This is a genomic window from Muriicola sp. SD30, assembly GCF_041205185.1.
GTDB lineage: Bacteria > Bacteroidota > Bacteroidia > Flavobacteriales > Flavobacteriaceae > Muriicola.
Map to the genome: position 1 here is coordinate 6538 of NZ_JBGEWB010000004.1, position 57671 is coordinate 64208.

Genomic DNA, 57671 nt, shown 5'->3' on the forward strand with positions numbered 1-57671 from the left:
ATCCAAGGGTTCTGTAATTGACCAACCTTATTCACAAGCACAAGCAGAGGTCTTAGAAACTTTTGGGGCCATTGCACAAAGTATAACGGCCGGAGCCGGACATGGATATGATGGCGCATATATGGACCAACTTATCTCTTTTCATGCCTATGGAGACAAGTTCACTGAATTCAATGGAGGACAATCTTTCGATAGTGCAGGTAATGAGCATAATGAACGTCAGTTATTTGGTGAAGATCTAGTAGAAGATGGAGTTATACAATTTGCCGCTAAAGAGGGAACTTTAAAAGTTGCTGTATATTATGGAAATGTAGCTAATTTAACCTTTGTCTCGGATTTTATTCTGATGCATAAAGAATATGGAGAAATTACAGTCGAAAATCTAATTACTTTATTATTTGTTAAAACAAACGGTAAATGGAAAATGGTTCACGAACATCATTCTCCTGTGGGCAATGAAGACAGTGTTGAAAAACCAGCATTGGCTTCTAAAGTATCTGTATCCAAGGGTTCTGTAATTGACCAACCTTATTCACAAGCACAAGCAGAGGTCTTAGAAACTTTTGGGGCCATTGCACAAAGTATAACGGCCGGAGCCGGACATGGATATGATGGCGCATATATGGACCAACTTATCTCTTTTCATGCCTATGGAGACAAGTTCACTGAATTCAATGGAGGACAATCTTTCGATAGTGCAGGTAATGAGCATAATGAACGTCAGTTATTTGGTGAAGATCTAGTAGAAGATGGAGTTATACAATTTGCCGCTAAAGAGGGAACTTTAAAAGTTGCTGTATATTATGGAAATGTAGCTAATTTAACCTTTGTCTCGGATTTTATTCTGATGCACAAAGAATATGGAGAAATTACTGTCGAAAACCTAATTACTTTATTATTTGTTAAAACAAACGGTAAATGGAAAATTGTTCACGAACATCATTCTCCTTTAAAAAAAGAAGAAAGTTAAAAACGTAGTACAACGTAAATAAAAATATCTAGTTAAGCGCAAATCAATATGACTTGCGCTTTTTTTATACTTTTATGCAATACGCAAAATAAGCATCCCTAAATCAGCTACATTTCATTTACCAAGCGTTGTACGAAAAAGTAGGATTTTCCAGTATCGGATTACCTATAAAAACTTCTTCAGAATTTTATTCCTCTAAATACCTTTTTCAACCCAGTTTGAAGGTATGCAACATTAATTGAACTCTTGAACGAATATTTAAACACTCCGCAACAGGCCTGTTATGTAGTGTTTTGAACTTCTTCCAATCTTTATAACATTCAATTTTGAGGGGCAAGATACTCTTGTACTTCGATCAAAAATAAACACTAAAATTTTTTATTATGAAATCAAAATTGACATTAGCAAGTATTATTCTATTCGGATTTTTAACTGCCAGTTGCAACGCACAGTTAGATATGCCTCCGGTAGATCTAATTAATGATGAATTTCCCGAAGCAAAGCAAGAAGTTATGGAAACCTTTGGCGCCATTGCCCAAAGCATTAAAGATGGTGATTTGGATAAATTGATTTCTTTCCACGCCTATGGCCCCAAGTTCACTGAATTCAAAAATGGGGAACCCCGGAATGGCGGTGAGGCAAACGAAACACACGAACGAAATGTGTTTGGTTCAGTAACTGAAGTTTTAAAGTTCGATGCCAACGATTTACAGATTGCTGTTTATGGTGAGGTAGCCAATTTAACATTTCACTCCGATTTTCATCTCAAATTCGGTGAAGACCTTGTTGTGGTGAACGATCAAATTACTTTGTTATTTGTTAAAACAACGGATGGGTGGAAAATGGTTCACGAGCATCATTCTCCTTTAAAAAAAGAGGAAAGTTAAAACCGTAATACAACAAAGCATATAAAAAATAGCCAGTTAAGCGCAAATCAATATGACTTGCGCTTTTTTTATGCTTTTTTACAATTCACAAAATAAGCACCCCTAAATCAGCTACATTGCATATACCAAGCGTTGTGTGGCAGTTAAAAATAGAAGCAGGAAAAATGAAGGATAAAAAAAAGTTGCGACCATTATTCGCTGGATTACAAGAATTTGGGGAGGTATATATCTTTTGTTTTTAATTTTCATGGTTGGTGCTCATGTAATTGGTGCAATATCTGGTACCAGTGATGGTGCCGGATTTAGTTCAACTCAGGAATTGATTTCATTTCTTTTCTTTCCTGTTAGTATCATGATTGGATTAGGTCTGGCTTGGAAATGGGATGGACCAGGAGGATTGATAACTATTTTAGGATTAGTAGGATTTCATATAATAAGACCTGACTTAGTTTTTGATCCCATGATTGATAATCTTGCTGCATCAGGAATATTCTTTATTATTTATTGGTTTATGACTAAAGACCAAAGAAAAACATAACGCTACACAACAACTTGTATAGCTCACGCTGTATCTCAAACCCAAAAATCATTATCTTCAAATCAAATAATATTTTGTGTCACCTATGACATGTGACAGGACAGTACTGGCCATTCACAAGACCGTTGGCAACCATAAAAAGAAATGAGATTACTTTTATTTTCAATATTATTCATATTTGAATTTATCCTAAATGCACAATCTCAGGTTCAATCAGAGGATATGCAAATTGAAGTGTATGAGGTCGATACTTCCATATTCACTACTGATAAATTTTGGAGAGGTGCAGATGGTGCAGCTTCAATTGATTTAGAGAATGGGAAAATCCTTTGGTTATTCAGTGATACATTTATTGATCCTGAAGGCACGGGCAAGCGAAGTAATTCAAAAATGATAAATAATAGTATTGCTATTCAAGAAGGAGATGCATTGGATAAAGTGAATATTGCTTTTTACTATAAAGGGAAACAAAAGCAACCAAAATCATTCTTTGAACTTCCGGGTAAGACATGGTTTTGGACCGGACATGGTATTCTTGCGAATGATACACTTATCATATTCTTATTTGAAGAAAAGAATACAAATAAAGGAATTGGATTTGAAGCAATTGGATGGTATATCGCTTTAATTGATAATCCATTTGAAAACCCTCTTAGTTGGAATATCAGGTACATCAAGGGGTCAGATACTTTTGGCGTTATAGTTGGTTCTTCTGCTGTTCTAAAAGATAAAGATTTCATTTATGCATATGGTGTCTCAGAACCTTCTTCACATTTAGTCTACCTTCTAAGATTCCCTATTGATAAAATAGTCGAAGGCGATATCGCCGGATTGGAATGGTGGAATGCAGGTCATTGGATAACAAGAAAGGAGAGGTTCCCAATTCCATCTCAACTTTTTATTGGACAAACTGAATTTTCTGTTCATTACCAAGAGAATCTTCATCAATATGTTCAAATTCAAACATACGGCTATGGTGCGGCTTCAATAGGATACAGACTCGCTGAGCAACCTGAAGGGCCATGGTCTCAACCTGTTATTTTTTATAATACACAACTGAAGAGTCAAGAAGATTTTGTCTATTCAGCAAATGCCCATCCAGAGATATCAAATGATGGAATTTTGGTCACTTACAATATTAATAGTGCTAATTTTAAAGAGTTGATTAAAAATGATAGTCTTTATTTTCCAAAATTTATAAGTATTAAAATATCAAAATGAAATATAAATTACGGTTGCAACATTGTTTATAAAAAATAGCGAAATAAGTTCTAAAAAAAGTATAAACATAAAATATAGATCAGTAATAAACTGAATAGTTAGTGTATAAAAACCGCTACTATTCTTATACTAGACCGTTGTAAGCAATTTAGAACCACATTATGAAGTTCTTTAGAAGAGTAAGACAGAAGCTGATTTTGGACGCTAAGAATATCCGATATATAAAGTATGCTATAGGAGAAATCATACTGGTAGTCATCGGAATTTTGATTGCACTTCAGATAAATAACTGGAATCAGTCGATTGAAGACAAAAAATCTCTGGATGAATATCTGATAAAGATCAAATACCTTACTCTGGAAGATATAGACCAGTTAGATAAATTATCGAAAGGAAGAAAACAAATCGCAGACCTTTGTAAAAAAGCACGAAACAGCATCTTAAATAAAACCGAAAATGAAAATCTGTTTTTGTTCAAGATAAGTGGTGCTGCTTTTGTCGATTTCTATTTCAAGCCAAATTCCGGCGGCTATGAATCCTTGAAAAATTCAGAGTATTATGGGAAAATAAACAATACCACACTTGATTCTCTTTTGACCAAATATCACGGTTTAGTAGATATTATTGCAGAAAATGAAAGAAGTTATAACCAATACACCGTTCACCAGGAGAATTATCTCGATACGCAAGTCGACAGGTCACTTATCTTGGCTTCTGCATTTATGCCATTAGACTCCCTGGCCGTAAAGGCAACACCTCAGGCTGAATACGACCAGGCGTTTATTGAATATACAGCCAAACCCGCCTATAGAAATGTTATTAGTTTAGCAGCATGGCAATTTGATACGATGATTGAACAATATTATCAATTAACAGATCTGGGCCATTTAATTATTAAAGAAATAGATGCGACCACCGCAGACTAAAAGAGAAAAATGATTAAAAACAAAAAAGCCAAATGGACCGTCAGGGCATTATTACTCGTCGGAACAGTAGTATCCTTGTATTTCGTACCATGGCTTCTGGTAAAAGCCTGGATTTTACCTCTTCCCGACACTATTCAGGAACAGGTTGATGAGGCCATAGGGCATGGATTTGAAGGCATGATTGTTTATGTGGACGAAGCAGGAAAACCACCGGCATTTTACGCAGGGGGTTGGAAAAACAGAGAAAACAAAATACCAGCCGATCCGAATTCATTATTCAAGATCGCCAGCATTAGCAAGCTTTACGATGCTGTGGCTGTCACCAAATTGGTGAGCGATGGACGACTTTCTCTTGATAAAACAATCGCCGATTATTTACCGGAATTAGTGGGCAGAATCGAAAATGCTGACAAAATCACCCTGAGGTTGATGATACAGCATAGAAGTGGGATTCCTAATTTTACTGACGCTCCAAACTTTTGGGAAGCTCCTACAGAGACCTACGAAGAAGGCCTTGCATTGATTCTGGACAAACCGGCCAATTTTGAACCAGGCGAAGACTATGAATATTGCAATACTAATTACCTGTTAATCAATAAGATAATGGATGATGAATTAGGTTATGGCAATTTCAGATTCATTCAGGAAGAAATTCTGACTCCCCTAAACCTTACCAATACCTATGCTTCGCTAAGTGAAGTAAATGTAGCGGATGTAATGAGCGGTTATCATGTGGGATACCCCTATGATTTAAAGACAAACGATTACGGAATGCATGCAACAGCAGAAGACGTAGGCACTTTCCTTAGGGCATTAAATGACGGATCATTATTTGAACCGGGAGAACAAGAGATATATTCCTCCATTTATGAGTATGAACATTCGGGTTGGGTACCGGGTTACCAGAGTTTTGCAAAGTATCACGAAGATATTGATGCTGTTACCGTTGAATTCTACAGCACTACCGACCCTAAACTATACAATTGGAACCTATCAGAGATTATTAATAACAGGATTGTTAAGATAATTAGAAAGAAAAATTAGCCACAAGATGGGCAATACCCAATACCAACGAAACTGCTAATTTAAATGTAATTACAATTAATAATCGTATCGGTAACCAGACCGTCTGTGAAATTGAAAAAAGAGTACATTGCCATTGAAGACAGTAACCTATGGGAATAATAATTAAGAGAAAAAAACATTACGTGACCAGAGTTCTATTATGGTTTCTGGTTATAATATTTTTCGGATTTTCACCTTTGATAGCTGGATTGATTGGAGGAAGTTTAACCGAATTATCTACCGGGCAACCCTGCCATGAAGGAAACTGTTTTTGGGGAGCCCTGCCATGGTATATGTTCTTTACCCTTCCTGTTAGTTTGTTGTTTTTACTTATTTTCGGAATAATCGTCCTTGTCGATTCAATTAAATTATATTCCAAATAACTTTTTCTATCCTATTAATACATAGTCCATGTTAAAGCCGTTCATTTCCCTCTTAATTATATTATTTATATCAAATATCAATGCTCAAACAGATATTAAAGGCAGCGCTGATTACCCCTTGTTGGAAAGATTACCCGACTTTTATATTAGTCGATATTCCGAAAGTGAATTTGATTCGGAAGGGTTTTATTTCGATAACAAAAAGCAACAAATTGAAGGCAGGAAATTTGTTATAGACTACAGACATAACAAGAGCAAAGATTTAAAATTTGAGTTCCCTACCAGGCTTCAAATACTAAGAAATTATTCTAACGCCATAAAAAAAGCCGGTGGAAGAATACTGTTTGAAAGACACAATGCGGAAAAAGGCTATTACAGCTTTAAGACTAGTGATGGCAAAGCGATTTGGGTGTATTTAAAAACAGCCTTAACAGGTAACTCTTATACCCTGACGGTAATTGAACAGGAAGCAATGCGTCAGGATATCGTCATAAACGCTGATCTTATTAAAAACAAGTTAGAGTTAGAAGGTAAAATAGCCATTTATGGAATTTATTTTGATACGGGAAAATCAGACATAAGAGAAGAGTCAACACCAGCCCTTGTGGAGATAGCTAAATACCTTAAAGATAATCCAACCATAAATTGCTGGGTGGTGGGCCATACAGATTCAGATGGTTCTTTTGAGATTAACAGCAAACTATCTTTAGAACGGGCAAAGGCTATAAAAGAAGAATTACAAACTAAATATGGTGTTTCTCAACAAAGGTTGTTTGCCGAAGGAGTAGGACCTTTGGCACCAGTAGCCTCTAATGCAACGGAAGAGGGTAAAAAATTAAATCGAAGAGTAGAACTGGTTGAAAAATAAAGAACTGTACAAAACAATGACTAAGCGCAGTTAAAACTGGTAGTTATATGAGACCGTTGTGCTTCATCTCCTGATCCCAATAGTTATCAGGATCGTGAAGATTACCCTGCCGGCCTCCCCGCCAATTACGGCTGGACAGACATTAAATTTCAAAACCGCACCAAGAGAACAGCATCCCGTATTCCGGAAAGGTATAGGAATTTGGATTTTGGAATTTTACTCCACGGGACCGTTGGGTACAATCTCAAAACACGTAAAAGATCTTCCTTTTGTGAATTGTAATAACAGCTGTATTTTTAACATATATGCATTGCAATTTAAATGCCTTGAAACTAAAGAAGTAAAGTGAAAACTATCATAGAATCAGAGCGGTTATTGCTACGAGAAATCACCCTTGATGACACGGAGGAAATGCTTAGGTTGTATTCAGATCCCGAGGTGCAAAAGTTTACGGGGGAACCCGTGGTAACCTCCATGGAAGAAATGAAAAAAGCCATAGAGTTGCGAATAAAGAACTATAAAAAATACGGATATGGCAGATGGGCTACTGTATTAAAAAGTGGAAAGCAATTCGTCGGTTGGGCAGGGTTGGCATATCTCCCCGAATTTGATGAAGTTGACCTCGGGTATAGATTCTTACCCGAATTTTGGGGATCAGGCCTGGCCACAGAGGCATCTCGTGCCATATTGAATTATGGATTTGATGTACTGAAATTAGATAAGATAGTAGCTATTGCAATGAAAGAAAACAAAGCTTCGATCAGAGTGATGGAGAAAGTGGGTATGGAATTCGAAAAACTTGCTCCCTATGAACCCGGGAGCATAGATGCTGTCTGGTATTGCTGTGATAAAAAGCTAATCGCCAAGAATAAATCGCAATAGAAAGAACGAAAGAATACTTTTATATTAGAGGAAATGGGATTAACATGTTTAATAGCACCATTGCAGTAAGTAAAGTAATGATCCTAAATGATCAATAAAGAATTGATACCCGATCCGAATTAAGATGATAAAAGAAGTATTAAATTATTTAGTAGGTCTAAAGGAATCTCGAATTAAAAAATAAATGCATGGATAAAATCTGGATAATAGGAATAACAATACTGATTTTCGCAGTTTTCGTCTTCCTTTTTTGGAGGCTCACTGCAGCCGGTGCAAAAAAAGAATACGGCACTAAGATGTGGAAACACTGGCCAACGAGATTGTCCTACTGGCAGGCTGCTATTTTTTATGGGATTGTTTTTACAACCATTACGATGCTGCTATTAAAATGGGGGAATGTCCTGAATTCCTGATTGGTGATACTCCTGAAATTAAATCATTTCTCACTAAAATATATTGTTAGTTACCTGATAAGATATAGATTAATCTCCCTAAATTAGAGTGTCATTTATTCTTTTAAAGGATAGAGTCGCGAGGGGCAATACCGTGGTCTCAAACATAGTGTCTACTTTGATTTATCCTTTTGGAAAGATGATAATGCTATTGCATTGCTGAATATATTTACCCGCATAAACCATGGAGGTCTTAAATTTTATCGGAGATTGGACAAATGAGCATCCTGTTGCAACAGGAATTATCAAGTTTATCGTTTGGGTAATTCTGATTGTTGCCATTATTGGGATCTTAAGAAGGTTCCTGCGCAAAAGCCTGCCCAATACATCTGTGAGATACAAATCACAAAAAGGGGTTGAAATAGTAGGATACGTCCTCATTATTTTTCTTTCCATATCCTATTTTACAGGCAATATCAAAGACTTTACACTGGCAATTGGCCTTCTTACAGCGGGAATCACCATCACACTTCAGGAGTTGATTCTAAGTATTGCCGGTTCCTTTTATATCTTTTTCGTCAAGGTTTATAAACCCGGTGACAGAATAGAGATCAACGGAATTAAGGGAGACGTCATCGATATCGATAGTATTTATACCACAATGATGGAAATAGGGCAGTGGGTCACGAGCGATAATTACAGTGGAAGGATCGTGAAATTAAGCAATGCCTTTGTTTTTAAAGGTCCGGTGTATAATTATTCAAAAGACTTTCCATTTATATGGGATGAGTTTAACCTGCCAATACGCTATGGTTCTGATGTTGAATTGGCAAAACAAATAATTATTCGTGTCGCCTCTGAACAGTTGTCTGAATATGTCAACGACTCTATTTCTAACTGGAAAACCATTGTTGACAAATACTACATTGAAGATGCCCTGGTTGAGCCCACTTTGGCGCTTACGATGACCGACAATTGGATTCAGTTTAATTTGAGATATATCGTCGACTACAAGAAAAGAAGGTATACAAAACACTTATTAAACAGCCTTATCGGAAAGGAAATTGAACAAACTGATGGGAAAGTGTTGTTGGCTTCATCTACCGTTGAAATCATCCGAATCCCAACGCTGGATATCGATCAAAATAAGTAGACTATTTCCAGTTCTTCAAAATGGTCATAATTAAGGTTAAGCAAAGTTGAAACTCAACTAATTTTGCTCTGGACAAAACATTTTTTTTCCAAGTCGCCGTGAAATCAATGCTGTCCTTCTCATCTAATTTTTTCCTACCTTGAAGTTAACAATCTAAGAAGGCATTAAAATCAACATTATGAAAAAACCAATCTACTCCCTTTCAATGTTTATCCTGCTTTTTGCAATCATGGCCAGCATCCAGAGCTGTGAACAAAAACAAACCAAAGAAACAGAAGAAGTAACGGTTAAAGTAGAACAACCTGAATATTTCCTGCTCCGCCCGGAAGTTGAAAAGGCATACGGGTATTCCCATGCCGTAAAAATTGGTAATGAGATCAGGATTTCAGGGGCCGTGAGTATGGATGATGCCGGCAATCCTACGGCTATCGGCGACATAGAACAGCAGATGAAAAACTGTTATGCCGACCTGAAGAAGATTTTAGATCATTACGGCTGCTCATATGATGACGTGGTTGCGGAAAATATCTTTACCACGGATATGGCCTCGCTGATAGAAAAATCGGCATACAGGGGTGAAATCTACACAAAGCATTTCCCAACCGGTACATGGGTTGAAGTAACAGGATTGGCTTTGCCCGAGTTTATGATTGAAATTGAATGGGAGGTATATAAGGCTGAATAGGTAGCGGAGGTTTAGTAGACCGACTTTTTTGTTCTGCCCCCAGGTCAGTAAAAAGAAATTACAATGAAGTGTATTCCTTTCTCAGAGTTAAAAACAGAACGCCTACTCTTAAGAAAGCCTGTTGAATCAGACTGGGAGGTGATTTCCTATTTGCGCACTGACAAGGAGGTGAATAAACTTGTTAAACGTCCGAACGCAGATACAAAGGATAAGGCTATTGACTTTATAGAAAAGACTATTGAAGGAATCGATACTGGAAAAATATACTATTGGTGCATTTCTTTGAAAACCCGCCCTGATATGATAGGCAGTATTTGTCTGTGGAACATCAGTGAGGACAGGAAAACAGCAGAAACAGGCTATGATCTGAGTCCGGAGTATCAGAGAAAGGGAATTATGCAGGAGGCTATGCAATGCGTGCTGGATTTCGGCTTTAAGATTTTACACCTCGAAATGATAGAAGCCTATACCCATCACAAAAATGAACCTTCAAAAAACTTACTGGTTCGAAATAATTTCATCCTGAATAAAAGGAGAAAAGACAGGGATAATAAAGACAATGCGATCTATGAAAAAGTTTTTAATTCTTCAATTGCGACCGGAAGACGAGACCACCAAAAGTGAGCTCGAATCCTTCCTGCGGTTTGGTGGATTAGCAGCTCATGAAGTGAAGCAGATCCGTCTGGATAAAGAACCAAATCCGCAAATTGACCTGCACGACTATTCGGCGATACTAGTGGGAGGAAGTCCCTTTGATGTGAGCATCCCTGAAGAAGAAAAGAGCGAATTACAAAAGAAAATCGAACAATTCTTTATGAACTTTTTACACCGGGTAGTGTCTGAGGATTTTCCCTTCCTTGGAGTGTGTGCGGGGAACGGACTTCTAGGGAAATATTCGGGGGTAAGTATTTCAAACACCTATGCAGAACCTCTTGGTAATGTGGAAATCACTATTACGGATACCGGGGCAAAAGATCCCTTGCTCAAAGGCTTGCCCAGAAAATTTTCTGCTTTCGTCGGCCATAAGGAGGCGTGCAACAACACTCCTCCCGGGGCTGAATTGCTGATTACATCAGAAGCCTGCCCGGTTCAGATGTTCAGGTTTAAAGAAAATATATACAGCGCACAGTTCCATCTGGAAGCCGATGCTGATGAGTTTATTTTACGAATAAAGGTCTATAGGCACAATGGTTATTTTCCGCCTTCTCAGGCACAGGAGTTAATAGAGGCCATTAAGGATAAGGAAGCTCCTGTTCCCCATGAAATTCTCAGGCGTTTTGTAAATCGCTATAAGGCGAGGAACTAAAACAGAATTCTACGGAATCCGAAGCTCTTTAGATAATATCCATTCATGAGCTAATTTGTATATTCTTGACCAGATCAGCGAGGTGGCACAATCTAATTTTTATTACCTTAAGGTGTTTAATCGCATCTGTTTCAGTCGAACTACATGTCAAATTAATAAATCCAGCGTTATGAAATATTTAAAGTACATCCTTGGAATTATTGGTGTCCTGGTTATTGTTTTTTTTATGATCGGGATTATTAAACCAGAATTGACTTATGAAGCCGAAATCATGGTTGATAAACCCCTTGCTGAATCCTGGGCTGTGAGTCAGGATGAGGAAAAAATGGGCGACTGGCTCGATGGGTTTCAGAGAATAGAACACATCAGTGGTACACCCGGAACTGTGGGAGCGGTATCCGATGTTTACTTTGTAACGGAAGGGCAGGAAATGATCATCCGGGAAACCATAACCGATATCGATCCGGAGAAATCCTGTTCCATGAAATTTTCCAACGATTTTATGGATATGGATTATACCATTTATATGGAGCCTGTAGATGGGAGAACAAAGATCAGTTCTACTACCACAGTCATGGGAAATGGGATGGTATCAAAATCAATGTCGGCTTTATTTTCAGGCACGTTTAAAGAGCAGGAGGAGACCAACCTTGCGAATCTGAAGAAGACCATCGAATCAAATTCAAAGGATTATATGAAAGGTATGGATTAGTAATGAGCTTAGTAAAATCAATCATCGTAATGGCACAGAAACAATTTGGGCCACTCAAAATAAAATCTTTTAAATGGAAAACAACATCATCAGTTATATCGAATTCAAAACCAATGATATTGCTGTCACAAAAAATTTCTACGGTAAAGTTTTTGGTTGGAAATTTACGGATTACGGACCCACTTATACCTCTTTCTCGGAGAGCGGTGTTTTAGGAGGATTCGAAAAAACAGATGAACAGGTAACACATGGAGTACTTGTTGTATTATATCACGAAGACCTCAAAGCCGTCATAGAGGCAATCACAAAGAATGGGGGAGAAATTGTACAGGATATTTTTTCTTTTCCGGGAGGGAAGCGATTTCACTTTAAAGATCCCGGTGGAAATGAACTTGCAGTTTGGTCTGATAAATAGTATTTCAAAATACAAAGGGGTGACAGAAAAAGAGAAAATGCTCAGGGGAGACCACTACGATTCGAGAGACCCCGAATTGATTAAGATCTATCACAGAGCGCGCAGGCTTTTAAAACAATTCAACAATCTCGATTCTGATTTAATTCAGGAGAGGGATGGTCTGTTAGAAGAGTTGTTTGAATTTAAAGGGGATGGGGTTTGGATCGAATCCCCCTTCTTTTGCGACTACGGCGAACATATTTCTATAGGGGAGAACACCTTTGTAAATACCAATTGTATGTTTCTTGACAATAACAAAATCAACATCGGCAAGAATGGGTTGATCGCCCCATATGTACAAATTTATACGGCATCTCATCCCCTAAAGGCCTCAGAGAGGATTGTTGGGGAGGGTAAAGACAGTCGTTACCTGACATTTACCAAACCTGTGACCATTGGGGACAATGTTTGGATAGGGGGTAATTCAGTGATTTTCCCGGGGGTGACTATCGGGAATAATGTAACCATCGGTGCCGGGAGTGTTGTCACTAAAAATTTACCTGATAATGTCCTGGCATTTGGAAATCCCTGTGAAGTAATCAAAGAAATTTAGGATATCAAATGGCAAAGATGGATTTAGATAAGAATTTATTATCCTTTTTAAAGCCGGATCTGGTTGATTTAATTCTCAAAGAATCCAGTATCCGTGAGATTCCTAAGGGTACAGAGATTTTAAGGGAACAACAATACGTAAAGGTATTGCCTATTGTAATCAGAGGACTTGTGAAAGTATACTCCCGATTTGATGAGAAAGAATTGTTACTCTATTATATCGAACCTGAACAAAGCTGTGTAATGACATTTTATGCGGCATTGAAAAATACCCCAAGCAAAGTCTTTGCAGTTACTGAAGAGGACTCTCAGATCCTTCTTATCCCCGTTAGTTTACTCCCTGACTGGCTAAAGGAATATCCGCACTTCAATGAATTGTTTTACAATCAGTTTAATCTCAGATACTCCGAAATGATTGATACGATCCGCAATCTGTTACTGGATAAAATGGACAAACGACTGTACGATCATTTGAGAAAAAAATCGGAACTAATGGAATCCGACTCCATAAAAATGAGTCACAACCAAATTGCCAATGAGTTGGGGACCGCTCGGGAAGTTATTTCCAGGGTAATGAAGAAACTCGAGAATGACGGCAAGATTACCCAGAATTCTGGAGAAATAAGAATTATTGCCGAGTGGTGACCACAGTCACTGCATATTTATTTTTCATATCCGACCTTTATGGTGAATAATAATAACCGTAAAATATATTAAGATGAAAAAAAATATGGGATCAGCAGACAGAATTATCAGAATTCTCATTGCTGTAGTAATTGGAGTGCTGGCATATACAGGAACTATATCAGGGACTTTAGGGACAGTATTACTAATACTCGCCGGGGTATTTGTACTGACCAGTTTTATTAGTTTTTGTCCTTTATACGCGCCTTTTGGTTTAAGCACTTGCGCAATGAAAGAGAAAAAATAGATCAGGTTACCACCTGATTGGAATTTCACAGCGGTTCAGGTTTATGCCTGAACCGTTTTTTATTGCTTCTCTTCCAAGTAATAACATTCCCGAGAGTGACAATTATTTGGACAGTTCAGAATACTACAGCCTAAATCCGTAAATTAACTGAAGAAAATGTTTAATATAATCTTCAAAGAAAATGGCCAATTACATAGACGGATTCGTGTTGCCCATACCAACTAGTCGACTTAGCCGGTATAAGCGAGTTGTAGATAAAGTTGCAGAGATCTGGAAGGAGCACGGGGCACTTGCCTATTTTGAGTATGTTGGGGATGATATGATTTTGGAAGGAACACTTTCTTTTCCGGAAGCTCTTGGTGCCAATAAAGATGAATCTATTGTATTTGGATGGGTGGTTTTCGATTCGCGGGAGACGCGTGACCGTGCTAATGAACACGTTGCAGCAGATCCCAGGATGCACGATCTTTTAAAACCCCTCACAGATCCATCAGCATTGATTTTTGATGGCAGGAGAATGGCGTATGGCGGATTTAAGGCCCTGACCTTATCGCAATAACTTGAGTTAAAGCAGAAAACAAAAACTAGATCAAATCATTTACCCATGAAAGCGGCAGACAAGCTTTTGACAATAAAAATTATACATACGATCATCTGGTTATTTTTTGTGGTGATTATATTTTATGTTCTGTACTCGGGTATCAGCGGAAAGGTTAATACCTATACCTGGATTGCCATAGCTCTGGTTGTAGGAGAAGGGTTAACACTATTGATCTTTAAAATGTTCTGCCCTCTCACTTTGATGGCGAGGAAATATTCTGATTCAGACAAGGATAATTTTGATATTTTTCTTCCCAACTGGCTGGCAAAGAACAATAAATTGATTTTCACTTCTATTTTCATAGCCGGATTACTTTTAGTAATCTATCAGACCCTTAAGAATTGAAATAGTTGTAAACCCATATATGGACCTATGAAAATTGTATTTGTGGTCAACAACAAGAACAACCGCCTGCAAAAAGCACTTCCTGGGCTGTGCAAATGCTTGGAAGAAGGGGAAATTGGCCTTACCGAGTTTCTGTTTACCACGAAGGGAAAACATGCCATAGAACTAGCCAGGGAGGCCACGGAAAGGGAATGTGATTTTTTAATTGGAGTAGGGGGGGATGGTACCCTTCACGAGTTGATTAATGGGGTCTTGCTAAGTGATATCCCCCCGGAGAGTTATCCTGCAATTGGCCTGCTGCCCTGGGGCTCGGCCAATGATTTTGCCAGATCAGTGGGTGTTACCTATTCCCCGGAGGAATTAATCAGATCAATAAGAGCAAACTCGATCAAAAAGATAGACCTTGGGAAGATAGAATTGAATAAGACCAGGGAAATATGCTACTTTATCAATATAGCCGGACTGGGACTGGGAGCCGAAGTGGTAAAAGGCCTGGAGCAGACTACAAGTCGTTTAGGCCCGGGATTTAATTACTTTAAACACATTATTACCGGATTTTTCCGCTACATCAAAAAAGATGTGAGTTGCAACGGCGATGACTGGAAATGGAAGGGCAAACTGCTTCAAATGGCCATAGCTAACGGCCGATATTTTGGAAATGCCATATGTGTGGCGCCAGAGGCAGTCATTGATGACGGTACTTTTCAATTGGTAATCTTTGGAGATCTGAGTATCTGGGACTATTTGAAAAACCTGGGGAAATTGAAAAAAGGATTTAAAATAATTCACCCGGAGGTACACTATTACAATGCTAAAGAAATTGTACTGGACAGCGAAGAATCTTGTGGTATCGAAGCCGATGGCGAATATATTGGTCTGCTTCCTGCTACCATCAGTATTTTGCCAGGAGCAATCAGCTTTCTAATACCTCTTGATTCTTAACAGGGACATTCCTAAACGATTTACATTACAATTTAAGGACTAATGGTGCGTTATAATTAGGATAAATAGCCAAGGCTTTAAATACGTTAAACCTATGATTATCTTTGGATTACGCGCCTCTCATATAGGATCGGTAGAAGTAAATGGATCTGCATGTACCTATTGTCAGAATTCAGGAACACAAAACATAAGTCAGTTTGGAAGATACTTCCATATCTTCTGGATTCCTATGTTCCCAGCAGGGAAAAGCACTTTTAGCGAATGTGTTCATTGTAAGAGAACGATCAGGAAAAAAGAATTTTCTTCAGAGTTGAAAAATGAATACGAAATCAATAAATCCAAAATAAAGAGACCGGTCTGGCATTGGTCTGGTCTTATCCTGCTAGGCATTCTGATAACGTCTTTTGTTGTCCTTTCTAAAATTTAATCAAGTAAATCGCACCTTCGACTCTTGATTAGATCCTTATTTCTTGAGCAGGGCCTCTACGTAATGATGCGTGCTCTGGTATTCTTTTTTAAGGGCATGCAAGAACAGTATTACTTCTTCCCGAAAGGGGTATTCGGGTGCCAGGCAGTCATTAAAGTTTCCGTCCATTACGGTAATTAAAACGTACCAGTTCGAGTTTCTGGAAGAACTGGCATCTTCGAGAATCGGATCGATAGCTTCAGATTTTAATACGCCAGCGATGACAATCGGCAGTAAATTGACAACTTCCGTTACTTTTTCCCTTTCGTCAAACGACATAAAATATGTTTGTCCGCTTACTGTAAAAGGCACATTGAGTTCCACATTTTCATATTCCAGATCAAATCTGGTATTTATATAGTGATAAAATTCATCTGCTTCTTTGTCGTCTTCAAATACAAAGGCGTGTTGCCTCGGCAGATCTCGTTTAAACTTTTTTGCCACAACAATTTTGTAGTCATCAATCTTCGGGGCAATCTTAATTGGGATACAGCTAAAACTTAAAGAAAATAGGACCAGGACTAGAAATTTTCTCATGGAAGTTGGTTTATGCACATACCACAATAATTATACCTTTTAGATAATCGTATTGATTAATTCTTTGCATCCATGCATGTAAAAGGTCAAAAGAGATTGGAAGAGACATTTATTAATCGTAATATTACGATTAATTAAACAAATTTTTAATGGGACTGGCAAAAACTGAAATATTTACAGACGAACAAAACATTATTTCCCTCTTTGCAAAGGCATTTTCACATCCCGCACGCGTAGCGATCCTACAAAAACTCTTTGTAATTGATACCTGTTATTGTGGTGACCTTGTATCGGAAATTGGCCTGGCACAACCGACAATCTCTCAGCATTTAAAAGAACTCAAGCAATTGGGCCTGATCAAAGGGAACGTTGAAGGCACAAGCGTTTGCTATTGTATTGATCCGGAGAAATGGCAGGAGATGAAAGAGGTAATGCTTGAATTCCTGAATCAGGATATCCCCAAACCCGACTGCTGCTAAAATTTTATTCCTATCATTCCCATTATTATGACCAAGAAAAAACTAAGCTTCCTCGACAGAAACCTTACCCTCTGGATCTTTGTCGCCATGGCTATTGGGGTTGGAATTGGATATTTTATCCCGACCTTCCCTGATGTACTGAACAAATTCAACAGCGGAACCACGAATATTCCTATTGCGATCGGATTGATCCTGATGATGTATCCGCCCCTTGCCAAGGTCAACTATGCCCTCCTACCTAAAGTTTTCCGCAATACCAGGATCCTCTCCATTTCCCTTATTCTGAACTGGATCATAGGCCCGGTACTAATGTTTATTTTAGCCATTACTTTTTTACGCGATTACCCGGAATATATGGTCGGACTGATCCTGATCGGACTGGCTCGGTGCATCGCCATGGTCCTTGTTTGGAACGATCTGGCCGAAGGTAGCAGTGAATACGGGGCCGGACTTGTAGCTCTCAATAGCATATTTCAGGTATTTGCCTACAGTTTTTATGCCTATGTTTTTATTACACTTCTCCCACCTTACTTTGGGTTCGAGGGGGCCATCGTTGATATTTCCATAGCTACCATCGCGGAAAGCGTGGCCATTTATCTGGGTATCCCTTTTGTTATGGGAATTTTAAGTCGGCTGATCCTTGTAAAACTCAAAGGTGAAGAATGGTATACTACAAAATTCATCCCGGCCATTTCACCAATGACTTTGATTGCTCTTTTATTTACCATCATCGTCATGTTCTCTTTAAAGGGAGAACTCATTGTGGAAATCCCTATGGATGTCCTCATCATTGCAGTTCCTTTGCTTATCTACTTTGCTCTTATGTTTATTATCGGATTTTTCTTTACCAGGGCTATGGGGGCAGAATACGACAAGACTGCTTCGGTGGCTTTTACGGCGGCAGGAAACAATTTTGAGCTGGCGATTGCCGTGGCTATTGCTGTTTTCGGCTTGAATTCAGGACAGGCCTTTGCAGGGGTAATAGGCCCTCTGGTTGAAGTTCCGGCCTTGATATTATTAGTAAGGGTATCATTTTGGCTGCGTAAAAAATACTACCAAAAGCCTTTTACCTAAAGTAGAAGACAAATCCGTATACTTGCCTGACTAGCAAACTAACGACAGAAAGATGTTGTATGTCATAGGCCGGGCATCAAGATCCTGAAAGTCCATCACTTTAGTGGGCACTCAGGATTCTTAAACTTCAATTATTAAGACAATAATTATTTTATACCGCTTCATTTACATAGCTTACACCAAACTACCCACCCAACATGACCAATAACCAAGCAGACTCTGAACTAAAACGGGTTGTAGGAGTAACCGGTTTATCACTCAATATTATTAACATCACAGTAGGAGCCGGAATTTTTGCCTTGCCCGCCATAGTGGGGGTAGAACTTGGTGCCTTCAGCATCTTTGCATACCTTTTTTGCGGTATCATGATGGCTGCCATTATGTTGTGTTATGCTGAAATAGGTACCCGTGTAACCAAATCGGGGGGGAGTTATGCTTATGTGGTGGCGGCATTTGGAGAATTTGCCGGCTTCATCGTGAACTGGCTGGCCGTTTTTGGCTGGAGTATCCTGGGCAGCGCCGCTCTAATGAACATCATAGCCGATTCCCTGGCTGTTATTTTCCCTGTATTTTCTGATCCCTGGATACGGGGATTATTTTATTTTATCCTACTTGGTTTTCTGGTGATTACTAATATTCGAGGGGCGAAACAGGGAGTGGCCTTTATTAAGTGGATCACTATTGTTAAACTCTTACCCTTGCTCGGTATCGGCATTTTGGGATTAAGTCTGATAGATCCGGATAACCTGCAGTGGGAACAACTACCGGCCATAAAGACATTTAGCAATACCACCCTGGTCTTGTTTTTTGCCTTTGCTGGATTTGAAACTGCCCTTGGGGCAAGTGGGGAAATAAAGAACCCCAAACGTACCATCCCTCTTGGAATTATGTTGGGCGGGGCAATGGTACTACTGATTTATTTGTTGCTTCAGACGGTTACTCAGGGGGTATTAGGACAGGATATAGAGCTCTATAAAAATGCGCCCCTGGCCGCGGTTGCGGAAAATATCATGGGACCCATTGGAGGTACATTGCTTTTAATTGCGGCTGCTATATCCTGTTATGGCGCAGTAAGTACAGATGTTATGAGTACACCTCGTGTTTTGTTCGCCGGTGCCAGAGATGGTCTGTTTCCAAAATTCCTGGGGAAGGTCCATACTAAATTTGCTACCCCATACTGGTCGATCATCTGCTTTGCCGGACTGATTTTCCTCTTTTCCATATCCGGAGGATTTGAACAACTAGCCATTCTGGCAAGTGCGGCTATACTACTTATCTATCTGCTGGTCATTCTGGCGACGCTCAGGATGAGAAGGAAGAAATCGGAGCAAGCTGAGAAAACCTTTAAAGTCCCAGGCGGCTGGATTATCCCTGTGATAGGTATTACTTCTATTCTTTGGCTACTGAGTAGTTTATCGGCAGGAGAATTTTTGTCAATTGCTGTTTTTCTTGCGCTTATTTGCGCCATCTATTTTGGAGTACGATGGATTAAAAGGGAAAAGCGCTGAAGTGAATCAAATTGCATGAAAAGGTCCGTACTACTTTATTTATTGTTATTACTGTTGAATTCCTCTATATATTGTCAGGATACAACAGAGACCAAATGCGTCAAAATTCTGTTTGTCGGCAATAGCCTTACCTATAGCAATAATCTGCCGCAACTTGTTAAGAAAGATGCTCAGAGCAAAGGAATTGAAGTGGATTATGAAATGATAGCTTTTCCCAATTATGCCATTATCGATCACTGGAATGACGGAAACGTACAAAAACTGATTTCTTCCCAATCCTTTGATTTTGTGATCCTGCAACAGGGGCCTTCTTCACAAAGGGAGGGCAGGAGAATGCTTATTGAAGATGGTAATAAATACAAGGAGCTCTGTGAGTTAAATAAAAGCACGCTTTGCTATTTTATGGTCTGGCCCTCGCTTAATTACTACCGCACATTTGATGATGTTATTAAAAATCATCGCGATGCTGCCACAATAAATGGAGCGCTGCTTTTGCCTGTTGGAGAAGTGTGGAAGGAATACATTGATAGTACAGAAAAGCTCGATTATTACAGTCAGGACGGGTTCCATCCTTCTAAGCTGGGCAGTTCTGTGGCAGCTAAGGTTATTGTCGATTACTTATTTCCCCAATAGGGGAGGTGTTTTGAGAGATTTACCTGCAATAGCAACTGAAATTCATTCATGTGAACCATGAAGCAGGGGATTTTTCCTGGGATTTTTCGTCCAATCAATCCTTACTTAGTACCTTTGCGCCTTTAAATTTAAATCCATAGAAAACAGCAACATGGGAAAAGTAAAAGCAAATGATACCATAAGGGTACATTACACAGGAAAATTAAATGACGGGCAGGTTTTTGACAGCTCACTTGAAAGGGATCCATTGGAAGTCACCCTGGGACAGGGAGCTTTAATTCCCGGTTTTGAAAAAGGGTTAATCGATATGGAAGTGGATGAAGAAAAAACCATCACTATTCCCAAAGAAGAGGCCTATGGTGAAGTACGCAAGGAATTATTCCAGAAGGTAAGCCGAAGTGAATTGCCGGAAGAGATCAAGCCGGAAATTGGGATGGGCCTTGTTGCCACCAATCCTGACGGATCAGAACAGCAGTTACGCGTTGTTGAAGTAGAGGAGGAGCATATTGTTATTGATGCCAATCACCCTCTTGCAGGACAAGACCTTATTTTCGACCTGACATTGGTGGAAATTAAATAAATACGGGTTAACACCTAATTGAAGAAGCCACAGTCCTGTCAGAACAGGGGTGTGGCTTTTTCTTTGCGCCAAATTCTAAAATAAGACACTATTCTACAGTAAATAAATTGAATGGAGGGACTAAATTGACTCCACGGGTTCTACAACCCGGGTTTCGATACGTTTTTCAGTCTGCCTGGGTTGCTTCTTTTTATCCTTCTTCGCCTTTTCCATTTGCTTACGTTCCCAGGCGGTAGGGCTACCAAACATAATCGACCAGCTTTTCTGTGGCCGTTGCCAGATATCCCTGAGCAGGTCGCCCCATGCGTGGAATACCAAATAGACCGGGTTGTATGAGTTCACCGGCTTGGTAATGCCGTAAATGGCCTGTTCCTTTTCTTCCTTAAAAGTTCCAAAGATGCGATCCCAGATAATGAGGGTCGACCCGAAATTTTTGTCGATATAGTCCTCGTTTACTGCATGATGCACCCTGTGGTGGGAGGGAGTTACAAAAACGTATTCGACAGGTGCAGGGAGCTTGCGGATGAGTTCTGTGTGAATCCAGAACTGATACAAGATCTCCAATTGATGAATAATTATAAAAACGACAGGATCAAAACTCATCATAAAAACAGGTACAAAAAATACCAGCTTCAGGTTTTGAACCCAGGATAAACGAAAAGAAGTAGAAAAATTATAATATGTTGAACTGTGGTGAACCACATGGGTAGACCACCAGAAACGTTGAAAATGAGAAATTCTATGCGACCAGTAGCGTACGAAATCCAGGGCAATAAAACAGAGGATATAAGACCACCAGGTATGTGGGATGGTCCACGGTGTAAGGTTGTAGCAAATAACAACAATATAGAAAATGCCCACCTTGGTAAGGGCATTGACAAACAGATTTCCGAAGCCTATTGCAGCTGAAGCCAGAAAGTCTTTTCCGTTATAGAGATTTTTGTTTGTTCTATAGGAAAGGAAATATTCCAGGGCCACCAGGGCAAACATGATGGGAGCGGCTATCCAGATAATCGTGTTAAAATCTAATTGGAGGAGGCCTTCTAAGGTAAGCGGTTTATTTTCGATGAGATTTCCGGGGTTTCCTGCAAAACTATCACAAAAAATTCTATTATCCCCAAGAAGGACGTAAATATATTGGAATCTATTGTGGTTTTAAACTGCAAATAGATATGGTAACCTGATGAAAATCATTGGGTTAAAGATTATACTGTTGTATTTTTCTTCATTTAAAAACTTAAGGTATTATGAACTCCAATGTATACGATATACAGAATGCACCTACTGATGGGAAGAAAGTGTTTCGGGAACTCAGAACCTGTTCGCGAACTCTTTGCTATATGATAAACCGCGAATTTGGCCATCCAAATGAACTTGTAGAGCGCGCTGCCGATGTTTTGGCCGGAGGCATATTACAACAGGGGCATCAATGTGGGATGCTTTGGGGAGCGTCTTTAGCCGCCGGAGCAGAATCGTACAGAAGATTTGGAAATACTGATCTGGCAATAAAAGTTACCATCAAGGCAACTCAAAACATTGTTTCTTCTTTTGAGCAGCGCGAAAAAACCACAAGTTGTCGGGAAATTACCAGATGTGATTTTTCTAATAAACTCAGCTTTGCCAAATACATGTTATCAGGAAGGTACCGTCACTGTTTTGAACTTGCTCAAAATTGGGCTCCTGAAGCCATAAAACAGGCTTTTGAAAGTATTTCAAGGACTCAAGAAGATACTACGGAATTTATTAGTTGCGCCTCTGAAGTTGCCAGAAAAATGGGGGCAAATGATAAAGAAATCATCATGGTTGCCGGCTTTGCAGGAGGACTGGGTCTAAGTGGTTCTGCTTGTGGTGCTCTCAGCACTGCCATTTGGATAAAATCCCTTCAATGGTGTCGGGAAGTTGATGGCAAATCACCCATAAAAAATAAGAGATCAGAAAAAGTGCTCAAGGAATTTATGAACTATACAAATTCAAAAATAATATGCTCCGAAATCACAGGAATAGAATTTGATAGTATTAATGCACATACTGAATTCATAAGATCCGGAGGTTGCGCCGACCTTATTGATAAACTCTCCCGGAATTAAATTTTAGTCTGCAGAACCAGGCGAATGATAAATTCTAATCAAAAATACCCCCTTCATATAAGGCAGGAATAGCTTTAAACCTTATCTTAAGGCTCAGTTAAGCCATCCCATTAGCTTCTGAGGTTTCAGATTGGTAATTCCATAAGCAATGGAATAAATCCCTTTTTGACATGAAAAAATTGACAACTACTTTATTGGTACTCGTTTCCATTTACATGGGAGCCCAGACCAAAAGATTAACAGTTGAGCCCAACCATTCTACCATTGGTTTTAATATCTCCATAGCCGGTTTTACCCAGGTAACAGGGAAATTCTCGGACTACGAGCTACTTCTCGACTGGAATGAATCAAACATGGATTCCTCTAAAATTTCCACAGTAATCAAGGTAATGAGTATCAATACAGGCATACCTGACCGCGATGCACATTTGCGCACCGCTGATTTTTTTGACGCAGAAAAATATCCGCACATCACCTTTGTAAGCGATTCTATTCTACAGATCGATTATTCCAATTTTAAGGCTTACGGCCAATTTACAATGCACGGGGTAACCAAAGATTTTGTATTCCCGTTTCAAATTGTAAAAATTGAGAATAATACAGTTGGTATTAGGTCGAGAACAACATTAAACCGCCAGGATTATGGTGTTGGTAGTGAATTTAAACATTCGGCTATGCCCGATTTTTTATCAGACATTATTGAGGTGGAAATTGATTTCTGGACAAAAAAAAGGAAAGAATAATTGTAGGGCAAAAGTTGATATTATTTACCATTTTTGCTCATAAGGCCTAAATGATTAAACTCAGATGAAAATCGTCCTCTTCAGGAAATTTCCATTTCTCCTATTATTTGTATTGGCTATATCGACTAATACTTCCTGCCAGGAAAAGCGCAAAAAGCAGAAATTATCTGAAGACACTACTTATAAAGTAAAGAAAGACTCGGTCTGGATTGACACTTCCAATGGCACCATTTTCGGCTTTCTGTTTCAACCTATTCGAGATAACGATGAAAAAGTGCCAGCGGTACTTTGCCTTCAGGGTGGGGGAGATGTAGGTTTATCCAATTATCTGTATGAGGCTGAATTCTTTGCGAAAAATGGAATAGCTGCGCTTGTCTGTGATAAATCGGGAACCGGACTTTCAGAAACTGAGAAAAGATGGCGGGAGCAAAGTTTTAAAGACAAAACCACCGAGTACCTCGAGCTGCATAAATGGCTCTCATCACAAAAGGGAATAGACAGTTTAAATGTGGGAGTGCACGGCATGAGTGAAGGGGGCCGACTTGCACTGAATATGGCCATAAGAAGTCGGGAGAAAATCGCTTTTGTAAACGTCGTCTCCGGGCCGATCGCATCATTTAAAGAGAATCAACTATACGCAATTCAGCATTATCTCGCCGCTCAGGGCTTTAAGCCGACAGAAATCGAACAGGCAACAGATGTCTGGGAAATTTATTTTAATGATGTTGGCAAGGGTTTGATCTCGGATGAAACCATTTCTTCTATCGAAAAACTAATAGAAACCATACCTAACCTAAGATACCGACCCGCTGTTTCAAAAAGACTTCCTTCCAGGCCTTTGAGGGAAGACATACATTTTGGCCTGGAGGGGAGTGTTGGGAGTATCACCTGCCCTGTTTTGTTTCAATACGGAGAAAATGATATCCTGGTAGATCCTGTGACCTCGATTTCCCTGATTCCGGACAAACCTAACTTCCATATTAAATTATACCCCGATACAGACCATTCCATGAACTTAAAAAACGGGGATATCCATCCCGATTTTCTGAGAGACAAGAAAAAATGGATTGAAAATCAAATCTGGGAATAGTAAAGAAGAAGCGAGTAGTTAAATTTCAATTAAGGAATAAACAGAATCTATGAATTCAGCCCGGGAAAAGGAATCAGTACAAAACGATCACAAACTGCGTTGGATAAAAAGGGGAATTACCCTGGTATTGGGAATCGTGATCTGGAACCTGCCCATCCCCTGGGATCTGTCACCTGATTCCTGGCACCTGTTTGCCATCTTTTTTACGGCCATTATAGGAGTTTTACTTGAGGCACTATCTATTTTCACTGCCTCTATTCTCGCCCTTGTTGCCGTGGTACTATTGAGAGTACTACCTGCGGAAAGGGCATTTTCAGGGTTTTCTGAAAGCTTTATCCTTCTTATCCTGGCGGCCTTTTTAGTAGCAAAAGGAGTGATCAAGTCGGGCCTGGGAAGACGTATTGCTTTTTTATTAATACGCAAATTTGGGAAATCCACCCTCAATCTGGGGTATTGCATTGTGGCTACAGACACACTTCTGGGTCCGGCCATTCCCAGTAACACGGCGAGATCTGGTATTTTATATCCTATTGCCCATGCGCTGTCCCTTGATACCGGATCCCTGCCAACTCCTGAAGGCAGAAGGAAGACGGGAAGCTACCTAATGATGACTGCCATTTCAGGCCATACTATAAGTTCAGCTCTTTGGTTTACAGGGATGGCTGCCAACCCGGTGGGTGCTGGTATTGCGGCTCAATTTGGGGTTAATATGAATTTTGGAAATTGGTTCATAGTTGCTTCGGTACCATGTTTAATTGCACTGATCGCTATTCCCTTTATTTTGTATAAAATTTTTCCTCCCGAAGATAAATACACCCCTGAAGCCCCTGAAATGGCCACAAAAGCACTTCAGAAAATGGGACCCATGAGCAGTAAAGAGTGGATCATGGGAGGCACTTTTTTTGGGATGATCCTACTCTGGGCCTTATCCCCTGTATTAAATATTAATCTTGCTATTGTTGCTTTCTTGGGACTGTCTATTTTGATACTGGCCAATGTATACACCCTGGAAGATATCCGACAGGGAGCAGGGGATGCATTGGAAACATATATATGGTTTGCAATTTTGTATATGATGAGTACCTCCCTGAATGATATGGGGTTTATGAAAACTTTGGGGGCTCAGTTAGCCACTTATATCAGCGGCTATAGCTGGGTAACCGTTTATATCCTGCTCACCGTCTTATATGTGCTTATCCACTATCTTTTTGTGAGTCAGACAGCCCATTTACTGGCTTTATATGCCGTTTTTTTACAAGTGGCGGTAAATGCAGAAGTTCCCGCGGCATTGATGGCATTCATGCTTTCTTTTGCCACCAATTACTTTGCTGTGATGACTCCTCAGGCATCAAGTTCAAATGTATTATTTGCCGGCAGCGGCTTTTTGCCTTCTGAAGATATTTATAAGCATGGGGCTGTCATTACCGTTTTGAATACCGCAATTTTTCTTCTTGCAACCCCCTGGATACTTTGGGCCTCATCTTTATAATCCAAAAAACCTTATAACTGAAATCCTTCTTCTTTTTAGATGCTTTCTTCTTGATTAATGGTAAAAACCAGGGCTCTTAAGGGATAAGTCGACAGGATTTTATAATTTAAGGGACACCAATAGCACGGAAATCATGAAAGATACCAGTCACCATGATGAGCGGATCGCAAAAATGATCTTTGCCTCTGTATACCCTCATTACGTAACTAAAGTTGAAAAAAATGGACGGACTAAGGAAGAACTTCACGAGGTAATAAGCTGGTTAACGGGGTATAACGAAAAGGATTTGGAAAGAATCCTACAGGAAAAAGATACCTTCGAACAGTTTTTTAATAATTGCACCCTTCATCCCAATGCAAAACAGATCAAAGGAGTGATTTGCGGGTACAGGGTTGAAGAGATCACAAATCCGATCACGCGGCAGGCAAGATACCTCGACAAGCTGGTTGATGAACTTGCCAGAGGCAGGCCAATGGAGAAGATATTAAGGCAAAACTAAAATTACTAATTGATTAGTTAGTATCGGTTAGTTATTCTAGCAATATGAATTTCATCAGCCTGTGTGCGTTAAAAAATTGATTTAAATTGAATTTAAAATCAGATCCCAGAGTTAAAGCTGTTTTCGATCGATATCCCGAATTGATCAAGCCCAAAATGTTAGCATTGAGAGATCTGGTAATTGAGACGGCTAATGAGATAGACGGACTTGCAGAGCTAGAGGAAACCTTAAAATGGGGAGAGCCCAGTTATCTGACAAAAAATGGGAGTACACTACGGATGGACTGGAAAGCTCAAAAACCTGGTCAGTATGCTATGTATTTTAAATGTACGAGTAAACTGGTAGAGACGTTTAAAGAGCATTTTGGGAGAGCCTTAGCGTTTGAAGGCAACAGAGCCATTGTATTTCAATTAAATGAGGCTGTTCCAAGAGCAGAACTTAAAGAGTGCATTAGGGCTGCGCTTACCTACCATAAGGTAAAACAGTTAGCTGCATTGGGGATACAATCTAAATCAGCAGGAAAATGACACTTTGCATAGCCTTAGATGAATACCTTCAGCAATAAGCTTAAAAATACGTACCTTCTTATTGGTAAAATCCAATTCATTTAGCATAATGGATACTGAGGAAGTTGTATCAGATTGGTTTAATAAATGGGAGACAGGAGATTTTATGAATCTTCCGATAACCGATGAGTTTGAACATACCAGTCCTTTTGGGACGATCAGGGGTAAGGACACCTACCTGGAACTTGTCAAAAAAAATAAAGATAAATTCCTTAACCAATCCTTTACGCTCCACGATTCTTTTTACGGGAACTATAAAGCCTGTGTTCGTTATACGGCCTCACAGGGAAAGGATTTTAAGCTGGAAGTAAGCGAGTGGTACTATTTTAAGGGTGATCTTATCGATAAAATCGCAGCCTACTATCATATAGGGGAGATCAGGGAGGAAAGGAAATTAAAGGAGTAATTCATTTTATTCGAAAGCAAATAAAACCTAAAAACAATAGTATGAAATCAATGAGCTGTAAACAATTAGGTGGCGCCTGTGATATCATGTTCAGTGGGGAAACCTTTGAAGATATAGCCGCACAGAGTAAAGAGCACGGAATGGAGATGTTTCAAAAAGGAGATATAGGCCATCTTAAGGCGATGAAGACTATGAAAGACAGAATGCAAACACCGGAAGATTTCAATAAATGGATGGAAGACAAAAGAAAAGAGTTTGATGCTCTTCCGGAAGAGGGATGATACTGTATTAAATGATTACCAGCACATTTATTTAGGCTGTTGCATTAAGAAAAATTCAAATATGTACACAAAATGAGCAAGAAAGAATTTACCGCACTCCTTATTTTTATTTCAATTTTATCCTGCAGACCTCAGAATAGTAACAAAAGAGAGGTGCTGGTAGGGGGACCCTGTGAAGGTTGTGAAGCCATTTATGAATATGGCGACATGCGTCTGTCATCCACTGATACGTTACCTGAATTTAAAACGACAGAACCTAAATTGAAAATCACCGGTACCGTATATCAAAATGATGGAAAAACGCCGGCTTCAAACGTAATCCTCTACGTCCATCAAACCAACCGGAAGGGTATTTACCCAACAAAAGGGAATGAAAAAGGCTGGGCAAGAAGGCATGGTTATATCCGGGGATGGGTAAAAACCGGGGAGGACGGGAAATACACTTTTTACACTTTCCGTCCTTCCTCTTATCCTGATCGAAGCGAGCCCGAACACATCCATCTTACGGTTAAAGAACCCGATAAGAATGAATACTACGTCGATTCATTTGTCTTTGATGACGATCCCTTGCTAACCAAATCGAATCGGGCGAGATTAGACAACAGGGCAGGCTCGGGAATTATCAGTCCGGTCTTTCAAAATGGAATTCTTGTGGCGGAACGGGATATCATCCTCGGGTTAAATATACCCGATTATGAATAGCAAAATTCATAGCCATAACAACAATGTCCATCTTACCTTTAGCTGGATCTTTGCAATTATTTTCTTTTCTCTTGGAATCCTGAACCTGATATTTGTACACCCGATTCCGGGGCTATTCTACCTCTTGCTGGCTGTTTTCTACCTGCCTTTCACCAATGCGATTCTCTTTAAACAATTGGGATTTGCCATTCCTTTATGGATCAAAACTTTGGTTGCCCTTATACTGCTCTGGGGCACTCTGGCAGTAGGCGACCTGATGGAGATTTTTGAGGCCTGGATGCTCAGATAGGAAATCACAGGATTAACCCATCCTCGTTTCATCCTCAGAATATGACAGTTGGGTAAAGAATAAGCCTTAATTGCCTGAAGTTTCCTGAGATTAGTGTGGAAAATTACAAGATCCATGAAACTCTTAATCATTGGAGGTACAGGCAAAACCGGGAGGCAGTTAATCAAGCAAGGCCTTGAATTGGGGCATGAACTCACCGTACTGGCCCGAAAGCCGGGTAAAGTGAAGCTGCAACATCCGCAACTACGCATCCTGCAGGGAGACGTATTAAAACCTGAAACCATGACAGAGGCATTCAAAGACCAGGATGCCGTATTATCTGCCCTGGGTCATAAACGCTTTATCATCAGGACGACCATTCTTTCCAGGGGAACTGCCAATATCATTGAGGCCATGAAACATTCCCGGGTAAACCGACTTGTATGCATTACCTCCCTGGGGATCAACGACAGCCGTTTTAGGCTAGGATTGTATTACACATTGTTTACTATACCTTTTATTTTGTTCTTCTACTTTCAGGATAAGGCCAAACAGGAAAAATTGATAATGAACAGCGATCTGGACTGGACAATTGTGCGTCCCGGTCAATTGTTCAATGGAAAGAAAAGAAGGAAGTACAAACTCGGTCCTAAGGAGGGGCATTATATCTTCACTAAATTTATCTCCCGAGCCGATGTAGCTGATTTTATGCTACAGGAAGTGCAGGACAGGAAGTATTTAAATAAAGCGGTAGGGATCACCTATTAAAATTTGATAAATACTTAAATTCGCCCAAAACCTATAGAGGGGTATACTAATCATTAAATCCACAAAGAACCGGAGCTATATGAAAGTGGCGGTATTTAGCACTAAGCCTTATGACCAGGAGTATTTTGAACGCTATGCAAGTAGCGAGGACCTCCATTTCACATATTTTGATTCTCCTTTGAATAAGGATACGGCCAATCTTTCGGCTGGTTTTGAGGCGATCTGCGTCTTTGTAAATGACACTGTGGATAAGGAGACCATTGATCTTTTGGCAGGGCATGGGGTGGGCCTTATCGCCCTGCGATGTGCCGGATACAACAATGTAGATCTCGATGCCGCGAAGGAAAAGAATATTAAACTTGTAAGAGTTCCGGCCTATTCCCCAGAGGCAGTGGCAGAACATGCTGTTGCCCTGATTCTTACGCTAAATCGCAAAACACACAAAGCGTACAACAGGGTAAGGGAAGGGAATTTTTCACTCAATAAACTCCTTGGCTTTAATCTACATGGTAAAACCGTAGGAGTGATCGGTACCGGGAAGATCGGGGCAACCTTTTGTGGAATTATGAAAGGTTTTGGGTGTAATGTTATCGCCTATGATCTGTATCCTTCGGAAGAACTTAAATGCCAGGGGGTAGAATACAGACCTCTTGAGGATGTATTTAAAGAAGCCGACATCATCTCCCTTCACTGTCCGCTGAATCCCGATACTAAACACATCATCAACAAGTCGTCTTTGGAAATGATGAAAGACGGAATTATGATTATAAATACCAGTAGGGGAGCACTGATCAACACTCCGGACATCATCGATGGTCTGGCTAATAAGAAAGTCGGGTTTTTAGGGATCGATGTATATGAGCAGGAAGAAAACCTGTTCTTCAAAGACCTTTCTGAGATGATCATCGAGGACGATCTGATCCTTCGCCTGAGCAGCTATCCCAATGTATTGATTACCTCACACCAGGCTTATTTTACCAGGGAGGCCATGGAAGAGATTACCCTTACCACCATGAAGAATATCAAAGAGTTTTGCAGTGGAAGTACTTTGACTAATGAAGTAATCTAATTCCCTGTGAAATAAAAATTTTAGTATTAGAAGGTAACATTCACAAATGGGATCACGGCACTGGTATACACAGTTTTATCCGAATCGTATAGCAGGTTTACCTTGGCTCCGATTGAGATATTACTGGTAACATTCAGGCCCGCCCCAACAAACAAGGCACTATCCCAATATTTATCAGTCACATTTTCAGCCAGGTTTTCTGTTTTTGTAGATACCCTCAGTTCAGTAAATTCAAGCAGTGTGGTAATAATGGGGGCCGGGGTATATTGCGTGATGACATTAAATCCATATGTTGTGGTGTTCTGTACATCCTTAATCCCGGCATAGCTGGCCTGTAAGCCTCCACCAAGACTTATTTTGTTACTTACGTCATAGATGAGATTAGGGGCGACAAAAATATTGGTCCCCCCGACAAAGTTCAGGCCAAATCCACAACCAAACTTCAGGCGTTTATCAACTACATCCGCACTGTCTTTCACCATAACAGTGGTGGCCTGGGAAAACGCTGCAGAAGTTATGAGTATGGCACTGAGAACAAGTACAGTTTTAAGGATTGATTTTTTCATGGGTAGTTGATTATCTTTCTAAATACTGAATATTTCGAGGTCAAGTTATTACTTTTTTTGAGATGATTCTGAATTGTTGTCAAAAAGGGTTTTCTGAAATCTACTCAAGGAATAATCGAGTTTTGTGTTTCTTTGCGATATGACAAATTTTTTAAAAAAGTTTGAAAAACTTCATCCGCGAATAGAGAAATCTCCTTTGAGGAAATTAATCGGACTCAGGCAGGAGATGAGTGCGACGCATAACAAAACAGGCGAGTTGTGGCAGCAATTTATGCCCAGACGGCGAGAAATACAAAACAGGAGTACATCTGATGTGATCTCTGTAAACCTATATGTTGAAGCGTATTTTAAAGAATTTAATCCTGACAAGGAATTCGAGAAATGGGCAGCAGCTGAGGTAACATCAATTAAAGATATCCCCCCTGAAATGGACACCCTGGAGATACCCTCAGGCCTCTACGCTGTTTTTAATTACAAGGGCCTTTCTACCGATAATTCGATTTACCAGTACATCTTCGGTGTATGGCTTCCCGACTCAGACTATCTTCTGGATCACCGGCCGCATTTCGAGATACTGGGCGAAAAGTACAGGAACAATGACCCCAATTCTGAAGAAGAGATCTGGATTCCCATAAGAATGAAATCATAAATAAAATAATTGTACTATGAAATTCAATTTGAGGGAAGTCAAACCAGCGTTTAAAGAAGTATTGATCAGGACCATCTAAGATTTGCACAAAAAATCTTAACTTTATGGAATAGATCATTGACAATGAAGTAGATAGTAGTTTATGATCGGGAATAACTAATCATTACAATTGTAAAAACAACACCTATGATTTCACTTGACAAAAGACTAGGCCTTATCCTTCTGGGATCCGTTTCACTACTCCTGATCCCGCTTATCGCAATGCAATTTACGGCAGAAGTAAACTGGAATTTATTTGATTTTATTATTGGCGGTATCCTCTTGTTAAGTGTAGCTTTCCTGGGTGAATTGGCCTGGCGTAAATTAAAGAACAGTCCTTATCGGACATTGGTATTATTGGGGATATTCCTCGTTTTTGCACTTATCTGGGCCGAACTGGCGGTAGGTATCTTTGGTTCTCCCCTGGCGGGCAGTTAATTTAATTCACTTTATAGCCTATTGCGAATATTTTACTCTAAATTTAGTTTAGGGTTAAAATAATTTCGAGACCATGAAGGCACTAATTACCTTCTTTTTGTCGGGAATCTTTTGTGTGCATTTCTCCAGTGCTCAACTTTATCTTCAGGGCCAGGATCTAGAAGATGGTGAATTATACATTATTGGAACATTAACTTTTGAAGGAGAACCCTACACAGGCAATGCTATTGCATATCATGACAATGGTATAATAAAGACTTTTCGCGAGTTTAAGGATGGGAAATACCAGGGAATCTGGAAAGAGTGGTACAACAATGGAGAATTAAAACATATTCGCAACTACCGGCAGGATGAGCCCAGTGGATCCTGGACTACCTATACCCAAACAGGTGCAGTCCTTGATGAAGGAGACGATGACCATTTGTTTTATACCCCATTTTTTGGAGATGATAACCTCGATGATGGATTTGAGGAAACCTCTCCTTCATTTACTTCAGACGGAAAGACCATGGTACTGGCCCGGTATAAAGAATGGGAGCGTAAAATCCCATTCATCGCACATAAGGAGGATGGAAAATGGCGCAAAGAGCGGCTGAGGTTTGTCGATACCCTTTACAACCTTACTATAAATCCCAGTGGAGACCGTATCGTTTATAAAGTCTTTGATGAAGCAGGAGGGGAAAAAGTTTCCAGGGTATTTGTGGTCGATATGAAAGGGGATCAATGGGGAGAACCTAAGGAAGTTCTTAAGCTTTTTAATCTGAATGCAGGATATTTCCACATTAGCCCGGACAACACCTTGTTTTTCTTTGCCCGAAGTCCGAAAACCGGGATCTACATGTCCAGGCCTAAGGGAAAAAATCTTTATTCAAAACCCAGGTGGCTAGGGGAAGAGGTTAGCTTACCAGATAGTGATAGTTTTGATGTATTTATGCACCCTCAAAAGCATAAATTAATCGTTTCCCAGTATTATGATGAAGAAAAGTACCCGGATTTGGGTGAGGTCGGACTCTACTATTATGAGAAAACAGGAAAAACCTGGATAAGAAAAAAAAGATTACCACTTAGTTATGGTTGGGGTCCATGTATCACAGCTGATCGCAAATTTGTCTTTGTCAGAAAAGGGGGTATTCAATACATTTCCCTTGATGAACTGGGGATAAGTTGGTAGTATTTTTAACGAAATCTATTTATAAGATTAATTCGATTCCAACTCAATCAGAGAATTGCTGCGCAGACCCTTCGGGAATTAACAATTTAGCACGTATTTTTGCCCTATGGAGGAATGGTACCATTATGTTTTATTGGTGGGAGTGGGTTTTGTTGTTGGCTTTATCAACACCATTGCAGGTGGTGCCTCTCTGATCTCCCTTCCGGTACTTATCTTCTTAGGATTACCTCCATCAGTCGCTAATGGAACCAACAGGGTGGCTATTGCCTTCCAGACCGCTATAGGCGTGGCGGGTTTTAAGAGCAAGGGGGTATCAACATTTCCCTTCAATGTCTATCTGGGTATCGCCGCTTTGATCGGCTCTATTCTGGGAGCATCAATTGCCGTTGATATTAAAGGCGAGACCTTTAACCGTATTCTGGCCATCATAATGGTCATCGTAGTACTGATCATCGTTTTTAAGCCCAAGATCAACCTTGAAAATATGCAGGAACGACTTACAGGGAAACATCTCTGGCTGGGAATGCTTGCTTTCTTTTTTATCGGAATTTACGGGGGCTTTATCAATGCCGGAATCGGGTTTGTGATCCTATTATTTCTTCATTATTTTCACCGTATGAGCCTGGTAAGGGCAAATGCTACCAAAGTCGCTGTTGTATGTATTTATACGCTGGCTGCCCTTGCGGTATTTATCCTCAATGACAAAGTGATTTGGAAAGTGGGTTTGGTCCTTGCCATTGGAAATGGTATGGGCGCCTGGTTTTCTAGTAGGGTATCGGTAAGAAAAGGAGACGGATTTATAAAAACATTTTTGGTGATCATGGTGATTGCAATGGCGATAAAATTGTGGTTTTTTACATAAGAAAATGAGTGATAGTTTAGAACGATTGGAATGGCGGTATGCCGTAAAGAAATTTGACTCAGAGGCGATGCTGAGTGAAGAGCAAATAGACCGTCTGATCAGGGCCTTTAATTTAACAGCGACATCTTATGGTTTGCAGCCTATCCGACTCGTAGTGTTGAAGAACAAGGAAATCCAACAGGCTCTGGTTCCATCAACCTATGGCCAAAAGCAGGTTGCTCAGGCGTCGCACGTTTTAGTGATCTGTATCGAAACCAGAATAGATAAGGAATACATCACCCAGTATTTTGAAAGGGTCAAAACCATTCGGGGAACCAGTGAGCAGATCCTTACTCCCTTTAAAAATGAACTCCTGGAGAATTTTGAGGAAAAACACACAGAAGAGATCCGACAGTGGGCTACTAATCAGGCCTATCTGGCCTTAGGTAACCTGCTGACCGTCTGCGCAATGGAAAAGATCGATGCCTGCCCTATGGAAGGCTTTGTGCCCGCTGCGTACGATGAATTATTAGACCTGAAATCTCGTGACCTTTCCTCCGTCCTGGTATTGCCGGTGGGGATAAGGGCAAAAGATGATATCTTCTCCTCAATGAAAAAGGTACGCCGGGATCTTCGAGAATCTGTCATTCAAATAAAATAATTACGTTTACTATGCCGGGATTTGAAATGTTTGGTGCCCTGGAAAGGGCTGAAGTGCAGGAGGTCCTGGATACAGGGGTTCTTATGCGATACGGATTTGACGGAATGCGCAACAATATCTGGAAAGCCAGGGAACTCGAAGAGGCCCTCGCTGCCAGGATGCAGACCAGATTTGCACATACCGTCAGTAGCGGTACTGCTGCCCTGACAGTGGCCATGGCCAGTGCCGGAATCGGCGCGGGGCATGAAGTGATCATTCCTACTTTCACCTTTGTTGCCAGTTTTGAGGCAGTTCTTGCCCTGGGGGCAATCCCCATTCTGGCTGATATCGATGATACACTTTGCCTCAATCCCGAGGCAGTTGAAAAAGCGATCACAGACAAGACAAAAGCCGTTATGCCCGTGCATATGTGCGGCTCCATGGCCGATCTTAAACCCTTAAAAGCTCTTTGTGACAAACACCAACTTCTCCTTATAGAAGATGCCTGCCAGGCTATAGGAGGGAGTTACGAAGGTAAACCCCTGGGGAGTTATGGCGATATGGGTTGCTTTTCTTTTGATTATGTAAAGACCATCACATGTGGAGAAGGAGGGGGGATCATTACAAATAATAAAACCTATTATAAAAATGCTGATCACTATTCCGATCACGGCCACGATCATGTTGGCAAAGACAGGGGTGCCGAATCTCATCCCTTCCTCGGATATAATTACCGAATCTCTGAATTAAACGCGGCTGTTGGAGTCGCACAGATTAAGCGCCTGGATGACTTTTTAAATATTCAACAAAAGCACTACCGTATTCTGGAAGATTCAATAGCGCAACTGGAGGGCATTACGCTGAGGAAGGTCCCTGAAACAGGAGTTCAGAATTATTCTTTTCTCAACTTCTTTCTCCCTACGACAGAAATAGCGAGAAATGCACACAAAGCACTCCTGGCTGCAGGGGTAGATGCTTGTTTTTACTGGTTTGATAATAACTGGCATTATTACAGAGAATGGGAACACCTCACCCAACAAAAGAGTCTGGGTGCTTTGGATGAAGCAGTAACTCAGCGAATAGCTGAGTCGACTCAAAAAGGATTCCCCGATTCGGATCAATGGATGGGTAGGACGATCTCCTGCCTTGTTAAATTAAGCTGGAGCAGAGAAGAAGTAGACCGGCGGGCAGCCTTGATACAGAAAGTCCTTAAAAATGAATTAAAGGGGTCTTAGTAGGGAACATATTCCAGGATCTCCAGACCATAACCAACGATCCCGACACGCTTCGTCTTTCCGCTATTGGTAAGCACTCGCATTTTACTGATGTTCAGGTCGTGTAGAATTTGGGCCCCGATACCAAAATCTTTGGTGTCCATATCGATACCCGGTGCTTTCATTATGCCTTTTTCCTGATTCTCTTTCAGTCCTTTTAATCGATTCAGCAAATTCAGGGATTCACTGGTCTGATTGATAAAAACGATGGCCCCTGTCCCTTCATTGTTAATTGCCTGGAACATATCATCGAGTTTTTTTTCGGCATTGTTAGTGAGTGTTCCAAGAATGTCATTGTTAACCAGGGTAGAATTGATTCGGGTTAAGACAGCATCGTTTCGCTTCCAGAAACCTTTGGTTAAAGCTATGTGCACCTGTTCATTGGTAGTTTGCTGATAGGCATGCAGGGTAAACAGCCCAAAGCGGGTTTCCACATCAAAACATTCTTTCTTTACGATCAGGCTGTCGTACTGCATCCTGTACGCCACCAGATCTTCAATGGAGATCAATTTAAGGTCGAACTTTTTTGCTACTTCCGCCAAATGTGGCAAACGTGCCATAGTCCCGTCTTCATTGAGGATTTCCACAAGTATTCCGGCAGGTTGAAATCCGGCCAGTCGGGCCAGGTCTACTGCTGCTTCGGTATGACCCGTTCTCCTGAGTACACCACCATTCTTGGCCCGTAAGGGGAAAATATGACCGGGTCGCCCCAAATGGTGGGGCTTGGTTTCGGAATCAACCAGGGCTTTTATGGTCTTGGCTCTGTCGTGAACTGAAATCCCTGTTGTACAACCGTGACCTATCAGATCCACAGAAACTGTAAACTGAGTATGATGAAGTACTGTGTTGTTTTGAACCATCATGCTCAGATCGAGTTCTTCGCATCTCGACTCGGTTAATGGGGTACAGATAAGTCCGCGTCCATGCTTAGCCATAAAGTTGATCATTTCAGGGCTCACCTTTTCCGCTGCCGCGATAAAATCGCCTTCGTTCTCCCTGTTCTCATCATCAACTACAATCACCACTTTGCCATTGCGAATATCTTCGATGGCTTCTTCTATAGTATTCAGGCGTATTTCTTTCTCTTTACTCACCATCATGGTGTCTTCTTTTTAATCCTCTTTCGTATTCCCTCCGTAAGTACGTCCCACACATGACCAAAACTCATCAATCCGCGGTCAGCCGTGGCCCTTCGGGTAAGAAATATCCCCAAAGGTAACATTATTAAGGTAGATAGCCACGCCCCAAGTACAGGGTGTATATTCCCTTCCTTTGCATAATTCCCGGCAAATACCCCGATGAAGTAGTAGGCAAGGAATAAAACTATGGCAATAACCATTGGGAGTCCCAACCCTCCTTTTCGGATTATAGCGCCCAGAGGGGCTCCAACAAAAAACAGGATAATGCAGGACAATGCCAGAGCGTATTTTTTGTGCAGGGAAAGGATATGCATATTGTAGATCTTGTATTTGTTCTGAATATCCTGTTTCTTCCCTGATACGGAATTCAGAATATTGGAAACGGCATTTGATGCCGCACTTATGATCTGTCCCTGCTGCCATTCCTGATAGAGACCTAGTATGTCAGAAGTATTTTGAAGACTGTCATTTTTTATCTCTTCCAGAGGTCTTGTATCTGTTCTTGTAAACTGATTTTCCGGAATTTGCTCAACAGTATCTCTTTGGGAAATAGGGGTAAAAGCCCCCATCCTGGTTACGATGTTCTTGGAAAAAGCGCCAATGACCGTAAGGTTATTTTCCCGGATAGAATCAATATCCTTTTTTAGTCGGGAAATATTCTTCATCTTATCCGTTCTTACATTCCGTTCCTCCTCCAGATCCTGAGTATTCTCGGGGATTTCGATATTGATAATATAGGTCTCAAAATTTGCTTTGGCGAAGGGATGACGCTTGCGTTCATCCGACGCTTTTGGCACTAATTCTTCATAGTAGTAGCCGTCAGATAAGACCAGTTGAATTATATCCGATTCCTCACTACTGATCAGTTCCCCGGAATTCGCTTTGATTACCGTATTGTTCTTTTGTAGATTCGACTTTTTATGGATGATGACATTTTGCAGGTATTTGTCATTATTCCCGAATTTGTTGTCGACCTTTATATTCATCCCTTCGAAGTCGCTGAACACCCCTTCCTCGATAACTGCAGCCGGCTTCACCTTGGCTATGTTCCTCCTTAGATTATAGATTTTTTGTTCTGCGGCCGGGATCACCGTATTTGCAAAGTAAAAGGTAACTCCGCCCAGAAAGACAACCAGAATGATAATGCTGAGCATCGAACGCTGCAAAGATATCCCTGAGGCCTTCATGGCGGCGAACTCATAATTCTCCGCAAGTGCCCCGAAGGTAAGAATGGAAGAAAGCAACACGGTTAGTGGCAGTACTTTCTCTGTGAGATTGGGCATCAGGTAGAAAAGAAACTTCCCGATGATAATGATATCAAGGCCTTTCCCTGCAATATCATCAATAAAAAGCCAGATCGTCTGAAAGATGAAAATAAACATCAAAATCACAAACGAACTCAGAAAATTGTACAGGAACCTGCTTAGGATATACTGGTCTAATATGCGCAAGTTGCTAGTTTCTTATTATATAGTAACCATCATTTTCATATCTGGCTTCATCAAATGTAAATAAGGTTTTTGACAACGGCTGATTGGTTTTAAAAGAATTAACAGTAATCGTTGTTTTAGTGCCGTTTTTACCTGTTTCGATGAGTTTGTAGATATGTTTGGTCTGTGCATCGATTCCCAGCAGGATGGAGGCGATTTCCGAATTGGTATCAATTGGGGTGAGTTTTACATATTGTATCTTCCTGCCCTGAACATTCTGCAGAATATCCCAGGCATAATTGTGCCCTGATTTGTAAAAGGTGAGCATTTTAGATGGGGTGATGGTGTTTTCATCTTCCGTGCGATCTTCAATGGTCACTTCTTCATTTTCTGGAACGATGGTATACACTTTCTTTCCGTCATAAAGTTGCTGAGAACCCAGGTAATTAAATAAGTATTTATCACCCTGCAGGGTTACATCACCCCGGGTTTCCTGATTGATATTTGCCTCCTTGTTTTCAAGGGCATATTTAAATTCTACCTCAATATTATCATAACTCTGAACCTTGTTGTATACCTCATCGAGTAGGGCCTTGGCCTTAGCAGAATCCTGAGCAAACACAACGATACTCAGGAGGAGGGTAAGTAATAAGGGAACTATTTTTTTCATGACTTATTTGGTTTCTTCATTTAACATTTTTTCCAGGGCATAAATATCCGGCACTAAAACTGCCCTTGCCTTACTTCCTTCAAAAGGACCTACAATGCCGGCAGCTTCCAGTTGATCTATAATTCTTCCTGCCCTGTTGTATCCCAATTTCAGCTTTCGCTGGATCAGGGAAGCAGATCCTTGCTGAGCGGTAACAATGACTTCAGCTGCATCCCGGAACATGGCATCCCTGTCTGCGATATCCATAGCAATACCTGTGCCAGAATCTTCACCTGAGTACTCAGGTAACAGGTGTGCACTTGCGTATCCTCTTTGTGATCCGATATACTCTGTGATCTTTGCCACTTCGGGGGTGTCAACAAATGCACATTGTATCCTTGTAATATCATTTCCCTGGGTAAACAGCATATCACCCCGGCCAATCAACTGATCAGCGCCCTGGAAGTCGAGAATTGTCCTTGAATCAATTTTAGAAGTTACTCTGAATGCCAGCCTGGCAGGAAAATTTGCCTTGATGATTCCGGTGATCACATTAACAGAAGGTCGCTGTGTCGCGATAATCAGGTGTATTCCAATGGCCCTGGCCAACTGTGCGAGTCGCGCTATTGGTGTCTCCACTTCCTTCCCGGCTGTCATGATCAGATCAGCAAATTCATCGATCACCAGGACGATATAAGGCAGGAAGGTATGCCCGTCATTCGGATTTAGTTTCCTGGCCTTAAATTTCACGTTGTATTCTTTGATGTTCCGCACCATGGCCGATTTTAGTAGCTCATAGCGGTTATCCATCTCAATACAAAGAGAGTTAAGGGTGTGTATGACTTTGGTGTTGTCTGTGATAATCGCCTCTTCAGAATCGGGGAGTTTTGCGAGATAATGGCGTTCAATCTTGTTATATAGGGTTAATTCTACTTTTTTAGGGTCCACCAGGATAAACTTAACTTCAGCCGGGTGTTTTTTGTAGAGCAGGGAGGTGAGCACAGCATTCAGACCAACCGACTTACCCTGTCCCGTAGCGCCGGCCATCAATAAGTGAGGCATTTTGGCCAGGTCAACTACAAAAGTTTCATTGCTAATGGTCTTTCCAAAAGCGATGGGCAACTGCATTTCTGCTTTTTGGAATTTGCTCGACGCGATCACCGAACGCATTGATACTGTGGTGGCTTTTTTGTTGGGAACTTCGATCCCGATTGTACCTTTTCCCGGGATCGGGGCGATGATACGAATTCCAAGAGCAGCCAAGGACAGGGCGATATCATCTTCCAGGTTCTTGATTCTGGAGATCCTTACACCGGCTTCCGGTACAATTTCATATAAAGTGACAGTAGGACCAATAGTAGCTTTGATCTGGGCAATTCCAATTTTGTAGTTTTTAAGAGTGTCGACAATCTTATTTTTGTTTTCCTCCAGCTCTTCCTGGTTGATGGTAATTCCTCCCGTAAATCCATGCTGGTCGAGCAGGTCAAGATGCGGAAACTTATAATTACTCAGTTCCAGGGTGGGGTCGAATTCACCAAAGTCCTCTACCAGTTTGTCTGAAAGCAGGTCGCTTTCCTCTTTCTCTTCAGCAACCGTACTCACTTCCATGGCAATTTCCTCTTCCTTCTTTTCCTCTTTGGAAGTTGAACTGGTCCCGTTTTCTACAGGAGCATCTTCCAGATGTGGAATATCTTTTTTGTGTGTATAGGTGTCGAGGATCACCTCGGCTTCCTTTTCTTCCGGCATCAGGGTGGGGGAGGATTCTGTTTTTTTTCTTTTAAAATCGGAAGCAAGGGAGGCCGATTTTGATTTAAAGAAGGATGCGATTCCTTCCGGGGTAATTTTAAAAAGCCGAACCAGTATGACGGTAAGCATAAAAAGAAGAATAAGAAACACCCCGATCTTTCCGGTGTAATCTTGTAGAAAATCATTCATTTCATAGCCTACTAGTCCGCCTAGTAAAGGTTGTTTTTCTGCAAAGAATCCCAGGGCAACAGAAGTCCATATCAAAAGGAGAAGTCCCCAGACCCATTTGTTCCAAAGAGCTTTTCCAGGGATACTGAGAAAAAGGTAAAGACCTGTAAGGCATAACAAAAAGGGAAGGATAAAAGAAGCGAGGCCAAAGCCACGGTACATTATATAATAACTTACACTGGCTCCAAATTTATTCAACAGATTTTTGGCCTGTTCATTTCTATTTGCGAATTCAGTAAGCAGACTTTGATCTTCCTGCCAGGTGAAATAAAAAGAAATAAAAGAAAAAAACAGGGCAATACTCAGTAATATCAAAAGGCTTCCGAGAATAATCTTATTCTGCCTGGAAAACCTGAAAGATGTTCTTTTTTTGGAAGCCGTAGGTCTGGACTTTTTTTTCTTGGTCGCCATTAATGCATAAAGTTCATGGTGTAAAAATACAAATTTAGCAAGGAAGCAGAAGTGGTCAGGCCTTTAAAATATTCTGGGGATATAGATGATAAGGCCAACTATAGTGGCTGCGATAGCAGCCAGCATAACAGCCCCGGCCGAGATGTCCTTAATAAAACCGATTTTGGGGTCAAGATTGGGCTGTATGTAGTCTGAGAGTTTTTCTATAGCAGTATTTACCCCTTCAACCCCCATAACCAGCCCTATGGCCAGAGTTTGAAGTATCCATTCAGTAGTCGAAATCTGGTAGTAAAACCCGGCTGCGGTAATTAAAACTGCAATAACAAACTGTATCTGAATACTGCTTTCTGTCCTCAAGAGCAGGAAGGCTCCCTTAACCGCATAAATAAAACCCTTAACCCTGTTCATTACAAAAGATTCTTTATTCATTCTCAAGGGCCTCGAGGGCTGCTTTATAATTTGGTTCATTACCAATGGAAGAAACGAGTTCGGTATAGACTACTTCCCCATCAGAATTGATTACTACCACTGCCCTCGCCAGAAGTCCTTCGAAAGGGCCATCAACAAAGGTTACCCCATAAGATTCTCCAAATTCGTTGCTTTTGTAATCACTTAGCATCAGTACTTGATCAATGCCTTCGGCTCCACAGAATCGACTAAGGGCAAAGGGCAGGTCTTTGGAGATGCAGAGAACCACAGAATCTTTAATCTCTGCCGCCTCTCTATTGAAGGTCCTAACAGACTGGGCACATGTACTGGTGTCTACCGATGGGAATATGTTGAGGACAACATTCTTCCCTCTGAATTGTTCCAGACTAACCGAAGTAAGATCACGCTTTGTAAGTATAAAATCAGGTGCCGGAATTCCGGGGGCTGGAAGTTTCCCTATTGTATTTGCAGATGTACCGGTAAATTTCACTAAAGCCATTAAAATCAGATCATTGTTTGGGTCCGAAAATTAGGAAATAAATGAGGAACTCTGCAAGCTAGAATGAGCTTATTTTTCAGGGGCCTGTACCAGTTGTTTGATCTTAATCTGTAGGGCCGCAAACGTAAGGGTCATCATTGGGCTTAACCAGTTAAAGATGGCATAGACAAAATATTCTGCCACGCTTACTCCCAGGACACCGCTGTGGTAAGCACCACAAGTATTCCAGGGAATCAGGACAGAGGTGACGGTACCCGAATCCTCCAGCGTCCTGCTCAGGTTCTCAGGTGCGAGGCCACGGTCTTCATACGCTTTGGCAAACATCTTCCCTGGAACAACGATGGCCAGGTATTGATCTGAAGCTGTGACGTTCAGGGCTATACAGCTTCCAACTGTACTGGCAAAGAGTCCAAAGGTGGTTTTCGCAAGACCCAAAAGGGCGGTAGTGATTCTCGACAGGGCTCCTATTCCGTCCATGATCCCCCCGAACACCATTGCACAGACGATCAGCCATATGGTGCCCAGCATCCCCGCCATCCCTTTGGCAGAAAACAGGTCGTTCAGGGCAGGGTTATCAGTTGCTATGGAAGTATTGATAGTAATTGCATTGAGAATGCCTTTATAACCAGTTTCAAAGGTGAGCTCCTTGGCTCCGGTAAGACCTGCTACGATTTCAGGCTGAAAGAATAGGGCAAAGGCACCCCCCAAAAGAGTACCTATCAGCAGCGCCATCAGCGGGGGCGCTTTTTTCACGATCAGCAGGATAACTACCAGCGGTACGATAAATAACCAGCCGTTGATATTAAAGGTGGCTTTTATTGAGGTAAGTATACTTTCCGTATCGGCAACACCTGTTGTTTCCAGATTTAAACCAATAATTATAAATACGATGAGTGTTACTGTTATGGTAGGTACGGTGGTATACGTCATATATCTGATATGCCCGAATAATTCTCCTCCTGCCATTGCGGGGGCCAGATTCGTTGTATCTGAAAGGGGAGACATTTTATCCCCGAAATAAGCTCCCGAAAGTACGGCTCCGGCTGTCATCCCAAGGGATATACCCAGGGCGTCACCAATTCCTATTAACGCAATTCCAACGGTTGCTGCGGTTGTCCAGCTGCTACCGGTAGCGATGGAAATGATGGCACAAATAATAACACAGGCTGCAAGAAAAATTGTAGGATTCAGGATCTGAAGTCCGTAATAGATCATGGCCGGAATTATTCCGCTTACCAGCCAGGTACCGGCAAGGGCTCCTACCATTAGGAGGATGAGGAGAGCGCCTGTGGTCGATTTCACATTTTCGGCTACTTCGGCCAGCATTTGTTTGTAGGACACTTTGTTAAAAAACCCTACGATGGCTGCAACTGCCCCTCCCATAAGTAAAATAAACTGGTTTGATCCGCTGATAGCGTTGTCACCAAAAACGTAAACATTGTATGCCAGCATGCCCACAAGGGCAAAAACAGGGATAAGCGCCTCCCAGATATTTAACTCCGTATTATCAACGATATGTTCGTTCTCCCTGTGCGCATTCGATTTTTTGGCCGTCATTTACCGTAGTTTAGTTTGCCGGTAATATTACAATTTTAGCAACGGTTGTGCAAACAAGACAGAAAGTGAGGGTGTCAGACCGTGACAGTATCCGAGTCGAGGATACCCAACTCAACCATAGAGGATTTCATCAGGGTATAGGTACGGTGAATATCATTATCCAGGCCAATAGAAAATCGGATTAACCCATCAGAGAGACCCATTTCAATTTGTTCTTCCTCCGGTATTTCGGAAGAAGTAGACGTGCCAGGAGCACTAAAGAGGGTTTTATAGAATCCAAGACTTACAGCCAGATATCCGAGATTTTTCTTTTGCATGAGTTCCATGAGCTGGTTGGCTTTCTCTAAGCTTCCCACGTCAATGGTAAGAATGCCTCCAAAGCCGTATTCATTGGTCATTTGTTTTTTCATCAATGTGTGTCCGGAATGAGATGAAAGGCCGGGATAAACTACTCGCAGTCCATCTTTTTCAAAATGCTGTGCAAGATAGAGTGCATTTTCACTGTGTTTTTTCATTCGGATGTGCAGCGTTCTCATGTTTTTCAGGATGGAAGCTGCCCTTAGACTGTCGAGTGTACTGCCCAGTAGCATTCCTGCTCCGTTATTTACATCTTTTAAGGCAAGACAGAACTCCTTGGTGCCACAAACCACTCCCGCAACACAATCGCTGGTTCCGTTGATAAATTTGGTAAGACTATGAATAACCACATCAGCTCCAAGCTTCCCGGGAGCAATAGATAGAGGAGAAAATGTATTGTCAACAACTAATGGGATATTGTGCTTTTTAGCCAGATCTGCCAGTGCTTTGATATCGGCAACTTCAAGTAGCGGATTGCTCACAGATTCACAATAGATCATCTTTGTTTTGGGCGTAATAGCCTCTTCTACTGCCTTAAGTGAGGTGATATCAACAAAGGAGGTGTTGATTCTGAACTTTTTCAGGAAATTCTTCATAAAGGCATAGGTGCCTCCGTAGATAGTTCTACTGCTAACAATGTGCTCATCCGCATCACAGAGTTGTAAGATTACGGCTGTAATGGCACCCATTCCACTGGCAGTAACATTGGCGGTTTCCGTACCCTCTAATGCCGCAAGGGCTTCACCTAAATACAGGTTGGAAGGGGAGGAGTGCCTGCTGTACAAATAGCATCCTTCTGTATTGCCCTCAAAGGTATCGAACATGGTCTTGGCAGAAAGGAAGGTATAGGTAGACGAGTCGGAAATTGATGGGTTGACGCCACCGAATTCCCCGAAGTTATGTAATTCCTGAATTTTGTCTGAAGCATCGTGAGCCATAAGAATATATCTTTTAGACAATAAAATTAGCTATTTAAAGAAATAAATACAATATAAAGATTAAAATATAGATTTATATATTAGAAATATTCACTAAATTAGAATATTATTCTATATATTAATTATAAACTGAGTACAATCAGAATTAAAATCATATGAAACTAGACCATTTGGATAAACAATTGCTGGGGCTTTTGCAGGACGATTGTAAGAAGACGACCAAGTCCTATGCAAATCAGTTAGGGCTTTCTACGACAGCCGTTTATGAACGGATAAAAAGACTGGAGCGTGATGGGGTCATTAAGAAATATGTTGCCCTCTTAGACAAGCACCTTGTTGCGATGGACTTTACCGTTCTCTGCCATGTAAAATTAAGCAGGCACATCAAGGAATACGTTCTGCAATTTGAGCGGGAAGTGTTGCAGCTTGAAGAGGTCTCAGAGTGTTTCCACGTTAGCGGGGACTATGATTATATTTTAAAAGTTCACGTGTCCAACATGGCGGCATATCGCGAATTTATGGTGACGAAACTCACCGCTCTCAACAATATTGGAAGTACTCAAAGTTCATTTGTTATTAGTGAGGTAAAGGCATCCACAGCCATCTCCCTGGGATAAATCCTGATAAAAGGATGTTAAACCTGACTTTTTTAATATTGGTTCTCCGTACCTTATCTGAAAATAGTGGGATATGGAACGCAAACATTTTATCAGGACTGCCGGGGCAATGGGACTCATCTTTACGGCCGGGGCAGGAATAAGTTTTAAACGGCAGGAGGAAGAACAACTGAGCAGGCAAATGGTTCAGGAGTTTGTGGGAGCATCACACCGTGATATGGACAAGGTTAAGGATATGCTCGAAGCTTACCCCACCTTGCTGAATGCTGCTCACGATTGGAAACACGGGGATTTTGAAACGGGACTGGGTGCTGCAAGTCATGTTGGCTACAAGGAGCTGGCAAGGTACTTCCTTGATAAGGGAGCTCAGGCCAATATTTTTACGGCTTGCTTATTTGGGCAGCTCACGGTTGTTAAATCCATGCTGGAGGCTTTTCCACAGGCACTACATGCCAAAGGTCCACACGGCTTTACTTTATTGCACCATGCAGAAAAAGGAGGGGAGGATGCGACAGAGGTAAAAGAGTATCTAATTTCTCTTGGGGCCGTAGATAAAAAAATAGCCTTGTATTAAACGAACCGAAAGCTGTAAGGTTCTTCAATTCTTCTTACGTCTTAAATTAAAAACATTCGTATTTTTGTCAGCCGGGAGGTCAAGTACTCCCGCAAAAACCTTCTCTAATTTAAAATTACCTTATGACTCAGTTTGATGTGGTAGTAATTGGCTCCGGACCCGGCGGGTATGTGGCTGCCATACGTTGCGCCCAGCTTGGAATGAAAACAGCAATAATAGAAAAGTATTCAACCTTGGGAGGCACTTGCCTGAACGTAGGCTGCATCCCATCCAAAGCAATGCTCGATTCAAGTCACCACTATGAGGATGCCGTAAAACATTTTGAGGACCACGGGATTGAAATCCCAGGAGACATAAAGGTGAATCTGGAAAAAATGATCGGCAGGAAACAATCTGTAGTTGATCAGACCACCAAAGGGATTCAGTTCCTGATGAACAAAAATAAAATTGAGGTATTTCAGGGAGTTGGAAGTTTTAAGGATTCCACTCACATTGAAATCAAACCTTCAAAAGGAAAGTCTATTGAAATTGAGGCAAAAAATATCATCATTGCTACAGGCTCCAAACCGGCCAGCCTGCCTTTTATTAAATTAGATAAGGAGCGGATTATTACATCCACAGAAGCCCTTGAACTGAAAGAGATCCCAAAGCACATGATCATCATTGGGGGCGGAGTAATAGGCCTGGAGCTGGGTCAGGTATACAAGCGATTGGGAGCTGATATCAGCGTTGTTGAATTTATGGATCGTATTATTCCCGGGATGGATACCTCACTTTCAAAAGAGCTTATGAAAGTTCTTAAGAAACAAAAGGTGAAATTTTACCTGTCTCACAAAGTAAAATCAGTAAAGCGCAAAGGAAAAGAGGTGACAGTTGTTGCTGATGATCCAAAAGGAGGAGAACTCACCCTGCAGGGAGACTATTGCCTTGTGTCTGTTGGAAGGAGACCGTATACTGACGGCCTAAATGCTGATGCGGGTGGAGTAAAAGTGGACGACAAAGGCAGAATAGAGGTCAATTCGCAATTACAAACCAATATGCCTAACATCTATGCCATAGGTGACGTGGTTCGCGGTGCGATGCTCGCTCACAAAGCAGAAGAAGAAGGAACAATGGTTGCAGAAATTATCGCCGGGCAGAAACCGCATATTGATTACAACCTTATCCCTAATGTAGTGTATACCTGGCCCGAAGTAGCTTCCGTTGGAAAAACAGAAGAACAGCTCAAGGAAAGCGGAGTGGCGTATAAAACAGGTCAGTTTCCTATGCGTGCCTTAGGCCGGGCTCGTGCGAGTTCAGACATTGATGGTTTTGTTAAAATACTGGCAGATAAAAATACTGATGAAGTGCTGGGGGTTCATATGATTGGAGCCAGATGTGCCGATTTGATTACCGAAGCGGTAACGGCCATGGAATTCAGAGCCTCTGCCGAGGATATCTCGAGAATGAGTCATGCTCACCCTACTTATGCCGAAGCCGTAAAAGAGGCTGCACTAGCAGCTACAGATGATAGAGCACTCCATATATAAGTCCGAAAAGGATATCTTAACCTTTAGTTATATTAAATAGCCTTAATAGTCTGTCCTGTAATATTATAAGATATTCAGATAGGGAGTAATAAGCACGTAAAGCAAGGGGTTTTCCACTCTTGATAGTTGAACGGATATGTCCTTTGATCATGACCTCGTGCTTGTCGTATTTAAGAGCAGCATAGGAACATACTACCATAAAGGCAAGCGCTCCTCCGATTGCGACTGTCGGACTAAGACTGTGATGGAAAAAGCGGTACAATCCCAGGCCTGTAAAACTGCCGTACAGGATAACAAAATGAATCACATATATAGAAAGTGTATTTTGCCCAATACGTAACAAGGTAGGCTGGATCAGGTATTTACGAATCAGCATAAATAATGCAAATACAATCAACACATCGCCTAATCGGATAAAGAGATAATTATTGGCAACTATATCCCGGAAAAGGGAAATTCCGCTCAATTCGTATAGCGAATAGAAGAAAGGAGAAGAAAAATATACCAGGCTAAAACCGGTTATTAGTGCTAGCCAGATGGCAGTTGAATACAGATTCTTATTGGTAAGATATCTTCTGAATAAAACCGCCAGGAACCCGCCAAAGGCTGTATACCCAACCCAGGGTATCACTGTAAAAACAGAGCCATTGCTTCTGGTAAAATAATTGGCAATTCCCTCAGGCAAGGCCGAATAGGTCCAGGATGCGTACAATGGTTCAAACAGGAAAAGCACTAGGGAGATACCTGATAGCGCCAGAGGAAGGGCCCATTTCCTGAGTTTTGTGGTAAGCAGGTATACTGCTATGATCGCCATTATCGAAATCCCAATACAATGAAGCACATCCACCAGAAAAAAAGCGTCATAAAGTTTACCCTGTAACAGGCCGAATAAATTTAACCGCAGGAGGTAGCCAATAAGCAGCAGTTGTAATCCGCGTTTCAAGCCTTTTTTAATCCTGGGATTCTCAAAACCTGTTTGAGGTACCCTGATGAGAAGGTAGGTGAAAATAAATCCTGAAACAGTAAAAAACACAGGGGCAGTAATTCCCCGGAAATAAAGCCATAAGGAATAAGCTCCATTTTGCGGATCCCTGAAAGCGGGATCGAGCAAACCATCGACAAAATGACCCTGGAGCATCATCAGGATGGCCCAGGCCCTTATGGCATCTATAAAATGAAGTCGGTTTGTCTTTTGTTCCATACTATTCAACAACCTATATACTTAATTCACAGGGTGTTTGGATGTTTTCAGGTGCAAAATTAATACAATACTTTACATTTAATTCGATTTTACGGTATTTTCGTAGCTCTTAGACATTAATCTTAGATTCAGATCATGAGTAAAATTCTGGCCTTTGCCGGAAGTAATTCTTCCACATCCATCAATTTTCAACTAGTAAAACACACCATTTCATTGATCGAAGGGCATAATATTCAGGTGATGAATATGGCATTATATGACCTACCCATGTTTAGTGAAGACCATGAAAAAGAGTTTGGTTACACCAATTCCCTGGCCGAATTGAGGGATGACATCCGCAATTGCGATGGCCTTTTACTCTCTGTAAACGAACACAACAACAATCCTTCTGCTTATTTTAAGAATCTAATCGACTGGCTGTCGAGACTCGAACGCAATTTCCTGGAGAATACTAAAATCTTCCTAATGAGCACTTCTCCCGGTAGGAGAGGGGCAAGTAGTTCCCTTGCAAAGACAGAGGATATGCTGCCGAGATTCGGCGGAGAAATAATAGCCACTTTTTCACTTCCCTCTTTTAACCATACGTTCAGTTCAGGCGATGGCATAACCGATTCCGAAAAGGCAAAAGAACATAAGCAGGCCCTGGGGAAATGGCTCAACAGCCTTGGGGAATAGAGTTTCCTAAAAAAACGTTGCAGGCATTTGAGATAAGTACCAAGCCTTTCTTTCTTACCTTTGCAAGGTGTTAGACGCATTCAGACAACATATTGCAAAATCTCATTCACAACTATCAGATCGCGCCGGTATAGTAGCCTGTAGCGCAGGAATTGACAGTGTAGTACTGGCACATTTATGTGCTGCCACAGGTTTGAACATTACCTTGGCACATTGTAATTTCTTACTCCGAGGTCAGGAAAGTGAAGACGATGAACGTTTTGTAAAGGATTTAGCAACGGAATTGAATGTAGCGCTGTTTTCAACCCGGTTCGAAACCAAGGCGTATGCCAGGGAACACCGACTTTCTATTCAGATGGCGGCACGGGAACTGCGGTATCAATGGTTCGAAGAATTATTGAAGAAAAATGAATTGTCCTGGGTACTTACTGCACACCATCTGGATGATACTCTTGAAACATTTCTGATCAATCTTTCAAGAGGAACCGGCTTGGAGGGATTGAGTGGAATCCCGGAGGAGAACAATAAGATCATCAGGCCCTTACTTCCCTTTACACGCAAACAGATTCAGGAATATGCAAGGCTACATAATATTTCCTGGCGTGAAGACCTTAGTAACGAAGACACCAAATACCTGAGAAATAAAATCAGACATGAAGTAGTTCCCGCACTAAAGGAACTTCACCCTACCTTCCTCAGTAATTTTGCAAACTCTATACAGTACCTCTCAGGATCTGCCGAAATGCTATCTGATTATGTAAAAGGTTTAAGGGAGGGTCTTTTTGCTCCCTATCACAAAGGATATAAAATTTCCCTGGAAGAGCTAAATAAATTGCAGCCTGTAGAAAGTTATATGTATGAAATTTTTAAGCCCTATGGATTTACCTCATGGGCTGATGTCACAGCATTACTCTCGGCAATGAGTGGGAAGGAAGTGCATTCCAAAACCCACCGACTTATCAAGGATAGAAAACATCTTATTTTGCAGGAATTCCCTGAACAGGGACCTGTAGGTGAAGCTGATGAAATTCCTGAAGTTAGCGGTGATCTGCCTCTTGAGATCAGGATTGAGGAGGTTGAAGAGATTGAAGAAAAGAACAATACCATACTATACATAGATAAAGAAACGTTAAACCATAAACTGACTGTCAGGAAATGGAAAAAAGGCGACTATTTTTATCCCCTGGGAATGGAAGGGAGAAAAAAGGTATCGAAATTTTTTAAAGATGAAAAAATGGATGCCGTTGCCAAACAAAATCAATGGCTCCTTTGTTGTGGGGAAGACATCGTCTGGATTATTGGTAGGAGAGCTGACGATCGGTTTAAAATCACAGAAAAAACAAGGCATATCCTTAAGGTTACCTTAGCAGAATGAAAAAACTGATTTCGAATATTGTTTTGTTTTTAATGGCCCTTGTGTCTTTTGCTCAGGATGGGGAAGATCCTGTAATTTGGAGTCAGGACCTCATCCCTTTGGGAGATTCTCAATACGAATTAATCATGAATGCCGCCATCGATGAGGGTTGGCATCTGTATTCGCAATTTACGGCTGAAGGTGGCTCGCTCCCCAGTGAATTTACTTATATAAATGAGGGAACAGATTACGAATTGATAGGAGGGACTACCGAAAGTGCCACCTTAAAAGTATACAGTGAGATTTTTGAAGTAGAGGAAACACTTTTTAAGAAAAAAGCTGTTTTTAAGCAGAAAATCCGGATGCTGAAACCGGATATAACTCAGGTGAAAGTAGAGCTTTTCTATCAAGTCTGTATGGAGGTATGTATCCCTAAGGATAAAGTATTTTATTTTTCTCTTGACGGATCCGAAATAGCTCCGGTAGAAGAGAGCCTCGATGCCAGCAGTATAGCCATGGCCAATGCCCTTAAACTCGATTTAAAAAATAAAGATGTCTTAAGAGGAATAGGTACAGGTTCTTCAGAAGGGGAGACAGGCCTGCTTGTCATTTTTGGTCTGGGCTTTCTGGGTGGGTTAATCGCCTTGCTGACACCATGTGTTTTTCCGATGATTCCATTGACGGTATCCTTCTTTACTAAAAAATCACAGTCAAGATCGAAGGGAATTTTTGACGCTTCGTTGTATGGCTTCTTTATCGTGATCATTTATTTCCTTCTGAGTCTACCATTTCATCTCTTCGATTCTGTTGATTCTCAGATTTTAAATACTATTGCCACAAATATCTGGCTCAACCTATTTTTCTTCCTGATTTTCGTTTTTTTTGCCTTTTCCTTTTTTGGATATTATGAACTGACACTGCCCAGTAGCTGGGCAAACAAAATGGATAGTGCTTCCAATCGCGTCGGGGGAGGTATGGGTATATTTTTTATGGCGGTTACCCTGGCCATCGTCTCCTTTTCCTGTACAGGACCTATATTAGGCGGACTGCTGGGGAGTACAGCACTGGCAGAAGGGGATGTAGCGACGAATTTATCTGCGGGGATGCTTGGATTTGGTGTGGCACTGGCCTTACCCTTTGCCCTTTTTGCCATGTTCCCTGCCTGGTTGCAAAGCCTTCCGAAATCAGGGGGTTGGATGACAACGGTAAAAGTGGTACTGGGATTCCTGGAACTGGCCCTAGCCTTTAAGTTTTTATCCAATGCCGACCTTGTGGGTAACTGGGGGTTGTTTAAACGAGAAATATTCCTTGGAATCTGGATACTTATCTTTCTCCTTCTGAGCTTATACTTATTTGGAATTTTTAGGTTTCCTCATGATGGTCCGAAAACAAAACTCTCTTCCCTGAGAAAGATCACAGGTTTTGTCTCAGTAGTGTTCTGTGTATACCTTCTTTCAGGTGCGCTACAACTTACCAATTTGAAGCTTCTAAGTGGCTTTCCGCCACCGGATTTTTATACGCTTGCAGAACAGGATAGTGAATGCCCTCTGGGAATCGAATGTTTTAAGGATTTTGAAACGGGTCGGGCGTATGCCGAAAAGGAAAACAAACCAATTCTCCTCGATTTTACAGGCTGGGCTTGTGTGAATTGTCGTAAAATGGAAGAACATGTCTGGAGTGACCCCGAAGTATTTCAATTGCTCAATGAGGAGTTTGTACTCATATCACTGTACGTAGACGATCGAAAATCACTTCCGGAAAATGAACAGTTTAAATTCAGGTATGATTCAGGCAGGGTAAAATCGATCGATGAGATAGGGGAGAAGTGGGGCACCTTCCAGACGATTAATTTCAACGCTGCTTCACAGCCCTATTATGTGATGCTTTCACCTGATCTCTACATACTGAATTCCTCCATTCAGAATACAGACACAGCTACTTACGAGAAATGGCTGAAAGAAGGCTTACAGGCGTTTCAGACCTATCAACGAAATATTGTAGTAAGTAGTCGATAGGAACGTCTCAGCGCTATAAAAACACTATCTTTATAGTAAGATTTAAACCAACGTGAAAGCTGTCAGGAAAATAGGGTGGGTTCTGTTAGGAATTCTGGGAGTTTTACTCCTTGCAGGTCTGATAATTGTGCAGACCCTGAAACCGGATTATTCGGGTGAGAAGCCTATGGATAATTTAAATGCAGAGGTGACCGTAACCTATGATCCGTATGGTATACCTCATATTGAAGCCACTGAGGAAACAGATGCATTCAGAGCGCTTGGTTATGTTCATGCTCAGGACAGGCTCTGGCAAATGGAACTATTGCGGAGAGTCGCTACAGGTGGACTGTCTGAAGTTTTTGGGAAAGACATGTTACCTACAGATAAGTTCTTTCTTTCCCTTGGAATTGACGATGCCTCCGCAAAGGCAGCGGCCAGGCTCGATCCCGAAAGTCAAATCGCTATACTATCACAAGCTTATCTTGACGGGATAAATCAGTTTATTGAGGAAGGGCCGACTCCCGTGGAATTTCTCCTGACCGGTCTGGAGAAAAAACCTTATTCCATTGAAGATATTTATAATACGGTTGGCTATATGGCCTTTAGCTTTGCCATGGCCCATAAAACCGATCCCCTCTTAACCGTTATCAAGGATTCTCTGGGTCCGGAATACCTGTCGGATTTGGAAATCAACAGCAGCCCGAATACAGTTTGGATCCGTAATTATAAAGAAGAGGAAGTAAGTAGTGAAGCGGCTGTGATCTCTGTTACCACAGAGGCCCTGTCTAAATTGCCTGTACCGCAGTTCATCGGGAGTAATAGTTGGGTGATTGGGCCTCAGAAAACAAAATCGGGAAAGGTCATTTTTGCCAATGATCCCCATATTGGCTTTGCGCAACCATCCGTTTGGTACGAAGCTCATGTAATAACGCCTTCTTACGAGAAATACGGCTATCATCTGGCCGGGGTTCCGTTTCCTTTGCTCGGACATGACCGAAAAATGGCTTATGGATTTACCATGTTTGAAAACGACGATGTGGATTTTTTCTACGAAGTACTTGATCCGGAGGACAGTACAAAGTATAAAACTCCAACAGGCTGGAAACCCTTGGAGGTGGTCACCAAGATAATCAGGGTTAAAGAAGAGGCTGATGAGAAATTCAGCTATACAAAAACAGAAAGGGGGCCTATCCTCAACGGAATTGCCAATCAGATCGATGGCAGGCATCCTATCAGTATGGACTGGATATACACAAAGGGTGAGAATGAAGTGCTGGAATCCCTTTATGGGATCAGTCATGCCACAAATATGGATGAATTTAAAGGGGCGTTGCCCAAAATACATGCCCCCGGACTTAACACCATGTATGGGGATGCTGATGGAAATGTAGCCTGGTGGGCATCGGCAAAATTGTATCAGCTTGGCGACAGCACCCACACAAAGCTGGTGATGGATGGGAGTAAAGATCAGGATAAAAAAGTACGATTTTTAGATTTTTCGGAGAATCCACAGTCGGTCAATCCTCCATGGCATTATGTCTACTCAGCAAACAATCAGCCGGATTCTATTGCCGGCATGTTGTATCCCGGTTACTACCTCCCTGAGAACAGGGCAAAGCGGATCGTTGGCCTGCTGGATGGAAAATCGGACTGGGATGCTGAATCGGTAAGAACAATGATCACCGACAATGTTTCTTCCGTAAACCCTTCAATCGTTACAGAACTGGCTAAATTGATAACCGTAGGAGATTTGAACGATGAGCAAACACTCGCTTTAGACCACCTGAATAAGTGGGATGGGAATTATGACACTGAGAATGCAGAAGCTGCAATCTTTCATCGCTGGATCTATTTTTTCTTAAAGAATACGTTCGAGGATGAGTTAGGGGAGGAGCGATTTAAGCAATTCACCGGCACGCATTTTCTCAAAAGACTGATTGCACCCATGGCCGTCAGAGCAAATTCGGTATGGTGGGATAATGTAAATACCACGGACACAGTAGAGACCAAAAAAGACATCGTACAATCTTCCTATCTCTATGCATTTCAGTCGCTTGAAGATGACCTGGGAAAAGATATTTCCGACTGGACTTGGGGGCGGTTACATACCCTTGAACACGGTCACCCTATAGGTCAGATCGCAGCCCTTCGATTTTTCTTCAATGTTGGCCCTTTCCCGGTTTCGGGCACAAGGGAGGTCATAAATAATATGGCATTTCTATATAATGGCTCGTCTACTTTTTCAGTTACTGCCGGACCATCCACCCGCAGAGTTATCGATTTTTCAGATGTGGAGAATAGCATGAGTATATTGCCTACAGGGCAGTCGGGAAATCCATTCAGCAAGTATTATGAGGACCAGGCAAAAATGTTTGTCAATGGTGAATTCCGTAAAATGCTGATGAATGAGGAAGAAATCAGAGAAACGGCTTCCTCTGTCCTGTTATTCCGTTCAAAATCCAAATAATATTTACCTCCAATGTGAAACTTAGTTGCAAGATCAGGGTTTATCTTATCCTGCTCAATAAGATTCCATGCTCACAAAAGTCTATGGCAGCGCTGTATTTGGCATAGAAGCTACTACGGTAGTGGTTGAAGTCAATATAGATAAGGGCATAGGCTATCATCTGGTAGGCCTGCCAGACAATGCAATCAAAGAAAGCAACTTCAGAATAGCAGCTGCCTTACTCAACAATGGATATAAGGTTCCGGGAAAGAAAATAACTATCAATATGGCGCCAGCCGATCTAAGGAAGGAGGGATCAGCTTACGATTTGCCCATTGCCCTGGGAATTCTTGCAGCATCGGGTCAGATAAAATCGGAATTGCTATCACAATACCTGATTATGGGTGAACTTTCTCTCGATGGTGGCCTGCAAGCTGTAAAAGGAGCTCTCCCAATTGCCATCAATGCGAAGGAAGAAGGGTTTAAGGGATTGATCATGCCCAGGGAGAATGCCAGGGAAGCGGCAATAGTAAAAGATTTGGAGGTCTACGGGGTAGATGGATTGGATAAAGTGATTCAGTTTTTTAATGAAGGCCGCTCCCTTGAGCAATTTGAGGTGGATACCTGTGCAATATTCAATGAAAATCGAATCAGCAGTGATATCGATTTTTCTGATGTAAAAGGGCAGGAGAGTATCAAACGATGTATGGAAATTGCCGCTGCAGGAGGGCATAATATTATTATGATAGGTCCACCTGGAGCGGGAAAAACAATGCTGGCCAAGCGTTTGCCTTCCATCCTGCCACCCATGACCCTGAATGAAGCCCTTGAAACAACAAAGATCCATTCGGTAGTAGGGAAGGTGAACAGTACCGGACTGATCTACCACAGGCCCTTCCGAAGCCCTCATCACACTATAAGTGATGTGGCCCTGGTGGGTGGCGGAAGCTATCCACAACCCGGTGAGATTTCCCTTTCCCATAACGGGGTGTTGTTCCTGGATGAATTGCCGGAATTTAAACGCAGTGTGCTAGAGGTACTGAGACAACCCCTGGAAGACAGGGAGGTGACTATCTCCAGGGCGAGGTTTACACTTACCTATCCTAGTAGTTTTATGCTGGTAGCCAGCATGAATCCTAGTCCGTCGGGGTATTTCTATGATCCGGACAATAACATGAATTCCTCTCCAGCCGAAATACAAAGGTATCTAAGCAGGATT

General features: G+C 41.3%; 66 protein-coding genes (1 of these 66 running past the window's edge). 54 read left to right on the top strand and 12 right to left on the bottom strand.

Going from position 1 to position 57671, the window contains the following annotated elements:
• From AB8P51_RS12425 to AB8P51_RS12535, 23 genes are all read left to right on the top strand, one after another.
• Window positions 1-970, top strand: a 970-nt coding sequence (locus tag AB8P51_RS12425) for a hypothetical protein (RefSeq protein ID WP_369749167.1), incomplete at its 5' end; no start/stop codon positions are given.
• A gap of 383 nt (window positions 971-1353) precedes the next feature.
• Window positions 1354-1857 carry a nuclear transport factor 2 family protein gene (locus AB8P51_RS12430; RefSeq protein WP_369749168.1) on the top strand — a complete coding sequence of 168 codons (504 nt, stop codon included), beginning with the start codon at window positions 1354-1356 and terminating at the stop codon, window positions 1855-1857.
• Window positions 1858-2104: 247 nt separating this feature from the next.
• Window positions 2105-2395 carry a hypothetical protein gene (locus AB8P51_RS12435; RefSeq protein ID WP_369749169.1) on the top strand — a complete coding sequence of 97 codons (291 nt, stop codon included), beginning with the start codon at window positions 2105-2107 and terminating at the stop codon, window positions 2393-2395.
• A 144-nt stretch (window positions 2396-2539) separates the two neighbouring features.
• Window positions 2540-3616, top strand: coding sequence for a DUF4185 domain-containing protein (locus AB8P51_RS12440; RefSeq protein WP_369749170.1), 1077 nt, complete (start codon window positions 2540-2542; stop codon window positions 3614-3616).
• Between the two features lie 161 nt (window positions 3617-3777).
• A complete protein-coding gene (locus AB8P51_RS12445; protein WP_369749171.1) occupies window positions 3778-4542 on the top strand; it encodes a DUF6090 family protein in 765 nt (254 codons plus the stop codon).
• A gap of 9 nt (window positions 4543-4551) precedes the next feature.
• Window positions 4552-5586, top strand: a complete 1035-nt coding sequence (locus tag AB8P51_RS12450; RefSeq protein ID WP_369749172.1) for a serine hydrolase domain-containing protein — start codon at window positions 4552-4554, stop codon at window positions 5584-5586.
• A gap of 131 nt (window positions 5587-5717) precedes the next feature.
• Window positions 5718-5990 (top strand): hypothetical protein, encoded by a 273-nt coding sequence (locus AB8P51_RS12455; RefSeq protein WP_369749173.1) that lies wholly within the window; start codon window positions 5718-5720, stop codon window positions 5988-5990.
• Between the two features lie 28 nt (window positions 5991-6018).
• Complete coding sequence (locus AB8P51_RS12460; protein ID WP_369749174.1) at window positions 6019-6858, top strand: OmpA family protein; 840 nt, start codon at window positions 6019-6021, stop codon at window positions 6856-6858.
• Window positions 6859-7203: 345 nt separating this feature from the next.
• A complete protein-coding gene (locus tag AB8P51_RS12465) occupies window positions 7204-7740 on the top strand; it encodes a GNAT family N-acetyltransferase (RefSeq protein ID WP_369749175.1) in 537 nt (178 codons plus the stop codon).
• 188 nt (window positions 7741-7928) lie between these two features.
• A complete protein-coding gene (locus AB8P51_RS12470; RefSeq protein ID WP_369749176.1) occupies window positions 7929-8153 on the top strand; it encodes a hypothetical protein in 225 nt (74 codons plus the stop codon).
• A gap of 223 nt (window positions 8154-8376) precedes the next feature.
• Complete coding sequence (locus AB8P51_RS12475; protein WP_369749177.1) at window positions 8377-9285, top strand: mechanosensitive ion channel family protein; 909 nt, start codon at window positions 8377-8379, stop codon at window positions 9283-9285.
• A gap of 178 nt (window positions 9286-9463) precedes the next feature.
• Window positions 9464-9970: a RidA family protein gene (locus AB8P51_RS12480; RefSeq protein ID WP_369749178.1), complete on the top strand. Its 507-nt coding sequence runs from the start codon at window positions 9464-9466 to the stop codon at window positions 9968-9970.
• Between the two features lie 63 nt (window positions 9971-10033).
• Window positions 10034-10594 carry a GNAT family N-acetyltransferase gene (locus AB8P51_RS12485; protein WP_369749179.1) on the top strand — a complete coding sequence of 187 codons (561 nt, stop codon included), beginning with the start codon at window positions 10034-10036 and terminating at the stop codon, window positions 10592-10594.
• Window positions 10539-11276, top strand: coding sequence for a glutamine amidotransferase (locus AB8P51_RS12490; RefSeq protein ID WP_369749180.1), 738 nt, complete (start codon window positions 10539-10541; stop codon window positions 11274-11276). Before AB8P51_RS12485 ends, AB8P51_RS12490 begins: the two co-directional genes overlap by 56 nt.
• A 169-nt stretch (window positions 11277-11445) precedes the next feature.
• Complete coding sequence (locus AB8P51_RS12495) at window positions 11446-11988, top strand: SRPBCC family protein (RefSeq protein WP_369749181.1); 543 nt, start codon at window positions 11446-11448, stop codon at window positions 11986-11988.
• 73 nt (window positions 11989-12061) lie between these two features.
• Window positions 12062-12403: a VOC family protein gene (locus tag AB8P51_RS12500; RefSeq protein ID WP_369749182.1), complete on the top strand. Its 342-nt coding sequence runs from the start codon at window positions 12062-12064 to the stop codon at window positions 12401-12403.
• Between the two features lie 19 nt (window positions 12404-12422).
• Window positions 12423-12995 (top strand): sugar O-acetyltransferase, encoded by a 573-nt coding sequence (locus AB8P51_RS12505; protein ID WP_369749643.1) that lies wholly within the window; start codon window positions 12423-12425, stop codon window positions 12993-12995.
• Window positions 12996-13012: 17 nt separating this feature from the next.
• Complete coding sequence (locus AB8P51_RS12510) at window positions 13013-13639, top strand: Crp/Fnr family transcriptional regulator (RefSeq protein ID WP_369749183.1); 627 nt, start codon at window positions 13013-13015, stop codon at window positions 13637-13639.
• A 73-nt stretch (window positions 13640-13712) separates the two neighbouring features.
• Entirely contained in the window at window positions 13713-13925 is a 213-nt protein-coding gene (locus tag AB8P51_RS12515; protein WP_369749184.1) for a DUF2892 domain-containing protein, read from the top strand.
• 181 nt (window positions 13926-14106) lie between these two features.
• Window positions 14107-14484: a DUF1428 domain-containing protein gene (locus tag AB8P51_RS12520; protein ID WP_369749185.1), complete on the top strand. Its 378-nt coding sequence runs from the start codon at window positions 14107-14109 to the stop codon at window positions 14482-14484.
• A 45-nt stretch (window positions 14485-14529) separates the two neighbouring features.
• Entirely contained in the window at window positions 14530-14871 is a 342-nt protein-coding gene (locus tag AB8P51_RS12525; RefSeq protein ID WP_369749186.1) for a hypothetical protein, read from the top strand.
• Window positions 14872-14898: 27 nt separating this feature from the next.
• Window positions 14899-15813 (top strand): diacylglycerol kinase family protein, encoded by a 915-nt coding sequence (locus tag AB8P51_RS12530; RefSeq protein WP_369749187.1) that lies wholly within the window; start codon window positions 14899-14901, stop codon window positions 15811-15813.
• Between the two features lie 94 nt (window positions 15814-15907).
• Entirely contained in the window at window positions 15908-16240 is a 333-nt protein-coding gene (locus AB8P51_RS12535) for a hypothetical protein (RefSeq protein ID WP_369749188.1), read from the top strand.
• Window positions 16241-16276: 36 nt separating this feature from the next.
• Here the strand turns inward: AB8P51_RS12535 and AB8P51_RS12540 are convergent, their stop codons facing one another.
• Entirely contained in the window at window positions 16277-16816 is a 540-nt protein-coding gene (locus AB8P51_RS12540; RefSeq protein ID WP_369749189.1) for a hypothetical protein, read from the bottom strand.
• A gap of 149 nt (window positions 16817-16965) precedes the next feature.
• On the opposite strand from AB8P51_RS12540, the gene AB8P51_RS12545 reads away from it, so the two are divergent.
• From AB8P51_RS12545 to AB8P51_RS12565, 5 genes are all read left to right on the top strand, one after another.
• Window positions 16966-17295, top strand: a complete 330-nt coding sequence (locus AB8P51_RS12545; RefSeq protein WP_369749190.1) for an ArsR/SmtB family transcription factor — start codon at window positions 16966-16968, stop codon at window positions 17293-17295.
• A 27-nt stretch (window positions 17296-17322) separates the two neighbouring features.
• The gene (arsB, locus tag AB8P51_RS12550; protein ID WP_369749191.1) at window positions 17323-18369 is read left to right on the top strand and encodes an ACR3 family arsenite efflux transporter; all 1047 of its coding nucleotides are present in this window, start codon (window positions 17323-17325) and stop codon (window positions 18367-18369) included.
• Window positions 18370-18566: 197 nt separating this feature from the next.
• Window positions 18567-19877 (top strand): APC family permease, encoded by a 1311-nt coding sequence (locus tag AB8P51_RS12555; RefSeq protein WP_369749192.1) that lies wholly within the window; start codon window positions 18567-18569, stop codon window positions 19875-19877.
• Between the two features lie 15 nt (window positions 19878-19892).
• Window positions 19893-20510, top strand: a complete 618-nt coding sequence (locus tag AB8P51_RS12560) for an SGNH/GDSL hydrolase family protein (protein ID WP_369749193.1) — start codon at window positions 19893-19895, stop codon at window positions 20508-20510.
• A 151-nt stretch (window positions 20511-20661) separates the two neighbouring features.
• Window positions 20662-21090: a peptidylprolyl isomerase gene (locus tag AB8P51_RS12565; protein WP_369749194.1), complete on the top strand. Its 429-nt coding sequence runs from the start codon at window positions 20662-20664 to the stop codon at window positions 21088-21090.
• A gap of 120 nt (window positions 21091-21210) precedes the next feature.
• On the opposite strand, the gene AB8P51_RS12570 is transcribed toward AB8P51_RS12565, so the two are convergent.
• On the bottom strand, window positions 21211-22080 hold the full coding sequence (locus tag AB8P51_RS12570) for a sterol desaturase family protein (protein ID WP_369749195.1): 870 nt from the start codon (window positions 22078-22080) through the stop codon (window positions 21211-21213).
• Between the two features lie 257 nt (window positions 22081-22337).
• Here AB8P51_RS12570 and AB8P51_RS12575 point away from each other — a divergent pair, with 257 nt between their 5' ends.
• The 12 genes from AB8P51_RS12575 (at window position 22338) to AB8P51_RS12630 (ending at window position 31058) form a co-directional block, all read left to right on the top strand.
• Window positions 22338-23177: a C-GCAxxG-C-C family (seleno)protein gene (locus AB8P51_RS12575; protein ID WP_369749196.1), complete on the top strand. Its 840-nt coding sequence runs from the start codon at window positions 22338-22340 to the stop codon at window positions 23175-23177.
• Between the two features lie 170 nt (window positions 23178-23347).
• The gene (locus AB8P51_RS12580; RefSeq protein ID WP_369749197.1) at window positions 23348-23920 is read left to right on the top strand and encodes a YceI family protein; all 573 of its coding nucleotides are present in this window, start codon (window positions 23348-23350) and stop codon (window positions 23918-23920) included.
• A gap of 64 nt (window positions 23921-23984) precedes the next feature.
• Window positions 23985-25010, top strand: a complete 1026-nt coding sequence (locus AB8P51_RS12585; RefSeq protein WP_369749198.1) for an alpha/beta hydrolase family protein — start codon at window positions 23985-23987, stop codon at window positions 25008-25010.
• Window positions 25011-25059: 49 nt separating this feature from the next.
• Complete coding sequence (locus AB8P51_RS12590) at window positions 25060-26499, top strand: DASS family sodium-coupled anion symporter (RefSeq protein ID WP_369749199.1); 1440 nt, start codon at window positions 25060-25062, stop codon at window positions 26497-26499.
• 133 nt (window positions 26500-26632) lie between these two features.
• Window positions 26633-26998, top strand: a complete 366-nt coding sequence (locus AB8P51_RS12595) for a DUF2200 domain-containing protein (protein WP_369749200.1) — start codon at window positions 26633-26635, stop codon at window positions 26996-26998.
• Between the two features lie 86 nt (window positions 26999-27084).
• Complete coding sequence (locus tag AB8P51_RS12600) at window positions 27085-27525, top strand: DUF1801 domain-containing protein (protein ID WP_369749201.1); 441 nt, start codon at window positions 27085-27087, stop codon at window positions 27523-27525.
• 88 nt (window positions 27526-27613) lie between these two features.
• A complete protein-coding gene (locus AB8P51_RS12605; RefSeq protein ID WP_369749202.1) occupies window positions 27614-27970 on the top strand; it encodes a nuclear transport factor 2 family protein in 357 nt (118 codons plus the stop codon).
• Window positions 27971-28011: 41 nt separating this feature from the next.
• Entirely contained in the window at window positions 28012-28251 is a 240-nt protein-coding gene (locus AB8P51_RS12610; protein WP_369749203.1) for a DUF1059 domain-containing protein, read from the top strand.
• 72 nt (window positions 28252-28323) lie between these two features.
• Window positions 28324-28953: an intradiol ring-cleavage dioxygenase gene (locus AB8P51_RS12615; protein ID WP_369749204.1), complete on the top strand. Its 630-nt coding sequence runs from the start codon at window positions 28324-28326 to the stop codon at window positions 28951-28953.
• Complete coding sequence (locus tag AB8P51_RS12620) at window positions 28946-29242, top strand: hypothetical protein (protein WP_369749205.1); 297 nt, start codon at window positions 28946-28948, stop codon at window positions 29240-29242. Before AB8P51_RS12615 ends, AB8P51_RS12620 begins: the two co-directional genes overlap by 8 nt.
• 114 nt (window positions 29243-29356) lie before the next feature.
• Window positions 29357-29989 carry an NAD(P)-dependent oxidoreductase gene (locus AB8P51_RS12625; protein ID WP_369749206.1) on the top strand — a complete coding sequence of 211 codons (633 nt, stop codon included), beginning with the start codon at window positions 29357-29359 and terminating at the stop codon, window positions 29987-29989.
• A gap of 79 nt (window positions 29990-30068) precedes the next feature.
• Window positions 30069-31058 carry a 2-hydroxyacid dehydrogenase gene (locus AB8P51_RS12630; protein WP_369749207.1) on the top strand — a complete coding sequence of 330 codons (990 nt, stop codon included), beginning with the start codon at window positions 30069-30071 and terminating at the stop codon, window positions 31056-31058.
• A gap of 26 nt (window positions 31059-31084) precedes the next feature.
• Here the strand turns inward: AB8P51_RS12630 and AB8P51_RS12635 are convergent, their stop codons facing one another.
• Entirely contained in the window at window positions 31085-31624 is a 540-nt protein-coding gene (locus AB8P51_RS12635; RefSeq protein ID WP_369749208.1) for a hypothetical protein, read from the bottom strand.
• 139 nt (window positions 31625-31763) lie between these two features.
• On the opposite strand from AB8P51_RS12635, the gene AB8P51_RS12640 reads away from it, so the two are divergent.
• From AB8P51_RS12640 to AB8P51_RS12665, 6 genes are all read left to right on the top strand, one after another.
• Window positions 31764-32273, top strand: coding sequence for a GyrI-like domain-containing protein (locus AB8P51_RS12640; protein WP_369749209.1), 510 nt, complete (start codon window positions 31764-31766; stop codon window positions 32271-32273).
• 186 nt (window positions 32274-32459) lie between these two features.
• On the top strand, window positions 32460-32750 hold the full coding sequence (locus AB8P51_RS12645) for a hypothetical protein (RefSeq protein ID WP_369749210.1): 291 nt from the start codon (window positions 32460-32462) through the stop codon (window positions 32748-32750).
• Between the two features lie 73 nt (window positions 32751-32823).
• The gene (locus AB8P51_RS12650; protein WP_369749211.1) at window positions 32824-33921 is read left to right on the top strand and encodes a hypothetical protein; all 1098 of its coding nucleotides are present in this window, start codon (window positions 32824-32826) and stop codon (window positions 33919-33921) included.
• Window positions 33922-34027: 106 nt separating this feature from the next.
• Window positions 34028-34783 carry a sulfite exporter TauE/SafE family protein gene (locus tag AB8P51_RS12655; RefSeq protein ID WP_369749212.1) on the top strand — a complete coding sequence of 252 codons (756 nt, stop codon included), beginning with the start codon at window positions 34028-34030 and terminating at the stop codon, window positions 34781-34783.
• A gap of 4 nt (window positions 34784-34787) precedes the next feature.
• The gene (locus AB8P51_RS12660) at window positions 34788-35423 is read left to right on the top strand and encodes a nitroreductase family protein (protein WP_369749213.1); all 636 of its coding nucleotides are present in this window, start codon (window positions 34788-34790) and stop codon (window positions 35421-35423) included.
• Window positions 35424-35434: 11 nt separating this feature from the next.
• Entirely contained in the window at window positions 35435-36637 is a 1203-nt protein-coding gene (locus tag AB8P51_RS12665) for a DegT/DnrJ/EryC1/StrS family aminotransferase (protein ID WP_369749214.1), read from the top strand.
• Here the strand turns inward: AB8P51_RS12665 and ribB are convergent.
• The 8 genes from ribB to AB8P51_RS12705 all read right to left on the bottom strand — a co-directional run bounded on the left by ribB (window position 36634) and on the right by AB8P51_RS12705 (window position 46059).
• Window positions 36634-37776: a 3,4-dihydroxy-2-butanone-4-phosphate synthase gene (gene ribB / locus AB8P51_RS12670; protein WP_369749215.1), complete on the bottom strand. Its 1143-nt coding sequence runs from the start codon at window positions 37774-37776 to the stop codon at window positions 36634-36636. The genes AB8P51_RS12665 and ribB overlap by 4 nt on opposite strands.
• A complete protein-coding gene (locus tag AB8P51_RS12675; protein ID WP_369749216.1) occupies window positions 37773-39266 on the bottom strand; it encodes an LptF/LptG family permease in 1494 nt (497 codons plus the stop codon). Before AB8P51_RS12675 ends, ribB begins: the two co-directional genes overlap by 4 nt.
• A 4-nt stretch (window positions 39267-39270) precedes the next feature.
• Entirely contained in the window at window positions 39271-39915 is a 645-nt protein-coding gene (locus AB8P51_RS12680) for an outer membrane lipoprotein carrier protein LolA (protein WP_369749217.1), read from the bottom strand.
• A 3-nt stretch (window positions 39916-39918) separates the two neighbouring features.
• On the bottom strand, window positions 39919-42279 hold the full coding sequence (locus AB8P51_RS12685; RefSeq protein ID WP_369749218.1) for a DNA translocase FtsK 4TM domain-containing protein: 2361 nt from the start codon (window positions 42277-42279) through the stop codon (window positions 39919-39921).
• 63 nt (window positions 42280-42342) lie between these two features.
• On the bottom strand, window positions 42343-42708 hold the full coding sequence (locus tag AB8P51_RS12690; RefSeq protein WP_369749219.1) for a diacylglycerol kinase family protein: 366 nt from the start codon (window positions 42706-42708) through the stop codon (window positions 42343-42345).
• Window positions 42701-43207: a thiol peroxidase gene (gene tpx / locus AB8P51_RS12695; protein WP_369749220.1), complete on the bottom strand. Its 507-nt coding sequence runs from the start codon at window positions 43205-43207 to the stop codon at window positions 42701-42703. The genes AB8P51_RS12690 and tpx overlap by 8 nt, the downstream gene beginning before the upstream one ends.
• 69 nt (window positions 43208-43276) lie before the next feature.
• The gene (gene nhaC, locus AB8P51_RS12700) at window positions 43277-44764 is read right to left on the bottom strand and encodes a Na+/H+ antiporter NhaC (RefSeq protein WP_369749221.1); all 1488 of its coding nucleotides are present in this window, start codon (window positions 44762-44764) and stop codon (window positions 43277-43279) included.
• A 74-nt stretch (window positions 44765-44838) separates the two neighbouring features.
• On the bottom strand, window positions 44839-46059 hold the full coding sequence (locus tag AB8P51_RS12705; RefSeq protein WP_369749222.1) for a PLP-dependent aspartate aminotransferase family protein: 1221 nt from the start codon (window positions 46057-46059) through the stop codon (window positions 44839-44841).
• 155 nt (window positions 46060-46214) lie between these two features.
• On the opposite strand from AB8P51_RS12705, the gene AB8P51_RS12710 reads away from it, so the two are divergent.
• From AB8P51_RS12710 to lpdA, 3 genes are all read left to right on the top strand, one after another.
• The gene (locus AB8P51_RS12710; protein WP_369749223.1) at window positions 46215-46676 is read left to right on the top strand and encodes an Lrp/AsnC family transcriptional regulator; all 462 of its coding nucleotides are present in this window, start codon (window positions 46215-46217) and stop codon (window positions 46674-46676) included.
• A gap of 73 nt (window positions 46677-46749) precedes the next feature.
• Window positions 46750-47250, top strand: a complete 501-nt coding sequence (locus AB8P51_RS12715; protein ID WP_369749224.1) for a hypothetical protein — start codon at window positions 46750-46752, stop codon at window positions 47248-47250.
• Between the two features lie 122 nt (window positions 47251-47372).
• A complete protein-coding gene (gene lpdA / locus AB8P51_RS12720) occupies window positions 47373-48779 on the top strand; it encodes a dihydrolipoyl dehydrogenase (RefSeq protein ID WP_369749225.1) in 1407 nt (468 codons plus the stop codon).
• A gap of 16 nt (window positions 48780-48795) precedes the next feature.
• Here the strand turns inward: lpdA and AB8P51_RS12725 are convergent, their stop codons facing one another.
• Window positions 48796-49980: an acyltransferase family protein gene (locus AB8P51_RS12725; RefSeq protein ID WP_369749226.1), complete on the bottom strand. Its 1185-nt coding sequence runs from the start codon at window positions 49978-49980 to the stop codon at window positions 48796-48798.
• A gap of 135 nt (window positions 49981-50115) precedes the next feature.
• Here AB8P51_RS12725 and AB8P51_RS12730 point away from each other — a divergent pair, with 135 nt between their 5' ends.
• The 5 genes from AB8P51_RS12730 to AB8P51_RS12750 form a co-directional block, all read left to right on the top strand.
• Window positions 50116-50655, top strand: a complete 540-nt coding sequence (locus tag AB8P51_RS12730) for an NADPH-dependent FMN reductase (RefSeq protein ID WP_369749227.1) — start codon at window positions 50116-50118, stop codon at window positions 50653-50655.
• A gap of 67 nt (window positions 50656-50722) precedes the next feature.
• Window positions 50723-52030, top strand: coding sequence for a tRNA lysidine(34) synthetase TilS (gene tilS / locus AB8P51_RS12735; RefSeq protein WP_369749228.1), 1308 nt, complete (start codon window positions 50723-50725; stop codon window positions 52028-52030).
• Complete coding sequence (locus tag AB8P51_RS12740) at window positions 52027-54024, top strand: protein-disulfide reductase DsbD family protein (protein WP_369749229.1); 1998 nt, start codon at window positions 52027-52029, stop codon at window positions 54022-54024. Before tilS ends, AB8P51_RS12740 begins: the two co-directional genes overlap by 4 nt.
• Before the next feature lie 52 nt (window positions 54025-54076).
• Window positions 54077-56473 (top strand): penicillin acylase family protein, encoded by a 2397-nt coding sequence (locus AB8P51_RS12745; RefSeq protein ID WP_369749230.1) that lies wholly within the window; start codon window positions 54077-54079, stop codon window positions 56471-56473.
• A 67-nt stretch (window positions 56474-56540) separates the two neighbouring features.
• A protein-coding gene (locus AB8P51_RS12750; protein WP_369749231.1) for a YifB family Mg chelatase-like AAA ATPase crosses the window boundary here: on the top strand, window positions 56541-57671 show its 5' portion. The gene runs 405 nt beyond the window's last position; only the first 1131 of its 1536 coding nucleotides appear in the window; the start codon lies at window positions 56541-56543; the stop codon falls past the right edge of the window.

Bases quoted from the DNA above. Each gene is read 5' to 3' on its own strand.
- AB8P51_RS12430 (WP_369749168.1), top strand. From the start codon at position 1,354: ATGAAATCAAAATTGACATTAGCAAGTATTATTCTATTCGGATTTTTA.
- AB8P51_RS12435 (WP_369749169.1), top strand. From the start codon at position 2,105: ATGGTTGGTGCTCATGTAATTGGTGCAATATCTGGTACCAGTGATGGT.
- AB8P51_RS12440 (WP_369749170.1), top strand. From the start codon at position 2,540: ATGAGATTACTTTTATTTTCAATATTATTCATATTTGAATTTATCCTA.
- AB8P51_RS12445 (WP_369749171.1), top strand. From the start codon at position 3,778: ATGAAGTTCTTTAGAAGAGTAAGACAGAAGCTGATTTTGGACGCTAAG.
- AB8P51_RS12450 (WP_369749172.1), top strand. From the start codon at position 4,552: ATGATTAAAAACAAAAAAGCCAAATGGACCGTCAGGGCATTATTACTC.
- AB8P51_RS12455 (WP_369749173.1), top strand. From the start codon at position 5,718: ATGGGAATAATAATTAAGAGAAAAAAACATTACGTGACCAGAGTTCTA.
- AB8P51_RS12460 (WP_369749174.1), top strand. From the start codon at position 6,019: ATGTTAAAGCCGTTCATTTCCCTCTTAATTATATTATTTATATCAAAT.
- AB8P51_RS12470 (WP_369749176.1), top strand. From the start codon at position 7,929: ATGGATAAAATCTGGATAATAGGAATAACAATACTGATTTTCGCAGTT.
- AB8P51_RS12475 (WP_369749177.1), top strand. From the start codon at position 8,377: ATGGAGGTCTTAAATTTTATCGGAGATTGGACAAATGAGCATCCTGTT.
- AB8P51_RS12480 (WP_369749178.1), top strand. From the start codon at position 9,464: ATGAAAAAACCAATCTACTCCCTTTCAATGTTTATCCTGCTTTTTGCA.
- AB8P51_RS12485 (WP_369749179.1), top strand. From the start codon at position 10,034: ATGAAGTGTATTCCTTTCTCAGAGTTAAAAACAGAACGCCTACTCTTA.
- AB8P51_RS12490 (WP_369749180.1), top strand. From the start codon at position 10,539: ATGAAAAAGTTTTTAATTCTTCAATTGCGACCGGAAGACGAGACCACC.
- AB8P51_RS12495 (WP_369749181.1), top strand. From the start codon at position 11,446: ATGAAATATTTAAAGTACATCCTTGGAATTATTGGTGTCCTGGTTATT.
- AB8P51_RS12500 (WP_369749182.1), top strand. From the start codon at position 12,062: ATGGAAAACAACATCATCAGTTATATCGAATTCAAAACCAATGATATT.
- AB8P51_RS12510 (WP_369749183.1), top strand. From the start codon at position 13,013: ATGGATTTAGATAAGAATTTATTATCCTTTTTAAAGCCGGATCTGGTT.
- AB8P51_RS12515 (WP_369749184.1), top strand. From the start codon at position 13,713: ATGAAAAAAAATATGGGATCAGCAGACAGAATTATCAGAATTCTCATT.
- AB8P51_RS12520 (WP_369749185.1), top strand. From the start codon at position 14,107: ATGGCCAATTACATAGACGGATTCGTGTTGCCCATACCAACTAGTCGA.
- AB8P51_RS12525 (WP_369749186.1), top strand. From the start codon at position 14,530: ATGAAAGCGGCAGACAAGCTTTTGACAATAAAAATTATACATACGATC.
- AB8P51_RS12530 (WP_369749187.1), top strand. From the start codon at position 14,899: ATGAAAATTGTATTTGTGGTCAACAACAAGAACAACCGCCTGCAAAAA.
- AB8P51_RS12535 (WP_369749188.1), top strand. From the start codon at position 15,908: ATGATTATCTTTGGATTACGCGCCTCTCATATAGGATCGGTAGAAGTA.
- AB8P51_RS12540 (WP_369749189.1), bottom strand. From the start codon at position 16,816: ATGAGAAAATTTCTAGTCCTGGTCCTATTTTCTTTAAGTTTTAGCTGT.
- AB8P51_RS12545 (WP_369749190.1), top strand. From the start codon at position 16,966: ATGGGACTGGCAAAAACTGAAATATTTACAGACGAACAAAACATTATT.
- arsB (WP_369749191.1), top strand. From the start codon at position 17,323: ATGACCAAGAAAAAACTAAGCTTCCTCGACAGAAACCTTACCCTCTGG.
- AB8P51_RS12555 (WP_369749192.1), top strand. From the start codon at position 18,567: ATGACCAATAACCAAGCAGACTCTGAACTAAAACGGGTTGTAGGAGTA.
- AB8P51_RS12560 (WP_369749193.1), top strand. From the start codon at position 19,893: ATGAAAAGGTCCGTACTACTTTATTTATTGTTATTACTGTTGAATTCC.
- AB8P51_RS12565 (WP_369749194.1), top strand. From the start codon at position 20,662: ATGGGAAAAGTAAAAGCAAATGATACCATAAGGGTACATTACACAGGA.
- AB8P51_RS12570 (WP_369749195.1), bottom strand. From the start codon at position 22,080: ATGTTTGCCCTGGTGGCCCTGGAATATTTCCTTTCCTATAGAACAAAC.
- AB8P51_RS12575 (WP_369749196.1), top strand. From the start codon at position 22,338: ATGAACTCCAATGTATACGATATACAGAATGCACCTACTGATGGGAAG.
- AB8P51_RS12580 (WP_369749197.1), top strand. From the start codon at position 23,348: ATGAAAAAATTGACAACTACTTTATTGGTACTCGTTTCCATTTACATG.
- AB8P51_RS12585 (WP_369749198.1), top strand. From the start codon at position 23,985: ATGAAAATCGTCCTCTTCAGGAAATTTCCATTTCTCCTATTATTTGTA.
- AB8P51_RS12590 (WP_369749199.1), top strand. From the start codon at position 25,060: ATGAATTCAGCCCGGGAAAAGGAATCAGTACAAAACGATCACAAACTG.
- AB8P51_RS12595 (WP_369749200.1), top strand. From the start codon at position 26,633: ATGAAAGATACCAGTCACCATGATGAGCGGATCGCAAAAATGATCTTT.
- AB8P51_RS12605 (WP_369749202.1), top strand. From the start codon at position 27,614: ATGGATACTGAGGAAGTTGTATCAGATTGGTTTAATAAATGGGAGACA.
- AB8P51_RS12610 (WP_369749203.1), top strand. From the start codon at position 28,012: ATGAAATCAATGAGCTGTAAACAATTAGGTGGCGCCTGTGATATCATG.
- AB8P51_RS12615 (WP_369749204.1), top strand. From the start codon at position 28,324: ATGAGCAAGAAAGAATTTACCGCACTCCTTATTTTTATTTCAATTTTA.
- AB8P51_RS12620 (WP_369749205.1), top strand. From the start codon at position 28,946: ATGAATAGCAAAATTCATAGCCATAACAACAATGTCCATCTTACCTTT.
- AB8P51_RS12625 (WP_369749206.1), top strand. From the start codon at position 29,357: ATGAAACTCTTAATCATTGGAGGTACAGGCAAAACCGGGAGGCAGTTA.
- AB8P51_RS12630 (WP_369749207.1), top strand. From the start codon at position 30,069: ATGAAAGTGGCGGTATTTAGCACTAAGCCTTATGACCAGGAGTATTTT.
- AB8P51_RS12635 (WP_369749208.1), bottom strand. From the start codon at position 31,624: ATGAAAAAATCAATCCTTAAAACTGTACTTGTTCTCAGTGCCATACTC.
- AB8P51_RS12640 (WP_369749209.1), top strand. From the start codon at position 31,764: ATGACAAATTTTTTAAAAAAGTTTGAAAAACTTCATCCGCGAATAGAG.
- AB8P51_RS12645 (WP_369749210.1), top strand. From the start codon at position 32,460: ATGATTTCACTTGACAAAAGACTAGGCCTTATCCTTCTGGGATCCGTT.
- AB8P51_RS12650 (WP_369749211.1), top strand. From the start codon at position 32,824: ATGAAGGCACTAATTACCTTCTTTTTGTCGGGAATCTTTTGTGTGCAT.
- AB8P51_RS12655 (WP_369749212.1), top strand. From the start codon at position 34,028: ATGGAGGAATGGTACCATTATGTTTTATTGGTGGGAGTGGGTTTTGTT.
- AB8P51_RS12660 (WP_369749213.1), top strand. From the start codon at position 34,788: ATGAGTGATAGTTTAGAACGATTGGAATGGCGGTATGCCGTAAAGAAA.
- AB8P51_RS12665 (WP_369749214.1), top strand. From the start codon at position 35,435: ATGCCGGGATTTGAAATGTTTGGTGCCCTGGAAAGGGCTGAAGTGCAG.
- ribB (WP_369749215.1), bottom strand. From the start codon at position 37,776: ATGATGGTGAGTAAAGAGAAAGAAATACGCCTGAATACTATAGAAGAA.
- AB8P51_RS12680 (WP_369749217.1), bottom strand. From the start codon at position 39,915: ATGAAAAAAATAGTTCCCTTATTACTTACCCTCCTCCTGAGTATCGTT.
- AB8P51_RS12685 (WP_369749218.1), bottom strand. From the start codon at position 42,279: ATGGCGACCAAGAAAAAAAAGTCCAGACCTACGGCTTCCAAAAAAAGA.
- AB8P51_RS12690 (WP_369749219.1), bottom strand. From the start codon at position 42,708: ATGAATAAAGAATCTTTTGTAATGAACAGGGTTAAGGGTTTTATTTAT.
- tpx (WP_369749220.1), bottom strand. From the start codon at position 43,207: ATGGCTTTAGTGAAATTTACCGGTACATCTGCAAATACAATAGGGAAA.
- nhaC (WP_369749221.1), bottom strand. From the start codon at position 44,764: ATGACGGCCAAAAAATCGAATGCGCACAGGGAGAACGAACATATCGTT.
- AB8P51_RS12705 (WP_369749222.1), bottom strand. From the start codon at position 46,059: ATGGCTCACGATGCTTCAGACAAAATTCAGGAATTACATAACTTCGGG.
- AB8P51_RS12710 (WP_369749223.1), top strand. From the start codon at position 46,215: ATGAAACTAGACCATTTGGATAAACAATTGCTGGGGCTTTTGCAGGAC.
- AB8P51_RS12715 (WP_369749224.1), top strand. From the start codon at position 46,750: ATGGAACGCAAACATTTTATCAGGACTGCCGGGGCAATGGGACTCATC.
- lpdA (WP_369749225.1), top strand. From the start codon at position 47,373: ATGACTCAGTTTGATGTGGTAGTAATTGGCTCCGGACCCGGCGGGTAT.
- AB8P51_RS12725 (WP_369749226.1), bottom strand. From the start codon at position 49,980: ATGGAACAAAAGACAAACCGACTTCATTTTATAGATGCCATAAGGGCC.
- AB8P51_RS12730 (WP_369749227.1), top strand. From the start codon at position 50,116: ATGAGTAAAATTCTGGCCTTTGCCGGAAGTAATTCTTCCACATCCATC.
- AB8P51_RS12740 (WP_369749229.1), top strand. From the start codon at position 52,027: ATGAAAAAACTGATTTCGAATATTGTTTTGTTTTTAATGGCCCTTGTG.